Consider the following 57,671-nt stretch of genomic DNA (forward strand, 5'->3'; position numbering starts at 1 on the left):
TTCATTTTTTAGGTACTGGATCATCATAGAAGTGTGTGACAGATTCATTTTTTAAGTACTGGATCATCATAGAAGTGCGTGACGGATTCATTTTTTAGGTACTGAATCATCATAGAAGTGTGTGACGAATTCAGTTTTTAACTGATAAAATTCCATAAGTGGTTTGCCGCGATCACATTCAATTAGCAAGGGTAGCTAGTTCGAAACTGTCCCATGCCAATTTTGGTGACATATGTAGCAGTCCTGTACGACTAAGTCACGCTTCACCACAAAAGGAGTCAGATCGTGTATGAGTAAGTACACCAGTGAACATCAGTCTATTTTTATATCACCTTGCTTGACTCGAACACAAAATGAATTCCAGTCGTGAGCATACACATAAACTGGATGTGGCACTGACTGCCCTCGCATAAATTCATCAAAAAACTGCTCCCACTTGGGTGGCAACTCAGACGGGTCTACCAGCGGAAATGCAGCTCCAACCATTCGAAATTCCTCTAAATTAGGCAACTCCATACTCACTCCTGATTAAATCGATTACTGTTGAAACGTTATAGTCGAGTCGTGCCTTAATTGCACGTAGTACCCGCTATTCAGATATGTAGCTGCGATATAGCTATATGGTAACACACGTATGTTAGGCATTTTCCATTGCATTAATTGCCGTTGCCTCCATATCCCCCAATAGTTTCTTTTCATTTTCAAAGAACCACTCTAGGGTCAAAAATTCCAAGCCAAGCCTACCTGAAAAGTGCTCAGAAACAATCGCTCTGAAAGGTTCATTACAACCAGTGAGGGACTTGCTAAAAACAAAGCCCTCATTTTTAAACTCAGAAATTTCTAGGTCATATCCAATATCAGATGCCATCTCTTTGAGAACAACACTACTAACAGCTACAAAAACATAAACTTCCCCTACGATAAATCGATACAGATTAACAGGGTCTTTAATCGACAAAACAAAGGGGTAGTAGTTATCCCAGCGTTGTTCTGTTTTCGCTTGATTGAGCATGTACACGATAGGAGCCTCAATACCTTCGAATACTTCAGCGAAGTCTTTTTCATATTCGGTATTTAGCGCAAGATAATATAGACCTTTTTCGGGACTTAACTTTGCATAGGGTCGATCTTTAGATAGTTCAAGAGCTTTATTGAAAGCTTCTCCATGATGGCGCTCTTCATCATGAAGCTCAACACGTCGCATACCTTCGACCCCACCTACATCCCCGACGTCCTCCTCAAGATACTTTTGTAGCTTGTTTATTGATTCAAGTTGACGCTCAACTCTTTTATTTCTGTTCTTACTGCTTTTTACTTCGATAACAACGGGATCAGAATCTCCAAGAAGACATAAATCACCATGTCGTATTACATTTGTAAGATCGCATAGGATAGCTGGAACATTATTCTTAAAGGCATCCATGAGGAGAGCCAACTCTTGGTCAATGCCATTTTTCCCATGAATATATCCCGACTTCTGTTTAATTTCAGCCGAATCGGCCTCATACAGAAATCGTTTAAGATTCCACTTACTTATGAATTTAAAAACCAAGCCGTCCCCGAAACACCGCCAAAGATAGAGAAGGTATTTATTGCCCGCTATAGACTCCTTTCTTCTCTCGATCAACTCCTTTAAGGCTCTAGCCTCGCTTTTTCCTAAGCCCCTATCTCTCAAACCACGCTTTAAGACCACTAGCTCATCTTTTCTTCTCTTTAACCTCTTTTCATCCCTAACAATCTGCTTAGTCAAATAGGATTGAAATTCAAGAAGTGGCTGAAGATCCGAAGACTCAGGGTCTATGTTATCAAGTTTGTTTTTGAAGGTGAGAATACGCCTTCTATAGTATTTAATAAGACTTAAATTTGAGTCCATTATGATCACCTTGCCCTTGGATATTAACAGCTACTGTTACTCTATCGCTCTGAATCGTAAGAAAATTTGGTCAACACTTCGATGCAGGAACCAGTTGTCAATCACGTTGCTAACTTCGAATGAGCTGAGTCGTTTAAAAGAGTAACGGCTGTTCTAGACTATGCTGGTCTAGTCTAGCATTCCCTGCTTTTCCGCTCGCTTGATGTTTTCGAGTGGCTCCAAGCAGCCATAGCTATACACTCCTTCACGTTCCAAAGATGTTAAGTCATGTACTTGCTGTGCTGCGTATCCCATAAATTCAAAATGCTGCTCGGATTTAAAATCCGGCATTTTTCTAACCATTGCAATCATCTTTGCAAATAAGCTTGAATCAGTTTCCAAACCTGCATCATTAGCAAGGTACCAACATACATAAGCCATGGTTACAGGGCTTTTATTCATGTCTTGCTGTGCGACTGAATTCGAAGAGACACAGAACGAAAGTACAAGTGCCCATTTTACAATGAATTTCATGAGCATTGACTAAGATTGATTGGAGTTTAAGTAATGATTAAGTTTGCCTTTAGCATCATCAATTTGAGGCTGCTGACCAAAGCGTTTCTCTAAAACTTCAAGACCTTGCAATGCAAAAGGGGCTGTATATTCCCTTAATTCTTCTAGAGAAGATCCTGTCTTATGAAGGTTAGCCAATAGTTGTAAATATGCTGGCATTACCTGTTCAAGAGAAGTAAGAAACAAATTGGTTTTAATTTCAAATGAAGCAGCGATTTGTTTTCCTACAGAGCGTCCTTTAAAAAAACCAAACATCGTTGAACTCCTTATCCTAATAATCTGACAGTTTGGGTTACTGGTAGGATAACTACTATTTCTCCTTATGTGTTTGACTAGGTTAACTAAATCAACAAATTTACGAGCTTTAGGGGTCAGTCGCGATTTGCATGTCCTACGAAAAAACCAGCATAAAGTGCATTAGACGCTATGGAGCGCGGTTGCAAGCTAATATCCAGATTCGTGCGAATCGGCCACTACTAACAACGGTGGTCTTTGAAATTTTGGGGTACGAGAAGTTATCTGATAAAGAGCTACACAGGGTCACCACACCAGAAAACTAATGACAAAGAAGCAAAACCTTTGGTTGTCTGCCTAAATTGTTCGGGCAAATCAGAATCCCTGTGATCGGGTGGTCAGAATAGCTGATCGGGTAACCGCTAATACGCAGAGGCGTATCGCCCTTTTGTTGTTATCAATGTATCCTTGTTGAAATTGATTTTTGTTACATCAAATTTAGGATATGATTGAAGTGGTGTCACCAGTTAAAATTAGTTTTTGATGTTGCAAATTTGGAAAGTGAAATATGAAGCTAAATGAAATTAGGTTGCAGTTTGATGCGGGTGCATTCAAGGGATGTAGCGTTACCCGCCCGATATTTAGCAATGAGGGATATATTCTGGTTTGTCACGGGAAAAAATCATCACTAGATACATATTTGACTGCGCAAAGGGGCACCGATGCAAGGGTATTTAAGACAACAGATGCTGCTATCAGTGCTGCTTATCAAATTGGATTTCGTGAGATCAGGGTTTCTCTTTCCGAGCTGAAATAGCACTCCATATATGGCTGTAATCATAATCGAAAATTGATTATCTAAAACTTTGAAATGATGCAGTGGATTTATTAAGTTTGTATAGTGAGAGGTTTTTCATGAGTCGTCGTGAAGCTAAAAAGCAGTTGTTTTATACAGCATTATTAGAGTCGCTAGACAATCTGATTGATAAGGGGTTTACAGGAGAAATCACTCAAACCCAAGTTATCGCTAACGCAAAGTTTCCTGATGGAAAATCCGTTGGCAAGACTACTCTTTACGGTAAGAATGAGAATCGCAATGAATTCATCCATGCTGAGTTCATGGAAAAACTCGATGGCTTAATTAAGGAAGCGAACAAAAAAACAACCACAACAGCCGAAAGAAAAACGGCATCAACAACGCAAAAGCTTAAGGATAAACGATCCGAGTATAAAGAGCTGGAAGCTGAATATGACTCCGTTTTAGTCCAGTTTGCTGAACTTGTGGAGAGTAAAAAAAATGTTAATGCAGCGTCTAATGAAAACCGAGTGCGAACATTAGAAGCAGACCTCTATGTTGTAGCATCATTACTAAATAGTCGTATTGATGGGCAAATCAAAGAGATTGCAGCCATAGTGGAAAACTACAAAATGAAACACTCAGGTCAGGAAAGATTGGCTGTGGTAAATGATAGGGTTTCTAGGCTGGAAAGGCAGATTAGGGACTCCAAAATCACATCGTTATTTGGTACAATGAACGAAAGTTAGCAGCCTTTACTCATTCGTATAGTGGCGGCAATTGAAAATAAGATATAAGTATATGAAATTTAATAGAAAAGGTTATAATTATGAGTAGAGGTTCGGTTAATAAAGTCATCTTAGTGGGTAACCTAGGTAATGACCCTGAAATTCGTTACATGCCAAATGGCGGCGCAGTAGCGAACATTACCATTGCAACGTCAGAGTCATGGCGTGATAAAGCAACTGGCGAGCAGCGTGAAAAAACAGAATGGCACCGTGTTGCTCTGTTTGGCAAGCTTGCGGAAGTTGCTGGTGAGTACCTACGTAAAGGTTCTCAAGTTTACATTGAAGGTCAACTTCAAACTCGTAAATGGCAAGATCAAAGCGGTCAAGATCGCTACACAACTGAAGTGGTTGTTCAAGGCTTCAATGGTGTAATGCAAATGCTTGGCGGCCGTGCTCAAGGTGGTGCTCCTGCTCAAGGTGGCATGGGTAACAACCAACAGCAAGGTGGTTGGGGTCAGCCACAGCAGCCACAGCAACAACAATACAGTGCTCCCGCTCAACAGCAGCCAAAAGCACCTCAACAAGCTCCTCAGCAGGCTCAACCTCAATATAATGAGCCGCCAATGGATTTTGATGATGACATCCCATTTTGAGGATTACCTGAGACCTAGTTTTTAATATATTATAAAGACAGTATTAAATTGGAAAAAGCCGCGTTCATCGCGGCTTTTTGTTACCTACAATTCTTAACGCTTTATTTACAACGTCAATTTATAGTATAAGTAGCAATACGGTATAATGTGAGTTGAAAAGGATTTCGTTATTCATGAGATATACCCCGACACTAAAATTGAGCACTCGATTGGTCGCATTTGTCACCGTGATAGTGATCAGCGCGATGTTCATTCTTTTTATTGGTGGCACACTTTCCTTTAAGCGTATTGGACAGGAATATTTAGACCATTATTTGGTTGGCATTGTCGACGTTGTAGATAAAGAGATGGAAGACCCTGACGCCGCGTATTCAATGCAGCGTTGGATGCCTAAGATGTTGCAGGCGAGCAATATTGTTGAGATGAAACTCTCGAACAAGACCGGCATCGTTTATCGTTTCAAAGATACCTCCCCACAAATTGATCCCAATCGTCTTTATGAGAAAAGCTTCATTTTAGAGCGTAATGAAGGCTACCGAATCGAATTTAAAGCACTTCCTCCTTATATTGGCTACAACTACTCAATGGAAGCGATGTGGTCAATTACTTTGGCTGTCGCATTGGTTCTGTTCTGTCTTGCTCGCGGTGTTCGTTGGTTGAAAGAACAACTCATGGGTTCTGAAATCTTGGAAGAGCGAGGAAGAATGATCTTGGCCGGTCAGGTTGAAGCTCATGCAAAGGGAGATGAGCGAGAGTGGCCTTATACCGCAAGCGAAGCCTTAGATGTATTGATTGAAGAGCTACAAGATGCTCGTCAAGAACGAAGTCGCTTTGATACCTTTATTCGTACCCATACTTTCCTAGATAAACTCACGGGAACGGCAAACCGAGTTTTATTCGATAATAAGCTGGAATCGGCACTGCATGAAAGTGGTGCTCGAGGCGGTGTGTTACTGATACGTATCGACGAATGGGAGCAAGTTAGTGATGCTAACGATAAGCAAACCACAGACGGCTTTATTATTGAAGTCGGTGAAGTACTGTCGAATATCGTTCAACGCTATCCCGATGTCATTTTTTCTCGCTATTACGAAGCGGACTTTGCTGTATTTATCCCTCATCAGGGCGCAAAAGATATTGCGACCTTGGCTGCTCAGTGTTTAAGGCAGTTAGATAAGCTAACTCCGCCAGAGCCTTTAGAGTCGGATAACTGGTGTCATATTGGTGTGACCATGTATACCGAAGGTGAGCGTCATAGCCAGATCATGGATGAAACGGAAACGGCACTAAAGAGTGCTCAGTTAGAGCGTATTAATAACTGGAGCCGTTACCCGAAAGAGAATAAGAATGAGCTTGATAGAGGCAGTGTTCGTTGGAGAACATTACTTGATAAAGCGCTGCTTCCTGAAAATTTAGTAATCTTTGCTCAGCGGTGTTATCTTATGCCGGAATCTGGTCAAGTTAATGAATTGCATAGAGAAATATTTACTAGAATTCAGGATCCTGACAAAGGTTTATTGAAATCGTCTCGATTTATGCCTGCGGTAGAGCAAGTGGGTTATCAAGCTCAAATGGACCAATCGGTTCTAAAGGTTGTGTTGAAATCGTTGAAAGAATCAACTCAACCTATCAACTATTCAGTGAATCTGAATGTTACCCCGTTTGCTAATAAACAGCACTTTAAGTGGTTTAGGAGTGAGTTGTTACAGCTCTCTGCTCAACACCGCTCTCAGCTTGCGTTTGAATTTTCAGAAGGGCACTTGATTGCTCATCTTGATTATATGAGACCGGTGGCAAAGATGTTGCGAGGTTTAGGGTGTAAAGTTGTGGTTGGCCAAGCTGGGCGAACCATTGTTAGCACTCACTATATAAAGGATTTGAAGGTTAATTATATTAAGCTTCATCGAAGCCTAATAAAGAAAATCGACCAAAGGCATGAGAACCAACTGTTTGTTCGAAGCTTAATTGGGGCGTGTGGTGATTCTCCAACTCAAGTTATTGCCGTTGGAGTCGAGACAAAACAAGAAAAGAATACCTTGATAGAGTTAGGCATTAACGGCTATCAAGGGAGATATTTCGACGAAGAACAACAAATTATCCCTTTGCCTAATCAAGCAGAAAAAGCCGCGAAAGCGGAATCTGTTGTCAAAGTTGGACGAAGAAATCGATGGCGTAAGAGTAGTAGTTAAGAATGAATTTTAAAGCGATTTTAGACAAAATAAAGCCAACGAATAATAAAGGTAGCTCGCAAGTTGTCTTGCTGGGCAATGACGCCATTTATATTTCATCGACTGAACAAGATCCTCAAGTAGCCAGCATTCCCGTGGTTAATGGGGACTGGGAGAGTGCGCTAAAAAAATCGCTTAGCAGTGAGGCGTTTACCAGTAATAGCGTCCAACTGATTGTCTGTGCTAACTACTACCAAACCTACCAAATTGATAAACCGGACATTCCAGAGAGTGAATGGTCGGTAGCACTGCCTTTTTTACTCAAAGATCTTGTTTCAGAAAGAGTCACGGAAATTACTGCGAGTGCGGTCGCGTTACCAACGTCGAACAAGCTGCAAGTATATGTCCTGCCTAAAAAGCTGTTGGACAAGCTTTTGAATATCACTAATTCGGCTCAGGTTGAATTAATAGGTGTTGCTCCTGAAGATGAAATCTGGGGTTACAGTGCAGGCGAACTGTCTAATTTCATTCTTTTACAACGTAGCGTCAATTCACACTTTAAATTGGGTGCGTTTGTCGAAAATACCGTTTGTTTTCAAAGAACCATCCGCAGTGTTGTGCCACCTTTAACGGGTGTTGCGTCAAGTGCTCTGCAGTTAGATGGCCTCGCTTTAGAGCTTCAACGCTCGATTGATTACCTTTCTTCTCAAATTAAAGGCACCCAGCTTCACCAGCTTAAAATCTGTTGTGACGAAGAAGATGAAGCAGAGTTACAAAGTGCCTTAAACAGTACATTGAGCTCGACAGTTTCACTGTTGGTTGAAGGTGAGCGTGATAATTCAGAGAGTTTGTTGCTTAAACTTGCAGCTGAAAAAGAGACGTTTAAGGTCAATCTTTACCCTGAACACCTTAAGCCTAAAAAAGAATATTTTACGCTGACCAATGTTGTTGCGAGCTGGGGAGTAATTTGTGTTTTGATGCTTGGTGGTTACTTCGCAATGCAGTATCAAGTTTCTAATCTAGATAAAGAGCTAACAGCCCTGCAACAAGACTCGAATCAACTTAACAAGCAAGTTAACCAATTGAATAGTAAGTTAACTCAGCATAAACCGTCTCCAGAGAAAGTCGCGGCGGTTGCGCGTCTCAAACGTGAGACTGAGGCTAAAAAAGAGGCTTTGAAGGCTGTTGGACAATACGACGAATCCCAACAAGTCGGGTATTCTGGCGTCATGAATTCCTTAGCTAAATTAGGCCGAAATGACATTTCTCTTTCGCACATCTACATGACCCACGATACTTTAGATCTTAGTGGCTTGGCTCGTAACGCAAATGTCGTTCCGAACTGGATTGGTCAGTTTAAAAGTGAGCTTAATTTAGTCGGACGCACTTTTGAAAAACTAAAAATTGGCCGTAATGATCAGGATGTGGTGACGTTTGAGCTAAGTACTCGTCGGGAGAGTAAATAATGCAGCAGTGGAACCAGCTGAGCGATAAGTTTCTTGCATTAAGTCAAAGAGAAAAATGGCTACTTTTTGTGTGTGGTTTTGTTGGCCTATCGATGTTGTTGTTCACCTTATTGGTTGAGCCTGCGTATCTCGATCTACAAGCTAAAAATGCCAAGGCGAGCAGCCTGACTCAATCGAATCAAAGGCAGCAAGGTGAGTTACTTGTTCTGCAAGCTCAGTTAAACAAAGACCCAGACAAAGAAATTAATCGAGAGTACAAAAAGCTGCTGGTGGAGAGCCAAGATCTCTCTCTTCAGCTTTCTCAGATTGTTGATGGATTAATCACGCCTTCTCAAATGTCGCAGTTACTGGAGAGCGTTCTTAACGCCGGTAATGGACTAAAGCTTGAATCGCTAGAGTCATTAAAACCAGAAGCGATTTCGAACAATAAAGAGACCAGCGAATATTCAGGCTACTTTCTTCACCCTGTAAGAATGGAGCTAACCGGCAGTTACTTTGATATCTCAGCTTACCTTCAAGCACTTGAGTCTCTACCTGTGAGTTACTACTGGCGCACATTTGAATACTCAGTAGAAGAATATCCTAAAGCTCGACTGGTGTTCGAGGTTTACACATTAGGTACTAGACAGGAGTTTATCGGTGGTTAGAACTCTTTTGTTGTCCTTGCTATTTAGTAGCTCTTTTGTGTGGGCTGAGCAAGATCCCACGGCGCCATTAGGCTGGCTTTCACCTCAACAGAAAACGGCGCCTGCTAAGAAAGCACCAACTCGTTATCGCTTGCCTTCTTTAGAAAGCATCGTGTGTAAGGGAGATACGCCTTGCTATGCGATTATGAATGGTCAGATTCTCGGACAAGGGGAAACGATCAGAGGGTACCGAGTTAAGAACATAGATCCAGAATACGTCACTCTGCAGAGAAGCTCTAAGCAGTGGAAATTAGAGATGTTCTCTTTAGATGTTAAGAATAATTAAGGTTAGAGTGAAGACATGCGTAAACTTGTAGTAGCAATCCTAGTGTCATCTTTAGTCGGCTGTTCGATGGGGCATAGAGATCCTGTTGAGATTAAAGAGTCTTTAAACGAATCAATTAATGAAGCCAATAGCAGAGCGCTTCATGAGCTGCCTTCGTCGGTTCAAGATGACCTTATGCCTCAGCTTAATTCTGACTCGATGTCTCCGGGGATGGAAACGGTTAAGCGTTTTCGTATTCAGGCAAAAGGCGTTGAAGCGAGAACTTTTTTTGCCAGCTTAGTGAAAGGTACGGAATATAGTGCGGCTATTCACCCAAGTGTGTCTGGAAACCTTACGCTTAATCTAACGGACGTGACGTTAGATGAGGTACTGGCTGTTGCTCAAGATATGTATGGCTACGATATTGAAAAGCGTGGCAAAGTGATTCAAGTTTATCCTGCCGGTCTTCGCACCGTAACGATCCCTGTCGATTACTTACAAGTTAAGCGTTCTGGTCGCTCACTAACGACGATCACCACCGGCACGATCTCTAACTCAGATTCGAATTCATCGAGCTCTTCAAACTCGAACTCAAACTCGTCAAATTCATCTAATTCTTCTAATTCATCAAACTCGACATCGAATGGTGGTACAGAGATTGAAACGACCTCTGAAAGTGATTTTTGGCCACAGCTTGAAGCGGCGGTTGCTCACTTAATTGGCTCGGGCGATGGGCAAAGCGTTGTCGTGACCCCGCAAGCGAGTGTGATTACAGTGCGTGCTTACCCTGACGAAATTCGTGAGGTTCGAGAGTTCTTAGGTATTTCTCAAAAACGCCTGCAGCGTCAAGTTATCCTAGAAGCCAAAATCATGGAAGTAACCTTGAGTGATGGTTACCAACAAGGTATTAGCTGGTCTAATTTATCTAAGTCGATTGGCAGCGGCGGTGTGGTAATTGATCGACCTGGTGGAACTTTGCCTCCATTAGATGCGATCAGCTCTTTGTTAGGCGGGCAAACCAACGTAACGATCTCAGATGGCAGTTTTGAAGCGGTATTGAGCTTTATGGATACTCAAGGTGACCTGAACGTTCTATCAAGCCCACGAGTCACAGCTGCAAACAACCAGAAAGCGGTTATCAAAGTGGGTACTGACGAATACTACGTGACGGATTTATCTAGCGCGGTAGGCAGTGGTGACAACGCGAACGTCGCACCTGAGGTTGAGTTAACTCCGTTCTTTTCGGGTATCTCCTTAGATGTGACCCCTCAGATAGATGATAAAGGTAGCGTATTCTTACATGTTCACCCAGCCGTTATTGAGGTCGAGGAAGAAGTGAAAGAGCTCAACCTTGGTTCTACAACGGGTGTGGTGCAGCTTCCTTTGGCGAAAAGCTCTATTCGTGAGTCTGACTCAGTGATTCGAGCTCGAGATGGCGATGTGGTTGTTATTGGTGGTTTGATGAAATCCAACACCAGTGATGTGACCTCTAAAGTTCCATTCCTCGGTGATATTCCAGCCTTAGGTCATTTGTTCCGTAATACCAATCAGTTAACGCAAAAAACTGAGCTCGTGATCTTACTTAAGCCAACGATCGTGGGTGTGAATACTTGGCAAAATGAGTTGGAGCGTTCACGTGATCTTCTTCAGCAGTGGTTCCCTGATGAAGAGTAATTGCTTACTTTCTCAATATAGAGTGGCAGTGTCTCACTAAGCTAGGTCGTCGTATGTATCAAGCTCACTTTGGTTTTGAACAACTGCCATTTACCTTAACGCCGAATACCGATTTCTTCTATGGTTTAGCGCCTCATTTCGAAGCGATTCAGACGGTAATCTCGGCGTTGGAAATGGGCGAGGGCGTGATTAAGGTGACCGGAGAGGTAGGCACTGGAAAAACCATGGTTTGCCGGATGTTGGTCAATCACCTACATGACTGTACAGCTCTGATCTACTTACCAAACCCTGTGTTATCAGGGGCAGACTTGCGCCAGGCGGTTGCAACAGAGCTTGGTTTAGCTGTCGATAATGAAGCAACCTTGGTTGATAACATTCAGCATAAGCTCATTGAATTGCACAATTCTGGTTTAAGAGTGGTGGCTATTCTTGATGAAGCTCAGGCTCTATCGGATGAAGCGCTCGAAACATTAAGGTTGTTTGGTAACCTTGAAACGGAAGATAAAAAACTGCTGCAGATTGTTCTATTAGGTCAGCCAGAATTGGATGCTCGATTAGAGGCTTATCACCTAAGGCAGTTTCGCCAAAGAATCACATTTAGTTCGACACTGAGACCGCTGAATCTCGATGAAACGGTGGCTTATATTGATAATCGAATCGCTAAATCTGGTGGCAGTCCTGAGTTATTCAGCTTGAATCAAAAAAAGGCGATCTGTCGTTCGTCGTTAGGTATCCCTAGATTGATAAACCAACTTTGCCATAAGGCTCTATTGCTTTCGTTCAGTGAAGATAAGAAAAGTATCGACAACCAACATCTTTTTTCAGCTATGCATGAAACGTACGATGTGTGTAAGCCTAAATTTAAAACGCCAATACTGTGGGGTTGGAATTAATTATGAGCGTCATTAACAACGCCTTGTCTGAATTGGCAAAGAAAAAGTCAGCGACTTCGATTGAAGCGGCAGTCGTACCTAAAGTAAAAACGCGTTCCCCCCTAGTTTGGGTTGTTGCAGGTTTTACTTTGAGCTTAGCGATGGGCGGTTGGGCGATATCGCAAGGCCCTGTGATTGATCAGTCTATTGTTGAGCAGTCAATCTCAACTCGAGATTTACAGGTTCAAGTCTCTGTCGTTGATGATTCAAATGGCATTCAGGAAGTTGCTCAACCTATCTCATCGCCAACTAAGAAATTGGTGACACTAGACTCTGCGATCCTTTCAACAGAAAACACTGCGATGGCAAAAAGCGCTCAATCTAAGCCTAGTGTTTCCGAATCAGTTGTTATGTCTGCCCCAAAAGCGACAAAACAACAAACACCGGCTAAACCTCTAAGCACGCCTAAAACGATTAGGACTGACATCCCCCAACCGATTTACGTTGCTAGTGTGGCAAAAAAAGCCCCTGCGTCTATCTCTAATGAGCCTGTAGCCTCTGGTGATTCAGAAAATAGCGGAATGTTGATCGAACAGGTTGAGTTAACTCCGGAACAGCTATCTGTGAATGCACAAGGTCGAGCTCAGAAAGCGCTTGATGCGAACGATCTTACTGGTGCGTTGAAGGGCTACACTGAAGCTCTACGCTACACGCCACGAAATGAAGATGTCCGTCAGAAACTTGCGATTCTCTATTTTGGTAAAGGCGATACTCGCAAAGCCTATGAGCTTTATCAGTCTGGAATTAAGCTCAACATCAACAGTGAAAAATTGCGATTAGGGTTATCTAAACTGCTGGTTAAAGCGAATCAATCAGAAGCGGCGCTGAGCCCTTTAGTACACATGCCTCCGCATCCAACTCAAGAGTATCTAGCAATGCGTGCGGCGTTGAGCCAAAAATCACAGCAAGAAGAAATCGCACTCGAGAGTTATCAAAAGTTGGTTGAGGTCGATTCAGATAACGCTCGCTGGTGGTTGGGCTTAGCGATTCAGCAAGAACGCCAACTCGACTTCACGGCTGCTAAAGCGTCATACCAAGGTGCGTTAACCAGAGTCGGTATCTCATCTCAATCACAAAGCTTTGTGCGTGACCGGTTAAAAATACTCAATGCTTTAGAGGAGAGCGGCGATGCAAATTAGATTAAGAAAAAGACTTGGTGATTTGCTTGTCGAAGAAGGCATTATCACCGAGGCTCAAGTTGAACAAGCACTGGCCGCTCAGAAAAGTACTGGGCGTAAGCTCGGTGATGCTCTAATTGAGCTTGGCTTCTTGTCAGAACAGCAAATGCTGAGCTTTTTGTCGCAGCAGTTAGCGATTCCTCTTATTGATTTAAGCCGAGCCGTTGTCGATGTTGAAGCGGTACAGCTTTTGCCAGAAGTACATGCTCGTCGCCTTCGTGCCTTAGTGATTGGGCGCCAAGGTGACACTTTACGTGTTGCTATGAGTGACCCAGCCGATCTGTTTGCCCAAGAGTCTTTGCTTGGTCAGCTCGGCGATTACGCGCTGGAATTCGTTGTTGCTCAAGAAAGGCAATTGGTTGATGGCTTCGATCGCTATTATCGAAGAACCAAAGAGATCGCCTCGTTTGCAGAACAGCTTCACGCTGAACACCAAGTTAATGATGCCTTTGATTTCGATATCGCTGAAGAAGATAGTGATGAAGTTACCGTCGTTAAGCTGATCAACTCGCTGTTTGAAGATGCTATTCAGGTTGGTGCTTCGGATATTCATATCGAGCCAGATTCAAACGTATTGCGTCTTCGTCAGCGTATTGATGGCGTACTGCATGAAACATTGCTGAATGAAGTGAATATCGCTTCTGCACTTGTACTGCGCTTGAAGCTGATGGCAAACCTCGATATTTCAGAGAAACGTCTTCCTCAAGATGGTCGCTTTAATATCCGAGCTAAAGGTCAGTCGGTTGATATTCGTATGTCGACCATGCCAGTACAGCACGGTGAATCAGTGGTTATGCGTCTTCTTAACCAGTCAGCAGGCCTACGTAAACTAGAAGAGTCGGGCATACCGAGTGATCTGTTGGTTCGTCTGCGTCAACAATTGCGCCGTCCACATGGCATGATTTTGGTTACCGGACCAACCGGCTCAGGTAAAACAACAACCTTATACGGCGCGTTAAGTGAATTAAACGAACCGGGTAAAAAGATCATTACTGCGGAAGACCCTGTGGAATACCGCCTACCTCGTGTGAATCAAGTTCAGGTAAACCCTAAGATCAATCTCGATTTCTCTACTATCTTGAGAACCTTTCTACGTCAGGATCCCGATATTATTCTTATCGGTGAGATGCGTGACCACGAAACCGTTGAGATAGGCTTGAGAGCTGCACTGACCGGCCACTTAGTATTAAGTACGTTACATACCAATGATGCGGTAGACAGCGCGTTGCGTATGATGGATATGGGTGCTCCGGGTTACTTGGTCGCGAGCGCTGTTCGAGCAGTAGTCGCACAGCGATTAGTTCGTAAAGTGTGTACAGATTGTAAGGTTGAGGATGAGTTAGATGAACCTCGCAAGCAATGGCTGAGCGTCCGTTTCCCTAACCAAGTAGGTGTGCCGTTTATGAAAGGCCGTGGTTGCCAGAACTGTAACTTAACCGGTTACCGCGGGCGAATTGGTGTATTTGAAATGTTGGAGCTAGAGCAAAACATGATGGATGCACTGAGAGCTAATGATGCGGTAGGTTTTGCTCAAAAGGCGAGACAGTCTGAAAACTATAAACCGTTATTGGCTTCTGCGATGGAATTGGCTCTGCAAGGTGTCGTGAGTCTTGATGAGATAATGCATCTTGGCGAAGGTGATGCGTCCGGTGCCACTGACCCAATTTATCTGTAGGGGTAGAATGATATGCCAACGTATCGTTATGTAGGTCGCAGCTCTGATGGTAGTCAAGTAAGTGGGCAATTAGACGCGAATAACGAAGATCTTGCTGCTGAAAGCTTGATGAGTAAAGGGATCATTCCAACCTCTATCAAACTGGGCAAAAGTGGTGGTTCAGTCTTAGATATGGATGTATCGAGTCTGTTCTTTCCGAGTGTACCGTTAGAGGTGTTGGTTCTGTTTTGTCGACAGTTATACAGCCTAACCAAAGCGGGTGTACCACTATTAAGATCGATGAAAGGCCTCACTCAAAACTGCGAAAATAAGCAGCTGAAAGCCGCCTTGGAAGAGGTGGTTGCTGAGCTAACCAATGGTCGCGGCTTAGCGGCGTCAATGCATATGCACCCAAAGGTATTCAGTCCGTTGTTTGTCTCGATGATTGGCGTTGGTGAAAACACAGGCCGTCTAGATCAGGCTTTACTGCAATTAGCTGGATATTACGAACAAGAAGTTGAGACTCGCAAACGAATTAAGACTGCGATGCGTTACCCAACATTCGTGATCAGTTTTATCTTGATTGCAATGTTCATTCTTAACATCAAGGTTATTCCACAGTTCTCAAGCATGTTTGCGCGCTTTGGTGTCGACTTGCCGCTGCCTACTCGTATCTTGATTGGTATGTCTGAGTTCTTTGTGAATTACTGGGGCTTAATGCTTGGAGTGATCTTTGGTCTTATCTTCGCTTTTAAAGCTTGGGTGAAGACAGACAAAGGCTTGGAAAAGTGGGATCGATTACGCTTAAAAATGCCGGTCATTGGCGGGGTAGTGAATCGAGCACTGTTGTCACGCTTCTCGCGTACTTTTGCTTTGATGCTTAAAGCGGGTGTTCCACTGAACCAGTCGCTAGCGCTTTCGGCGGAAGCTTTAGATAACCGTTTTCTAGAGTTGCGAGTTCAAGCCATGAAATCGGCCATTGAAGCCGGTAGTACGGTTTCGTCGACCGCGATTAACAGCGAAATTTTCACACCGCTCGTGATACAAATGATCTCCGTCGGTGAAGAGACGGGTCGTATTGATGAGCTATTACTTGAAGTGGCTGATTTTTATGACCGCGAAGTCGATTACGATCTGAAAACCTTAACCGCCAGAATTGAACCCATTTTGTTAACCATCGTTGCAGGCATGGTGCTGATTTTGGCGCTAGGTATCTTCTTGCCGATGTGGGGAATGTTGGATGCGATCAAAGGCTAGGGAATGCTAAATAACCTACAACGCTCACGTTTTGTTATTTGGACAGTGGTTATTCTTTTTCTTATTGTCGGTGTGCTTTCGGCATTCAAAACGGTAGAAGAAGAAGCGACTAACACGGCATTTATCGTCGCGAGCAAGCGGATTTTAGAGCAAGCCAATTTGTTCAAACAGCAGTATTTGTTATCGGGTGCTGGGCAAGAAGAAGGCTCGGAACCCCCAAAGATCTACAGCAGAACTGGGTGGGTAATGCCTATCCAAGGTACGGAGCGAGACTGTAACTATTGGCTGGATCAATTATATCCTCAAGGGAGTATTTTAGGGCTAAGCTCTCCAAGTATTGAAGATAAAAGTGATAACATACAGTTTCACTGTAGTTATCATTATACTGATAAATATCAGATAGATATATTGCTCGAAAGAGAAAGGTTTAGTGTGAAAGCCAATATTTTGGCTTTGTGAAAATATTGACAGTTTTTTTATGGTTTTATACGAGCACGAATGTATAATGCGCGTTAATAATTAGATGAGTAGGTAGAAAATGCTTAAGAATCAAAAGGGTTTCTCCCTTGTCGAATTAGTCATAGTGATCGTAGTCGTTGGTTTATTGGCGGTTGCCGCCCTACCTCGCTTCTTAGATGTGACAGATGAAGCCAAGAAATCAAGCATTGAAGGCGTTGCTGGTGGTTTTGCGACAGCAGTACTGTCGGCAAGAGCACAGTGGGAAGCAGAAGCTAGGCCATCAGAGAAGATAGGTGTTGAAACATACAATACTGTAAATTATGATGGTGTTGATTTTTGGTTAACAAGATCAAAGAACAGTAACAACGTCGATACTGATTTTCGAGACGGCTATCCGTGGACTCTGAACAACAATTCGAGCACTGCGCCACAAGATATTTCAGATGAAACATGTTCTGAGTTGATGGAAAACTTGCTGCAAAACCCACCTAAAGTTGGTGCGGTTTCAGATGTCGCTAATGACTCAAATTACAAATATTCAGCGCAAGCGAATTCAGCTGATGCAACCTGTACTTACGTTCAATTAGAAGGTAGTACAGAACATGAATTTGTTTACGAAATTAAAACTGGTCGTGTGACCGTAACTTTGCAGTAAGTCTGCGTAAAATTAAACATAGAGAGAGCTTAACTATGAAAAGACAAGGCGGTTTCACCCTAATCGAACTAGTGGTTGTAATTGTTATTCTAGGTATTCTTGCTGTAACTGCGGCACCACGTTTCCTAAACCTGCAAGATGATGCGAAGAACGCAACTCTTGAAGGTCTAGCGGGTGCTATCCAAGGTGCATCTGGCATCATTTACGGTAAAGCTGCAATTGCTGGTATTGAATCTACATCTGGCGCTGTAAGTACTGGTGTTGGTACTCAAGAAATTGAGACCTTCTTGGGTTACCCTGAAGCTACATCCACTGCAATCTCAGCGATTGTTCAAGGTATTGGTACTGATTTTATCTTCATTCGTGAGGCTGATCGTAGCGGTAACACTGCGGGCGTAGCTTACTTTGGTCTAGATAACTACACTTCTAACTGTGTTCGTTACACAGAAGCAAGCGGTACTAACGAAGCCACTGCTGCAATGGTGGCAGACGCTACAAACTGTACTCCAGAATAATTTTATTCAATTTATGAAGGCCAGCTCCTGCTGGCCTTTTTTCTATCTACAACATATAAATATCAAAACTATTCATATACATAAGATCACTACATTCGTTATCTTGTATAATCAGTATTCGCTAGGCAGTTAGAGGCTCATTATGGATAACAGCCCCACACCCAACGGCTTTACTCTGGTAGAGCTGATCATCGTTATCATTATCCTCGGTATTGTTTCCACCTTTGCCGCAAGTCGCTTCGCTGGTACCTCTAGCTATTCTACTTTTACTGCGCAAGAGCAAACCATTTCCGTAATTCGCCAAATCCAAGTCAATCGAATGCAATCGAATGTTTCAGCGGCTAATGACAGTTTTCGCCTTGCTATAAATAGTAACTGTCTAGGCTCTGTCACCGCTTGCAGTTTAAATCTATCGAACAGCGCTCAAAAGTCACAAGCCGATGCGCGTAGTGATTATGTACGTATATCAGACATAACGTTTTCTCCAGCGAATACTGTTATCGACTTTGATTTATTGGGGAACCCTTCAGTAAGTGCTGGAGTGAATATTACTATTAACTCTACTTCTTCAAATAATAGCGCCCAAGTTTGTATTAATTCTCAAGGTTACGTGCGTGAGGGAGCATGTTTATGATGCGCTCCCGTGGCTTCACTCTTATTGAAAGTATTGTGGTGATTATCGTATTGGGCGTTGCTATGGTCACGATTACTAGTTTTTTAGCTCCTCAAGTGGCGGGCTCCGCTGACCTTCAATATCAAAACCGCTCAGTAGCTTTAGGGCAGAGCTTAATGAATCAAATATTGGCACGTGGCTTTGACCATAATAGTGACTTTGACGGAGGGGTAATGCGTTGTGGTGATTTTGAATATAGTGGTTGCACTGATCCCGACAAGCTTGGGGTTGATATTGATGATGGTGAACAAGAAGGTAAGCCAGCAACGTTTAATGACGTGGACGACTATATTGGTTGCTGGTATACGGCTGCGACTGAATCCGCCTGCCTGTCGAGTACTACGAATGAGTTAGCCAATATACTTGATGAACAGATAGATGATAGCTATGCCAATTTTCGGGTGGAAGTATCTGTGTTTTACGATGGCAACATGGACGGAATTGATGACAACACAATTGGCCCGATGAAGCGTGTTGAGATACAGATCTTCGGTGGTAATAATCGTTATAACGTCGTTGCTTATAAGGGGAACTACTGATGAAGCAACGTGGTTTTACCTTAATTGAGATGATTGTAACGATTGTTGTCGTAGGTGTGATTGGTTTAGCGATCGCAGGCTTTGTTGAATACGGCATGAAAGGTTATGTCGACACTATCGATAGACAAAAGGTGCAAGTAAAAGGGCAGTTTGTTGTTGAGAAAATGTCGCGAGAAATCAGTCACGCGGTCCCTAACAGTTTTGATTCGAGTATTACTCCGGCTTCGGTTTTTGCTCAAAAATGTCTTACTTTTTACGCTATTAAATACTCAGGCTTTTATCACCTTGATGAAGCGACAGATGAGCTGAATTTTATTATCGGCCAAGACTCCCCAATACTCGATGCAGATGATTTCCTTATTATCAACCCAACCGCGTACTCTGAGTTGGTGGCTGGTTCAACTAAGCGAATTCCAGTTTCGGGCTTGGTTTCAACCGGTAATGTATTTACGGCTCCTTCTATAAGTATTAGTAGCCACTCAATCGCTCAGCGCCACTATATCTACGATGAAAGTGCCTCTGTGAGTTACTGTTTAGTAAACGATACTATTCAGAATCAAGGTCTAATTCAGCGTAATGGAGTGACCGTTGCGGATAGCATCAATTATGCCGACAGTAATTTTCGTTACGAAGAGCCAAGCTTACAGCGCGGTGGCGTGATTCACATCGAACTTGTGCTTGAGCAAAACAACGAAATCAGTGTTTATCAACAAGACGTGCAGGTACTCAATGCGCCATAGGAAATCATCTCAACAAGGCAGTGTTTTGGTCGTCGCAGTATTTGTTATTGTGGTGATGGGCTTCCTCGCGACTTCTTTAGTGCAAGTTCAGTGGTCAAATCACGATACGTTGACGCGTAAACAACTTGGAACACAGGCTTGGCTATTAGCACATTCCGCTAATGAGTGGGCACTCACTCAAGTTTATCCATTAACGGTTTCGCCTGCGGTTTCAACCAGTGTGAGCACCGTCTGTGGTAACTTAAATTCAAACCAAGTGAGTAGTGGGATGTCGACTATCTGTGCAGTTGAAGAGTTAACTTGTACTCCGATCGGAATTTTAGATGATGTTGGTTTTTTTAAGATTGAATCAACAGCCGTTTGTGGCTCAGGCATTAACCAAGTACAGCGTATTCAAGAAGTTTGGGTGAGGGAGTGAGTATGAAATTATGGGTTGGTCTTTTTAGAGCCATTAAAAATCTTCCTCGTTGTTACGCGAACTTTTTGAAGCTCACTGCAGTCATGATTGTTTTATGTGGGACATCTTTCGTTTCGATAGCTGACGAATTTTCTCCTGAACAATGTAATGATCTAAAAAGACAAGATGGCTTTTCTGTTGCTTTTACTATTCCAAACCCAACTCCTGTCACGATCACTTTTACGTCAAATAACTCTGTAGTTAAATTGTGGTCCAGCGTTAGTGGTAGTAACGCTAAGATAACCGATCAGAACGTGAATCCAGGAGAAAGAGTTCTCCTAATTTATAGACCGACTTCTAATAATGGTAAAAACGGCAGTCTCATTTACAAGCTTGATACAGGCTCTGGATATGAACAGAAACAGACTACTTCAATTGTGATAAACGGTGGTAATGGTACTTTAGAAGTGTCAGGTGATACCGTTGTAGTTGAGTGTGCCGATGGAGAAAAAGAACCAGTCCCTGATTTGGAGGATGTTCAATATGAGTTTGGTTCTATTGAAGGTATGGATTGTACTTATGGTTGTAACTTGTTGTTCCAGAAGCAATATGACAATCCAATTGTATTCTTAATGTCGACTATCGATCCTGATGATATCGTGAATAGTGTGCCAACAAAGGCTAGTGTTGCAACTATTTGGGACTCAAAGAAAGGCGCAACAATAGAAAGTGAATCGGCTGAGAGTTATAGTTCAACCGATCGAATGTCACCTATTTATTATTTTGTTACCGATCCCGGAAGGTTAACATTTTACGATCATAATGGTTCCAAGGTTTATGGTGAAGCTGGAAACATCATAACTTCTAAGGCTCAATGTAAAGGCAATGCCTGTGGCAGTTCTGATTGGGAAACGGTCTCATATCAGGGAGGTGATATTACAAACCCCGTGATCATGGCTCAAGTTCAGGGCAAGGACCGAGATTGGGCCACAACAGCTATCTCTGGTTTAACTAACCAAAAATTTAAGCTTGCTCTAGAGCGTGGTCGACAAGGGCCAACTTCTTCAGCTAAGCAAATCGCTTATTTAGCTGTCCCTACTTTTTCAGGGCAAGATGAGTCTAAAACATCAAAAATAGAGTTTTTCCAAGCGCCTGGTACCTACAACCAAAAAACTGAAATAGAGCCAGGTAAATCTATAGGCTGGTCATGTCTGAATAACGAAATATCACTACATCAAAACTTTAATAAGTTTGGTGTTATTGCTAATAAGCAAACCCGAAATGGTGGTGATGGTGGTTGGCTACGTTATTGTAAGCAGTATGTGAGTGGAGGAGAGTCGCAATTTACATTCGCATTTGATGAAGATGCTACTTCTCTTAGTACTCGTAAACATGGAGCTTATGAATCAGTAGGCTATTTCGCATTTGAAATTCCCGAGGTCGAGATTCCGGTTAACGTATGTAACTTGTTTCCTGAGCCTATCCAAAGTTGGACTGGGGTTGAGAGTTCATTGATTATTAATAATGGGTGGGGCACAACTTTCAATGGCTGGTCTCCCGATTATCTTGATGCTTTTTCAATTGACAATGATCGATCTTGGAGTCCATCTAATCCTGATCCCGAGAGTTTGCTTTTAGTCGGATTTGATTTAGAGGGAGGTACAAATCAAATGTACAACCATGATGTCTGTGGAGATGATTTAGGTTGTGCTGTAGGGAATGAGGATGGTCAACTAAACCGACGAAAGATTGACCATAGTTTGTTGCCTAATGTTCCGAGTCGTTCTGTAACAGAGAGCCTAGCTATTGATAAAAACATCAAGTCTAGATGTGATGCGTCAAACTTGTGTTCATTTGAGTTAGCAGGAGCTAATGCTAATGTGTATATCAATGAAGACTTGAAACGACTATATATAAATGATTTAGGCAATGAGTATCCAGAAATAAGGGTACACCTTAAAGATGGTTTATATATTGATGATTTCGAAATATCAAATGGTAGTGGTTTAGTATTAATTATCCCTGAACAATCATCAGTAACTTTTAATAACTTTTTGGCTTCGGATACAAGCCGAAGTGATTTTATATTTGAAAATAGCTCTAAAATAAATGTAGTTACAAGCTTTAAATTTAATAATAGCGTCGATATTGTTAATGAGAACGCATACCCAATCATTTATGCTCCAGATGCAACTGTACAGTTGAAAGGAAACTTTAGAGGCTTTATTTTAGCGAAAACACTTAACCTGCCAAACTTACTTACAGTGGAAGGCGCAGTTACTGCTGCGAGCGTTGTTTCGCAGAGTGGTTTAGTTATTAATAAACCTGACTATAGCTGTCCACTTCCTCCACTTCCAACTGGTTCTCTTGTCGTTACCCCAAAATATTCTCATGTTCTAACTTGTGAGGTCGCTGAGGTTGAGTTTAAAGTCGTAGATGATGATGGCAACGTGATTAGCACCGTTCAAGATAATTTCACTGCATCACATTCACCAAATTCTACTGGGAAGTGGTGTGAAGATGAGAATGGAAACAGTTGCTCTACATCTTCGGGGGATTACCAAAGTCACTTTGTTAATGGGCAAAAAACTTTGTACTTATCTTCATCTAAGTTAGAGAGTTATGATGCCAGTGGTACTTGGAATGGTGATTTAGAAACGGCTGCATCAAAAATTAACTTTGTACCTTATAAGTTCGATGTTGATGAACAGTTTGTTGTGGCTGGGGATGATTACCTCGTGACGGCAAAGGTATCCTCTTGTAATTCGCAAGATTCTTCTTTATCACAAGATTATGTAGGCACCCCTAAAGTTAGTTTAGGTATCGTTCAACCTGCGAACGGAAATCGTGCGATAACCTTATTAGATTATACGCCTGATTTTGAGGTGAGTGATAACGGTGAAACAACCGATACACTTTCGATTCAAGAATCAGGTCAATTCAAAGTAACGTTGACCGACAACAGCTTTGACTGTAGTGAGATCTCGGGTTGCCCTGAGAGTGGTATTGATAAACTTTCTGGTAGTTTTTTGGTGAATTCTCGTCCTTGGCAATTTGCTATTTGTACGGGCAGCAATTCTGATGGTAACAGCAGTGGTGGGAATGCGTTTGTTGCAGCAGGGGAAGAGTTTGACGTGTTTGCTAAACCAATTCGATTTTCGAGTAACGCTAACCCTTCGTGTAACAATAGCTTAGTAACACAAAACTATTTGCTGTCCTCTGGTGCTGTCGTTGCAACTCATACTCTGGATACACCTAGCAATAATGGTGCAGTGCTTGGTAGCTTAGAGCCTGGCAGCCAATTGACTCAGTCTAGTTCCGATATTAGTCCTAATGATAATGGTTATAAATTCAAAAGTTTAAAGTATTCAGAAGTTGGTAGTATAAATTTTGAAGTGACTGAAGATTCGAGCAGCTTTTACGGCAAGATTCTTGGTGGATTTTCTGGAAGTAAATCAATTGGCCGCTTCTATCCGAAGTACTTCCTGCAAGAGAACCCTGAATGGAATGTCGCGAATCAAAACGACATTGCTTATTTGAGTCAACCTTATGACTCTACAGTTCACCAAGTATATCCAATGGCATCAGGTGAAGGTGATACGGATAATGCGCTTAATAATTACCGATTCTTTAATACAGAACTACAAGCAAAGTTTGGTGTTCTAGATGATAGCAATATAGATAACGGCTTCTTGCTAGATACGGATGCTGGGTCTTGGTCTAATGATCGTAAGCATTGGTTGTTGAACGATAGTGCCTCTGTTCTTCAGCGAGTTACGGATTCAGATGACGTTAGCCGCAGAGATGCACCGTTTAATACTTCAGATGCTAACTCCACTATTACCCACTTTGGCTTGACCGTTGCAGGAGTTGATCCTGTTTCATTTACTGACTCTGATATTTTGACTGATTCTGTCGAGTTTCCGGTCCAGCCTCCAGCTCGTTATGGCCGAATGGCGCTTGATGATATTGGTGGTAATTCCGGTACTACTCTAACTATTCCGCTGCGAACTGAGTTCTGGGATGGCAGCGAGTTTATTGTTAACGAGGATGATGACCGCAGTACCTTCAATGGGGCTAATACTTGTAAACAAGTTATTTGGCACAGTGAAGGGGCGGCAACCACTTTAGTTTCACTTAGCGGTAGTGGAAATGTGGATGATGGAGAAGAAGAGGTCACAGCAAATCAAAATACGCCAGCAGGAACAGACGCGCCACGTGAGCAAGTTCGTCTGTGGTTAAGAATGGATGACTCTGAGCCTGATAGCGATGGCGGAAATAACATCTCATGTAGTGGCAGTGATCAAGATCAACCATGGCTACGTTACAACTGGCGCCAACTGGGTGATGAAGATCCATCCACCGTCGTCACATTTGGTATCTACCGTGGTAACGATCGTGTGATCTACCGAGGTGAAAGTGGCTTAACAGGTCAGTAATAATATAATTTTTGCCCCTTAAGTTAGGAATCTGTAAGAAATTGCGGGTTTCAGTCCATGTTTGTACTTCAATGCCTTGCCGTAACAGCAAGGCATTGGTACATTTAGTGCAATTTTTGTCTTCTAATTCTTGCAGGATGAGCGAAGAATATGTTTAAAAAACTTCGTGGCATGTTTTCAAACGACCTATCGATTGATTTAGGTACAGCCAATACCCTTATTTATGTAAAAGGCCAAGGCATTGTTCTTGATGAGCCTTCAGTTGTAGCTATTCGCCAAGATCGTGCGGGTTCTGCAAAGAGTGTCGCTGCTGTTGGTCACGCTGCTAAGCAAATGCTTGGTCGTACGCCTGGTAACATCTCAGCGATCCGTCCAATGAAAGACGGTGTAATTGCCGACTTTTACGTAACGGAAAAAATGCTTCAGCACTTCATCAAACAAGTGCATGACAACAGTGTGCTTAAACCAAGTCCTCGTGTTTTGGTTTGTGTACCTTGTGGTTCAACACAGGTTGAGCGTCGTGCTATCCGTGAATCAGCGTTAGGTGCTGGTGCTCGTGAGGTTTACCTAATCGATGAGCCTATGGCTGCTGCGATTGGTGCTGGCCTACGTGTATCTGAACCAACAGGTTCAATGGTTGTTGATATCGGTGGTGGTACTACTGAAGTTGCGGTTATCTCACTGAACGGTGTGGTTTACTCGTCTTCTGTTCGCATTGGTGGTGACCGTTTTGATGAAGCGATCATCAACTACGTTCGTCGTAACTACGGCAGCTTGATCGGTGAAGCGACAGCAGAGAAGATCAAACACGAAATCGGTTCAGCTTACCCTGGCGATGAAGTCGAAGAGATCGAAGTACGTGGTCGTAACCTTGCTGAAGGTGTGCCTCGTAGCTTTAGCCTAAACTCAAACGAAATCCTTGAAGCACTTCAAGAGCCTCTATCTGGCATCGTATCTGCAGTCATGGTTGCACTTGAACAGTGTCCACCAGAGCTGGCTTCTGATATCTCAGAAAACGGTATGGTACTAACAGGTGGTGGTGCACTGCTTAAAGACCTTGATCGCCTGTTAACAGAAGAAACAGGTATCCCTGTTGTTGTTGCAGAAGAGCCATTAACGTGTGTTGCTCTAGGTGGCGGTAAAGCTCTAGAGATGATCGACATGCACGGCGGCGATCTGTTCAGCGAAGAATAATATCTAGTGTTAGGCTCTTTTCTTATCTAGTTTTATGTAAAGAGCCTAGGACCTTGTCTATAGGATCAAATGTAGCTCTAGGACCAAATATAGAATGAAGCCAATTTTTGGTAGAGGTCCCTCTCTACAATTGCGCCTGTTTTTTGCTGTAATTTTATCAGCCAGCCTTATGCTGGCTGATAGTCGTTTAGATGCTTTCTCAAATGTTCGCTATCTATTAAACAGCATGGTTGCGCCTATTCAATATGCAGCCAACTTGCCTCGCACTATGTTCGATGGTGTTTACGACCGTTTTAGCACTCGCAAAGGGTTAATTGAATCTAACCATAATATTAAACGAGAAGTCTTGCGTCTGAAGAGCGAGCTGATTCTGCTTGAGCAATATCAAGAAGAAAACAAGCGCCTTCGTAAGCTGTTAGGCTCGCCGTTTATCCGTGATGAGAAGAAAGTCGTCACAGAAGTTATGGCGGTAGACACTTCACCATATCGCCATCAAGTCGTGATCGACAAAGGTCAGATTGATGGGGTGTATGAAGGTCAGCCGGTGATCAACGAAAAAGGCATTGTCGGCCAAGTCACTTTCGTTGCTGCTCATAATAGTCGTGTATTACTACTCACTGATGCAAACAATGCGATTCCTGTTCAGGTTATTCGTAATGACATCCGTGTGATTGCTTCGGGCAATGGCATGATTGATGAGATCCAGCTAGAGCACATTCCAACCAGTACCGATATACAAGAAGAAGATCTGTTGGTGACATCAGGTCTTGGTGGGGTATATCCAGAAGGTTATCCAGTCGCCTATGTTACGGCCGTTGATTACGACCCGAAACGTGAGTTCGCTGTGATTAAAGCAGAGCCTGTGGTTGAGTTCGATAAGCTCAGATACCTGTTGCTTGTATGGCCTGATGAAAACAAACAGATGCAAGCGGATCAATCGAGCATAGAACAAGCATTGTTAGAGGGCGAAGATGGCCAATAGCGTTTTGAGAAGCAAGGTAGTAATTTTCTGCTCATTTTTAATAGCACTGATTCTGCAGACGATCCCTTGGCCTGGTAGCTTAGATTTATTTAGACCATCTTGGTTACTGCTGGTTACGTGTTACTGGGTTTTGGCTCTACCGCATCGTGTTAACGTGGGTAGTGCTTTGATTTTAGGCTTATTGTGGGACCTTTTGATCGGCTCTACTCTGGGTATTCGAGGCATGATGATGGCAATAGTGATGTACATTATTGCGATGAACTTCCTCGTCATTCGTAACATGGCGTTATGGCAGCAAGCGATGATCATTGCCGCGTTAACGGTCTTGTTTGAGGTGTTGATCTTCTTTGGTGAATATTTGATCCAAGATGTTGTTTTCAATCCGTTATCGTTATGGAGCGCATTGATAAACTGTATACTTTGGCCTTGGATGTTTTTATTAATGAGACGCGTGCGTCGCCATTGGCATGTGAGGTAGCGTGACGATGGAAAAGAAACATTTAGTTTTGGCATCCGGCTCTCCACGCCGCAAAGAATTGCTATCTCAACTCGGTTATGAGTTTTCTGTCCTCGTAACCGATGTTGAAGAGTGTAAACACGCTCAAGAAACCGCCGAAGAATATGTTAAGCGACTATCTTTAGATAAAGCTTTAGCTGCGTTGTCTTTATTGAAAGATAACCCTTCTGAAAGGCAGCATGTCGTTCCTAGTTCTGATACTGTAGATCATGGCTCTGATATAGTCGTTCTTGGTTCTGATACCGTCGTTGTTAGTCAAGGGCAAGTACTTGAGAAGCCCTGCGATTTTGCTGACTCTAAGCGTATGCTTACTCAGTTAGCGAATGAACGTCACCAAGTGATGACGGCGGTTTCTGTGGTTTCAGAAGAAAAACAAAGAACAGAAATCATTATTACCGACGTATGGTTTAAACCCCTCAGTGAAAAAGAAATAGAACAATACTGGCAAACAGGGGAGCCATGCGATAAAGCCGGTAGCTATGGGATCCAAGGTTTGGGCGGACGCTTTGTTACCCGAATTGAAGGTAGTTATTACGCCGTTGTCGGCTTACCTTTATTTGAAACGGACCAGCTACTGCAAGAATTCTTATAATTACTAATCTGAGGTGCACCATGAGTGCTGAATTGTTGCTGAACGTGACCCCGAGTGAAACTCGTGTGGCCATGATTGAAGGGGGGGCTCTTCAAGAGATCCATGTCGAACGAGATGCTCGACGCGGTATCGTAGGAAATATCTATAAAGGACGTGTAAGCCGTGTTCTTCCGGGAATGCAGGCGGCTTTTGTGGATATAGGCCTTGAGAAAGCAGCTTTTTTACACGCCTCTGATATTGTCCCACACACTGAATGTGTCGCTGAAAACGAAAAGAAACAATTTCAGGTTCGTGATATTTCAGAGCTTGTCCGTCAAGGGCAAGACATTGTGGTGCAAGTGGTCAAAGACCCTCTTGGTACTAAAGGTGCTCGCTTAACCACTGATATCACTCTACCGTCTCGTTATCTGGTATTTATGCCGGGCGCAAGTCATGTTGGTGTATCTCAACGTATCGACAGCGAGTCTGAACGTAACCGTCTTAAAAAAGTCGTGTCTCGTTACTGTGACGAACACGGTGGCTTCATCATCCGCACAGCAGCAGAAGGTGCAGATTCAAATGAGTTGGCACAAGATGCCGCATTCTTGAAGCGATTATGGCTAAAAGTATTAGAGCGTCGTGGTAAGCACAAGGCGCGTACTCGTTTGTATGGTGAGCTTTGCTTAAGCCAACGTATCTTACGTGACTTCGTCGGTACTGAGCTGAGCAAGATTCAGGTCGATTCTCGTCTAGAATATGAAAACCTAAAAGAGTTTACCTCTGAATACGTGCCTGAGCTGACAGACAAGCTTGAGCTGTATGAAGGTGATAAGCCTATCTTTGATATGTACGATACCGAGAACGAAATTCAGCGTTCATTGGATCGTAAAGTCGAATTAAAGTCTGGTGGATATCTGATTATCGACCAAACTGAAGCGATGACCACGGTTGATATCAACACTGGCGCGTTTGTTGGTCGCCGTAATCTAGAAGAGACGATTTTCAACACCAATGTAGAAGCGACTCAAGCGATTGCTCGTCAGCTGCGTCTACGTAACTTAGGTGGCATCATCATTATCGACTTTATTGATATGTTGTCTGAGGAACATCGTAAGCGAGTACTAACTTCTTTAGAGGCTGCGCTCGACAAAGACCGTGTGAAAACCAATATTAATGGCTTCACGCAGCTTGGGTTGGTTGAGATGACTCGTAAACGTACTCGTGAAAGTATTGAGCATATCCTATGTTCGAGCTGTCCTGCTTGTGAAGGCCGCGGCAGTGTGAAGACAGTTGAAACCGTTTGTTATGAAATTCTTCGAGAGATCACGCGAGTGAATCGTGCGTACGACGCCGATAAATTTGTGGTCTATGCGGCAGCTGCCGTAGCTGAGGCGTTAGAGGGCGATGAATCTCATGCGCTTGCGGAGCTTGAAGTCTTTATTGGTAAGCAAGTTAAAATCCAGGCTGAGCCTCTGTACATACAAGAGCAGTTTGATGTTGTTATGATGTAATGGAAATTTTGTGAGCTCAAGCGTTACTCTGATTCTACGTGCATGTTTATGGTTAGTGGTTACTCTCTTAGTAACGCTAGCCATTGCCGTTACTACACTGCGTGTAGCCTTGCCCAATTTAAACAAGTATCAATCTGAAATTGAGCTTTGGGTAAACCAACACTCCGGTTTTGATTTTTCGATTCAAGATGTGGGCGGTTTTTGGCGTAACACTCACCCCTCTATTGCTCTGAAAGGCGTTAAAGCTAGCCTCCCCAATGCAGAAGATGTGACCTTCTCTGTTGAGCGTGTTGAAGTCGAGTTTGACTTGATTCAATCGCTCGTGCAGATGCGCCCGGTTGTGGCCGATCTAGTCATGAATCAAATGTATCTTGATATCCGCTCAATTGATCTGTTTGCCGGACAAAATGGCAAAGACGAACCTACAGATCCCGAGTCTTCCAAGCGAGTGATACAAGAGCTCGATAATTTACTGCTAAAAACACTCGTCGATGTAACTGCAAAAGATTCTTCTATTCTTTATCACTCTGTTTCGGGTGAAGAACGTCAGCTCGATATAGAAACCTTAAAATGGCAAAATTCAGACAAACATCACCTTGCTGAAGGTGTGGTGAGTATCAAAGATGCCAATCTAAACTCTCTGTCAGTGAGTGCTAACTTTGTTGATGGTGGGTCACTGACTGATGTGACTGGTGAGTTTTATGTCAGTGCCGACAGCATTTCTGTTAAGCCATGGCTTACGCATTATATGCAGGCGGAATCCGGCATTGAAACGGGTACTGTGAGCTTGAATAGCTGGCTTACACTGCGCAATAGCAAACCGGTAAGCGCTTATGTTGAGGTTTTACCCTCAGAACTGGCGTGGAACGAAGATGGCGAGCATGACCTCATACTTGAGTCTGGTGTCTTTAAGTTGTCGCCGACGGATGATGGTTGGCAAGTAAATGGTCACTCACTAAACCTTAGAACGGATGACACACCTTGGCCGGAACTCGACGTAGCGTTCAAGTGGAATCAAGGTCCATGGCAACTCAACATTTCTGAGCTGGATATTGCGACTATTACTCCGTTGATTAAGCTGCTGCCTGACTCTGAACAATCAACCAAAATGATTAACGTATTGGCGCCGGGCGGCTCTGTTTCTGATATCCGTGTTTCCATGGGTTCGGGAATTGACAGTTTACGTTATTCAGCCAGTTTTTCTGATCTTGCTATCGAGCAGTGGGAACTAGTCCCAGGCTTTAGCCAAGTGTCCGGTAGTGTGTTTGGTTCGGCCTCGGAAGCGAAAGCTAGCCTGCATGTTATTGACGATGTGTTCCCTTATGGTGACGTATTCCAAGCGCCTTTGAATATCAAACAAGGTCAGGTTGATATTGTTTGGCAGCAAGATGAAAACGGCTGGAAGCTGTGGTCAGACAAAATCACAGCTGCCACCCCCGATTTACAAGTACTAGGCGCATTCCGCTTAGACTTCCCAAAAGATGCGAGCCCGTTTTTATCCTTCTACGGCGAAGCGGACGCTTACAATGTCGGTGAAACATGGCGCTACTTACCTACACTGGCTCTTGGGCAAGATCTAACAGACTACCTTTCAACTGCGATTCAAGCCGGTAAAGCGGATACCGTAAAACTGTTGTGGCATGGTGATTTGTCTCAATACCCATACACTAACCACGATGGTATTTTCCAGGTTTGGGTTGGCTTAGAAGATGCGAAATTCAGCTTTGATACCGCGTGGCCACTGATTACTGATCTTCAGCTTGATCTGTTGTTTGAAAATGATGCGATGCATCTGGATTCTCGCTCAGCTCAACTGATGGATGTGACGGCAGATCGAATCACAGGACGCATTCCTTATTTAGGGGAAGGCGGCCATATTGAAATTGAAGCTAAAGCGACGGCGTCTGGCAACGCAGTACGCGATTACATGACGTCTTCGCCACTGGTGGGCTCGGTAGGCGCAGCCTTAACCGCACTTCAAGTGAGTGGTGATGTATCTTCGGAGTTCCAGCTGAATATTCCGTTTGATTCTGAAAAAGAAGCAAGAGCATGGGGTTACGCCGACTTAAGTGGCAACCATGTTGAGATTGAAGCGCCGCCAATGGTGCTCGAGAACACCACGGGTCGAATTGAATTTGATAATGACGTAGTGACGGCAAATGGCCTCGCTGCGGATCTGCTTAACCAAGGTATCTCGCTTGATTTTAAGGGCCTTAATGATGGTCCTGGCTATGCAGTTGATATTGATGTGTTAGGTGATTGGGACGTCAAGCCTCTAGAACCTTACATCGGTGAGCAATGGTTAAGCCGCTTATCAGGTCATGCGCAATGGCAAAGCCAGATTGATATCCAGCTGAATGATATCGGCTTTACCTACCAACTAGACTTACAGTCAGACCTAAAATACTTGGCGAGTGATTACCCATACCCATTGGCGAAAAAATCACTAGAAAGTGGCTCTGCAAGGCTACAGGCATCGGGTAACCAAGAGACGATTACCGCGCGCCTGCAATTGCCAAACACCAAGTACCAAGCTGAGATTGATATCACAGGCGACGTGCCTGAGTTAACGGCGACCAACTTAGTGCTTGGTCGCGGTGGCTACAAAATTAGCCCGGTGGTGGGCCATCACGCCCTGATTCGTACAGACAAATTCAATGCCGATGATTGGTTATCGGTTGTAATGGAACCGGTAAAGCCTTCAACGGCTGTACTTAGTCAAATGAACACGCCAACCATACCTGCGCCAAGCCGTATTACCTTTGAGAGTAAAGAGCTGATCTTGGGTGGTATCTCTTGGAATGACGTCGATTTTAGTGCTAGTAAGAACAAACAGGCGTGGCAAATGGAAGTGTCTAGCCAAGAGCTAGAAGGGGATATTAACTACCTGCCTCCTTATGATTTGACAGTTTCACTGGATCGTCTGCATCTGTTTGTTCCTGAGTGGAGTGATAAGAACAACCAAGATCAGCAACTGCTGCAACGTAAAGAACAAGCTGCGCCATTGATATCCAAATTGGATAGAGAGATCCACGATGCGATGCCAAACCTGACCCTGACGCTGAACGACTTTTGGCTGCAAGGCTACAAGGTGGGTAAGGTCGATGTTGAAATGACGAGGAACGAAGATCGTATCGAGTGGAACAAAATCCAGGTGCGAAGCGGCGGTAACAAAGCGGATGTGAGTGGCTGGTGGGAACTGCAAGGTGACAAGAGTCATTCATCGTTAACCGTTGATGTTGAAGGTGAAAACAACAGCGAGCTCATGGAGCGCTTTGGTATTACTTCCGGGATTCAAAAAGCGCCATTCGCGTTGGAAGGTCAACTAAATTGGGATGGTTCGCCTTGGGGAATCAAAATGGATACCCTTGATGGCAACGTTAAAACCAAGTTTGGTAAAGGCATTATCTCGGATGTGAGCGGCGCAGCTCGATTACTTGGCCTGTTTAGCCTAGATTCGATCATCCGTAAGATGCAGCTCGATTTCTCAGATGTGTTTGATAAAGGTATGGCCTTCAACAGCATCACCGGAACGGGCGAGATTCAAAATGGTATCTTCCTGACCAATGATCTGAACATGGATGCGGTCGCAGGTGAGATGAAAATCAAAGGTATCGCTAACCTCAACACGCGTCAGGTTGATGCTGAGGTGAACTTTACCCCAGATATTACCTCGGGTATTCCCGTATTAACGGCCTTTGCGGTAACCCCTCAAACGGCGCTGTACGTATTGGCGGTGACCACGGTTATCTCGCCAGTTGTGGAAGTATTTACCCAAGTAAATTATTCGGTGAAAGGACCATTGGATTCACCAACGGTGAGCGAACTTTCTCGTAGCTCTGGCGAGTTTCAACTGCCAGAGAAGCTGAGAAAATTAGCCGAATAGGCCTTAAATTAGCCGAAAAGACCTTATGCCCGAGTCAGCGAATATACGGTGAAATGCTGATTTCTGAATCATAATGAATGGAGGAGCGATACACATGGATTGTGTTGGGTTGATTCAAATGACATCTGGCCCCAGCCCTGAATTGAACTTTGAGTACCTTGCTCAAGAAGTTGCAAAGTGCAAAGAGTTGGGGGCTAAGTGGGTTGTTTGCCCTGAAAACGCGTTAGTTTTTGGCAGTAAAGCCGACTATCACCAGTGTGCTGAGCCTTTTAATGATGGCCCACTGCAAAAGAAAATCTCTGAGCTAGCAAAGCTTCACAGAATTTGGATCGTCATTGGCAGTATGCCGATAAGCACAACTAACGGAGTGACGACCACCACCTTGGTGATTGATGATTTTGGTTGCCTCGTTGCTCATTACGACAAGCTACACATGTTTGATGTGGATGTCGCTGACGCCCATAAGTGCTATCGAGAGTCGGATATTTTCACTCCGGGCAACCAAGTTGTGACAGCGGAAACGCCTTTTGGTCGCTTAGGTTTGAGTATTTGTTATGATGTGCGCTTTCCACACTTGTATTCAGAGTTACGTAAGCAAGGGGCACAAATCATTGTGGTGCCTGCGGCTTTTACAGCGGTAACGGGTCAAGCGCACTGGGAAGTACTATTAAGATGCCGCGCGGTTGAAACACAGTCGTGGATTGTCGCGGTAGGTCAAGGCGGAAAACACCCTTGCCAAAGAGAAACATGGGGACACTCAATGGTGGTTGATCCATGGGGACGAGTGGTCGCACAGTTAGACCAAGATCCTAAAAGTATGGTGGTTGAGATAGACACATCCAGTTGCGAGTCCATTAGGCAAAATATGCCCATCGCGCAACACTCTCGATTTACCAATCAATTTTAATTACAAACAAGAGCCATCTATGAGCATTAATCAAATTGAAGAAGCGCTACTGAACCCGACAGGGCTTACGGAGCAAAATATCGCAGATACATTGGCGAGTATTGCTACCCGCCAAATTGATTATGCTGATATCTACTTTCAGTCAAGCTGGCACGAATCTTTAGTGCTAGAAGACAGCATTATTAAAGACGGCTCTTTCAATATCGATTGCGGTGTTGGCGTTCGTGCAGTATCTGGTGAAAAGACTGGTTTTGCTTACTCTGACCAAATCCAATTGGATGGTCTTAAGCAGAGCGCAATTGCGGCTCGTGGTATTGCTAAACAAGGTCAAAACGGCAAGGTTCAAGCGTTCAAACGCAACTCTAATCAAGCTTACTATGATGCAGTTAACCCGCTTGCGAGTTGGGAAAAACAGCAGAAAACAGAATTACTAAAATCATTAGATGCTTACATTCGCACTAAAGAGCCGATGGTGACTGAAGTATCGGTGAGTTTAAGTGGTGTGCATGAGCAGATGCTGGTTGCTGCGACTGATGGCACTTACGCTGGTGATATTCGTCCGCTGGTTCGCTTGTCTATTAGCGTACTTGCACAGAAGGGTGATCGTCGTGAGCGTGGTAGCGCTGGTGGTGGTGGCCGTTTTGGTTACGACTTCTTCTTAAGTGATGACAAAGGCACTCAAGTTGCTTACCAATTTGCGGATGAAGCGATTCGCCAAGCATTAGTTAACCTTGAAGCAGTGGCTGCGCCTGCTGGTGCCATGCCTGTGGTTCTTGGTTCTGGTTGGCCGGGCGTTCTGCTGCATGAAGCGGTAGGCCACGGTTTAGAAGGCGACTTCAACCGTAAAGAGTCGTCAGTATTCTCCGGCAAAGTTGGTGAGCAAGTAACTTCAAGCCTATGTACGATTGTCGATGACGGTACATTAACGGATCTACGCGGTTCATTGAACGTCGATGATGAAGGTGTTAACGGTCAGTACAATACGTTAATCGAAAACGGCATCCTAAAAGGTTACATGCAAGATAAGCTGAACGCTCGTCTAATGGGTGTAGCACCGACAGGTAATGGTCGTCGTGAGTCATACGCGCATCTTCCAATGCCACGTATGACGAATACATACATGCTACCGGGCGAACACACACCGGAAGAGATCATCGCGACGGTTGAGAAAGGTATCTACGCACCGAACTTCGGTGGCGGTCAGGTCGATATCACATCAGGTAAGTTCGTATTCTCAGCGTCTGAAGCGTACATGATTGAAAACGGTAAGATCACTCACCCAGTGAAAGGCGCGACGCTAATCGGTTCTGGTATCGAAGCGATGCAGCAGGTGTCTATGGTGGGTAACGACCTAAGCATCGACCGTGGTGTGGGTGTGTGTGGTAAGGCTGGTCAAAGTGTGCCAGTGGGTGTTGGTCAACCAACATTGAAACTAGACTCGCTAACCGTTGGTGGTACTGAGTAATTCAGACTAACCTCTGCCGACTTACTTCAAAATATTAAATTGAAAAGCGCCTCCAATGTGAGGCGCTTTTTGTTTTTAGATTACTGATTCAGTGAGCGTATAGAGTCACTACATGTTCTCTTCCGCAAACTCAGCTAGTCGGCTACGCACCACACCATTGAGGTGGATGTTGGCACTGCCTTCGAAGTTTTTAAAACGCTCAACCATGTAGGTTAAGCCTGAAGTCACAGGGGTTAGGTAAGAAGAATCTATCTGCGCTAAGTTACCTGAGCAGACGATCTTAGTACCTTCACCACAACGGGTGATGATGGTTTTTATCTGTGAAGCGGTGAGGTTCTGACACTCATCCAAAAGCACAAAGGCATTTTGAATCGAGCGGCCACGCATGAAGTTGATTGATTTGAACTGGATATTGGCTTTGTCACAGATGTACTTCATCGAGCCTTCTGTGCAGTGGTCGTTCTTGTGCAGCGCTTCCAGTGTATCGGTCACTGCGGCTAACCAAGGTAACATTTTCTCTTCCTCTGTACCCGGAAGGAAACCTATCGATTCACCAATATCAGGGGTGTTGCGGGTTACGATGATCTTATCGAACTGTTTGCGCTCAATGGTTTGTTCAAGTGCAGCAGCCATAGCAAGCAGTGTCTTACCACTACCTGCCGCGCCAGTGAGAATCACAAGATCAATATCAGGGTCGAGCAGCGCATCTATCGCCATGCCTTGATAAACGTTCTTTGGTGTGATGTCCCATGCCCTGCGATTCATCAGCCTTTCGCGGCTGAGGTCTCTTAGCGTAATGCTTTCCGGCTCAATCTCCTCGACTCGAGCGGCAAAATCACTCTCTTCGTCAATCACATATTGGTTGAGGAAGGTTGGCTCGAACGGCGCTCTTGCTAAGGTGTGCAGCGTCTTGCCGCCTAAACTTCTGCTCTCGACATTATCGATACCATCCCAAAATGAGCCTTCCAGTTGTTGGAAGCCTTTGGTGAGGTATTGGATATCATCAATCAGTTGGTCAGTTTGATAGTCTTCAACAAAACGTACACCGGCGCCTTTTGCTCGTAAACGCATATTGATGTCTTTGGTGATGAGAACCACTTCGCGTGGTGCGCGTTTATTTTGAAGATAGAGGACAGCGTTGAGGATTCGGTTATCGCCCGCCTTGTCATCGGCAAAGGCTTTGATGCTTTCTTGAAGTTCGTAGTCAGCGAGTATTGAAATACTGCCAGATGCATTTATGTCTTTAGAAAAAGGGATGCCTTCCGATATTTGGTCTGGTGTGGCTTCCCTGAACAGGTCTTCGAGCGTTCGAATCGCAATTCTCGCATCTCGAGCAACGTCTCTTTTACTGTCTTTGATTCTGTCGAGTTCTTCTAGCACTGTCATGGGGATAACGACATCGTGCTCTTGGAAAGAAAATATAGCGAAGGGTTCGTGAAGTAGGATATTGGTGTCTAAAACAAATAGCTTCCGGTTGGTCTCGCCCATAGCATCTCCTTGCCGACGTGCGGCTTGCCTTGCATTCATTGAACGTAGATAAAGCTCATATAAAGATTAGTATCTGATTCTGGTGATAGTCAACTACTCACCTAAACTTCATCTAGAGGAACAGCACCATATCGTTACGAGTGAATATGGTGTATTCGTTTGAGAGCAGCAATCTGCTACCTATAGATTAACCATGAATTTTTGACAGTTTGATTGCACTGGCGAAAACAGAAAAAAAGCATGAAATCATCTCCTTTAGGCGTGACCTAAATCACAGCATCGAGTAAGATTAGCGACCTTTTTCTGCACCATTTTCTCGAGATATTTATTATTGAGAGCGCACTTAAAAAGTGGCTGCAAACTAGACATTTTTGGCTATATTTTTAGTTCAGGAGCGATAATGTTCTTGTTTAAAACTGCAGTTAAGAAGACCAAATTCCAACTATAAGATTGAGGTAGTCGATTCATGACATTTGCTTTGGGGCAACGCTGGATAAGCGATACGGAGAGCGATTTAGGTTTAGGTACCGTTGTAGCAATGGATGCTCGCACAGTGACACTAATGTTTGCAGCGTCAGAAGAAAACCGTGTTTATGCACGTACTGATGCTCCCGTAACCCGAGTAACGTTTAATGTAGGCGATGTCATCGAATGCCAAGAAGGTTGGTCTCTGTCTGTCGAGGAAGTTATCGAAGACAAAGGTCTGCTGACTTACTTAGGTACTCGCGAAGATACCCAAGAAACAGAAGTCACTCTGCGTGAAATCTTCTTAAGCAACCAGATCCGCTTTAACAAGCCACAAGATAAGCTATACGCAGGTCAAATCGACCGTATGGATAACTTTGTGTTGCGTTACCGTGCGCTAAGCAACCAGTACCAACAACACAAGAGCCCGATGCGTGGCTTGTGTGGTATGCGTGCTGGCTTGATCCCTCACCAGTTATACATCGCTCATGAAGTGGGTCGTCGTCACGCTCCGCGCGTTTTACTGGCTGATGAAGTTGGCCTAGGCAAAACCATTGAAGCGGGCATGATCATCCACCAACAGGTGTTGTCTGGCCGTGCTGAACGTATTCTGATTGTGGTTCCTGAAACTCTACAACACCAATGGTTAGTAGAGATGATGCGCCGTTTCAACCTGCATTTTTCTATCTTCGATGAAGAGCGTTGTATTGAAGCGTTTGCTGAATCAGACAACCCGTTTGATACCCAGCAATACGTTCTGTGTTCTTTGGACTTCCTACGTAAGAGCCGTAAGCGCTACGAGCAAGCACTTGAAGGCGAGTGGGACTTGTTGGTTGTCGATGAAGCGCACCACCTTGAGTGGAGCCAAGACAAACCAAGCCGTGAATACCAAGTGGTTGAAGGCTTAGCGGAAAATACGTCTGGTGTGCTACTACTAACAGCAACGCCTGAACAGCTTGGTCGTGAGAGCCACTTTGCACGTCTGCGTCTGCTTGATCCTGATCGCTTCTACGATTACGAAGCATTCGTTGAAGAAGAAGACCAATACGCACCGGTTGCTGATGCAGTAACGGCTCTGTTCTCTGGAGTGAAGCTTGAAAACAGCGCGAAGAACCAGATTACGGAACTGCTTTCTGAGCAAGATGTTGAGCCTCTGTTCCGTGTGATTGAAGGTGATAGCAGCGAAGAAGAGCAAGCGTTAGCTCGCCAAGAACTGATTGATAACCTTATGGATCGCCATGGTACCGGCCGTGTTCTTTTCAGAAACACACGTGCTGCAATCAAAGGCTTCCCTAAGCGTAATGTAAACCTACTGCCGATGGAGATTCCAACGCAGTACACAACCTCAATGCGTGTATCTGGCATGATCGGTGGCAAAATGGCTCCCGAAGCTCGTGCAATGAAGATGCTGTATCCAGAAGAGATCTTCCAAGAGTTTGAAGGTGAAGATTCAAGCTGGTGGCAGTTCGACTCACGCGTTAACTGGTTGATTGAAAAGATCCAAGACAAGCGCAGCGAGAAAATCCTAGTGATCGCCTCTCGTGCAAGTACGGCTCTTCAATTAGAGCAAGCACTGCGTGAGCGTGAAGGTGTGCGTGCAACCGTATTTCACGAAGGCATGTCGATTCTAGAGCGTGATAAAGCTGCGGCTTACTTTGCTCAAGAAGAGGGCGGCGCTCAGGTTCTTATCTGTAGTGAAATCGGCTCTGAAGGTCGTAACTTCCAGTTCGCTAACCAACTTGTGATGTTCGATCTTCCATTCAACCCAGACTTGCTTGAGCAACGTATTGGCCGTTTGGACCGTATCGGTCAGCTGCGTGATATCGACATTCATGTTCCTTACCTAAAAGGCACATCACAGGCGATCCTTGCGCGTTGGTTCGATGAAGGTCTGAATGCATTTGCGGAAACTTGTCCAACGGGTCGCACGGTTTACGATAAGTACTCAGATGTTCTTATCGAGATGCTGGCTTCTGGTAACACTGAGCAACTTGATGAAGTGATTGAAGAGTCTGCCAAGCTAAATCAAAGCCTGAAATCAGATCTAGAAAAAGGCCGTGATCGCCTATTAGAAATGCACTCAAACGGCGGCGACAAAGCGCATGAAATTGCAGAGAAGATTGCCTCGACTGACGGCGACACTAACCTAGTAACGTTTGCACTAAGCCTGTTCGATACGATTGGCTTGAACCAAGACGACAAGGGTGAGAATGCTCTGGTTGTAACGCCGTCTGAGCACATGATGGTGCCAAGCTACCCAGGCTTACCATACGAAGGCGCAACCATCACGTTTGATCGTGATACTGCGCTTTCTCGTGAAGACATGAACTTCATTAGCTGGGAACACCCAATGATTCAGGGCGGTATCGATCTGCTACTGAGTGAAGGTGTTGGTGCATCAGCGGTATCACTACTGAAAAACAAAGCGCTGCCAGTGGGTACTATCCTGCTTGAGCTGGTTTACCTTGTGGATGCGCAAGCGCCGAAACGCAGCGGTATCAGCCAGTTCTTGCCTAAGACGCCAATTCGTTTGATGATGGATGGCCGTGGTAATGACTTATCAGCTCAGGTTGAGTTCGACAGCTTTAACCGTCAATTAAGCCCTGTAAACCGTCACCTAGCGAGCAAGCTAGTTAACTCGGTACAAGGTGAAATTCACAAGCTAATCGAAGCGGGTGAGACGCACGTACTTCCTAAAGTGGAAGAAGTGCGTGAACAAGCTCAACGAGATATGCAGACTAACCTGAACGGTGAATTAGAGCGTCTACAAGCGCTTAAAGCCGTGAATCCTAATATTCGTGATGAAGAGCTAGAGGTAATCGAAGCTCAAATCAATGAACTGACCGGTTACATCAGCAAAGCTCAGGTTCAGCTAGATTCATTACGCTTGATTGTGGTTTCTCACAACTAGTTTTGAATTAGCGAAATGCTTCAACGAAATAAGGCCTTCATTATGAAGGCCTTATTTGTATCTGTAGCTTAATTAACAATTCAAGTAGCTGGTTACATTAACCACTTCCACCAAACAAATACCGCTAGGAAACCAAATAGGTAAACAAGACCTGCTACAGACAACCATTTTAGTTTGCTGCCAATGGCTAGCGCTTCTGGAAGCTTAGCTTTGTTGACCAAGATGAAATTAAGCAGAGCGAAGAATGGCGTTGTTGCAAACGCGAGTACCATTGCGAAATCGAGCATAGGCATCAGTGCTGCGCTAAAGAACATCACAATCGCGAGTGCCGCGATAGAGACAATGATTATCCAGCCTTGCAGCATTCTTGGGCTTGAATCTTTTTTGAATAATAGACGTTGTGATTCAGCAAGCACGCGTGAGTAGCCATCGATAACGGTAATGGTGCTACCAAAGATACAGAAGAAAGCGATAAGAGCGATTAACGGGCGAGACCATTCACCAATTGTCGAAGCGTAGATGCCGACCAATTGATGAGTAAAGCCAACACCGGAGCGAGACAGTTCAACTCCCGAACCGTGAAGTACTAGCGCGCCTAACGCAACGAATACTAAAGCAAGCAGCGCCGTACCAATGTAGCCAACGTTAAAGTCGAACAGCGCTGATTGTGCGGTCACTTCCTGCTTCTCTTTTTGGCTTTTTAGCCACATAGAGGTGATGCTTGATATTTCGATAGGCGCAGGCATCCAACCCATGGTCACCACGATAAAACCAATAGCAGCCAATGACCAAGGCGACGGTGGAACAAAAGCAGCATCAGGTTCGACTGGAGAGCCGATAGCAATGGCGACTGCAGCTAAGGTTGTGATGGTTAAGATCGCCATGATCGCTTTAGATAGTGTATCTAGAGCACGATAATGGCCAGCAAACAGAATGATCAAACAGGTCGCTAAAACGATCATGCACAAGGTGCTAGTGGCTAAATCGAAAGGAACAAAGTAACTGAGTAGGCTTGCACTGAATAATAGCAGGGCAGCGGTATTCACGACCGCAGATATGGCACTCAAGATCGAAAAGATCACAAGGTATGGGCGGCCTAGGTTAGAGTAACCTTCCACCAAGCTTTGACCCGTTCCTAGCGTGTATTGGATGCCGGCTCTGAAGAATGGATATTTAAATACGTTAACGAGGATAATGAGAGCGGCAAGCTGCCAACCATAAATCGCACCCGCCTTGGTTGAGGCGACTAAGTGAGAACCACCTACAGCCGCTGCGGCCATCATAACGCCTGGGCCAAGAGACTTAATTAAACTTGATAGGGGAGCTGAGGTTGGTGTTTTTGTGTTGGTGGTTTTAACCGTACTGTCCATCGTTTTTCCTTTGATGCTGACTTCTTATTATCCGTTACCCTATCAATACCATGTTTTGTAAAGTCGTCAACTTTTATGTACGAAAATGTTGAAAGTTGTATTTATTTATAAACGAATTAACCGTAAATTATTTATTCACTAGCAATTAAGAGGCTTCAATGGCGTTAGAACAGTACACACCACCGCGTGAACCGTGGATTGATATTGTTTATCAAGATGACGATATTCTTGTGGTGAACAAGCCTGCAGGCCTGCTTTCTGTTCCGGGTAGGTTACCTGAGCATTACGACAGCATGTGGAGTCGGTTAGTTGTCGAATTTCCAGAGATTCAAGTCGTTCATCGATTGGACATGTCGACCTCAGGCTTGATGCTGCTCGCTAAACACAAACAAGCTGAGCGTCATTTGAAGAAGCAATTTCAATATCGACTGACACACAAACTCTATTACGCCCGAGTATGGGGTTCAGTAGAAGAAGCAGAAGGTTTGATTGACCTCCCTCTTATTTGCGATTGGCCAAACCGGCCGAAGCAAAAAGTGTGTTTCGAGGATGGTAAATCATCACAGACTCGTTATGTGGTAGAACAGCAAGAACTCCAAACGACTTTACTTAAGTTACTGCCAATTACCGGGCGTTCTCACCAATTGAGAGTGCATTGCATGGAAATAGGCGCACCGATTGTGGGCGATGAGTTTTACGCAACATCAGAAGCATTTGAATACAGTGATAGGTTGGCTTTGCATGCGTGTGAGCTGAGCTTTTATCATCCAGCGAATAATCAATTGTTTAAAGCCTTTGTTTCCTGTGACTTTTATCCTCAAGCATCCCCACAAATCGAACAGCACTTTGAAATTGCGCTTGAGCTTCCAGACTACAGTAAGCTAAAAGCTTAGAATGGACTGATTCATAGATCTAACCAAGGAAGAAGAATGCCAACGCTGAATGTTGTGTTTCTCGATAGAGCGACTATCCCATCTCAAATTCATTTAAAGCCTCTGAGCTTTGAGCATGAATGGGTAGAGTATGATTTCACAGCTCCTGAGCAAGTATCAGAGCGAGTTGAAGAAGCTGATGTGGTGATCACTAACAAGGTAGTGCTCAATGAGTCGAATCTCGCTGGTGCGAAAAAACTCAAGTTGATCGCGGTTTCAGCGACCGGTGTCAATAATGTCGATGTGGAATACTGCAAATCTAAAAACATTGCAGTGACAAACGTGCAAGGCTATGCGATTCAATCGGTTCCTGAACATGTCATCGCAATGCTGTTTGCACTTAAACGAAACCTTGTTGGTTATCATAAAGACATTGAGGCGGGCGAGTGGCAAAAGGACAAGCAGTTCTGCTTCTTTACTCATCCGATTCAAGATGTGGCTGGCAGCACACTGGGGTTGATGGGGAGTGGCAGCTTAGGTCAAGCCACCGCAATGTTAGCCAAAGCGATTGGTATGAAGGTGATGTTTGCCGAGCGAAAAGGAGCAGAGTCTTGTCGAGAAGGGTATCTACCTTTTGATACGGTATTGAAGCAAGCGGATGCGATCAGTCTACATTGCCCATTGACTGATGCGACCCAAAATCTGATTTCAGAGCGAGAGCTCACAATGATGAAATCGAGCGCGGTATTAATTAATGCCGGGCGCGGAGGTCTAGTAGATGAACAAGCCCTAGTTGAGGCTTTGAAAAAACATGAGATTGCAGGCGCAGGTATGGATGTGTTTACACAAGAGCCAGCCGACAACTCAAATCCACTATTGGCTAATAGCCACTTACCGAACTTATTACTCACTCCACATGTGGCGTGGGGCAGCGACAGCTCGATTCAAAAACTGTCTGATATCTTAATGGATAATATTGAAGGCTTTATTGCGGGTCGCCCGCAAAACATAGTGAATTGACTCTAAAGCTATGTAGCATGAATTAAAACAAAAAAGGTTGGCCTGTAGGCCAACCTTTTTAGATTGTGTGTCGATTAAATGACTTAACCTTGCGGTTTAACCACCAATACATTGATTGGTGAGTTCTGTACTACTTTGCTTGCAACCGAGCCAAGTACCACTTTGTCGATTTTTGAACGCTTATGGCTAGGCATCACGATAAGGTCGGCGCCAAGCTTTTCTGCGTAATCAAGAATCGTCGCGTAGGTTTTACCCTCAGCAACATGAACTTTGTAAACCACTTCATCGTCGATGTGTTTGTCGGCAAACTCTTTCAGCTGATTTTTAACATCAAGCTTCATTTGGTTCGCTGCATCTTTCGGGAAGTAAGACGCCACCATCGACATGTGAATGCCTGGTAGTACGTTCAGAATGTGGATTTCAGCATTGCTGTGTTTTGCGTGCCATACCGCCAGTTCGACTGCCTTATCAGAAAAGCCTTTGTCATTAAGATCAACAGGAACAAGGATTTGTTTATACATGTATTCGTCTCTTTTTAATCAGCGCTAAGCTTTCACTTAGCACTGTAATTATCCTTTCCATGTAATAAAGCCAAATAGCGCTAAGCACTACTCAGCCTTATCCATTACGCGCTAATCTCATCCTTACGAGCACGTCTTCTTTGGTTCATCGCTAAACCAATCAAAATGATCAGAGCTGGTAAGAATACCCACTCTTTCATTGGTCGATCTGCATCTTGGATAACGGATTTGATTTCCCAATCGAAATCAATACCAGCCGCTTCTGCTGGGCTACCGAACTCAACCATATCAACAATCATCTTGCCTTCTGATTCAGTCAGCATTAGACCCATAGAGGCAATACGATCTTCACTTGAGGTCGCAGAATCTTCAAACGGCAGGCGAACTGTCTTTTCAGAATAGTCACCTTCTAAGTTTTCGCCACCCACTCTAAGTTCAAGTGATTGTCCCACATCCAGCTTTTCCGTGATTTGAGCAATCTCAACTCCAGGTGAAAGAACTTTCTCTGGGTAAATCATGTCCCACCAGAAGCCAGGGCGGAAGAAAGTGAAGGTTAATGCAATAAGCAGCACCGTTTCCCACCACTTGTTCTTGGTGAACCACCAACCTTGTGTTGCAGCTGCGAAGATAAGTACCGCAGTCACAGATGAGAAAATCGTTAGTGCTAAGTGCCACCAAGAATCAATGCCCATCAGTAGTAGTTGAGTATTGAAGATGAACATGAAAGGTAGAATTGCGGTACGGATATCATAGGTGAAGCCTTGGATACCAGTACGAATCGGATCTGATTTCGCAATTGCCGCTGCTGCAAACGCCGCGAGACCTACCGGAGGTGTATCATCCGCAAGAATACCGAAGTAGAACACGAATAAGTGAACCGCAATCAATGGAATGATCAAGCCGTGCGCAGCGCCTAGGGTCACGATTACCGGAGCCATCAGCGTTGATACAACGATGTAGTTCGCCGTTGTTGGCAAGCCCATACCTAAGATCAAGCTGATTACTGCAGTGAATAGCAACATAAGAATGATGCTACCGCCTGAGATAAACTCAACGAAGTCCGTCATTACTAGACCGATACCCGTTAGAGTCACCACGCCTACAACCGTACCTGCAGCCGCTGTCGCGACACCGATACCAATCATGTTACGTGCGCCTGAAACCAAGCTCTCTGCGAGATCAACGAAGCCAGCTTTAGTTTGCTCTGCAAGATCGTCTGATTTGTTCATCAGAGTCATTAACGGACGCTGAGTGATCAGAATGAAGATCATGAACACGGTCGCCCAGAATGCCGACAGACCTGGAGAGAAACGTTCAACTGTTAAACACCAAACAAGCACCACGATAGGCAATAGGAAGTGCAGGCCAGACTTAATTGTTGGACCTGGATCCGGAACTTCTTTGAGATCCGCATCGATTTCCATGCCGCCTTCAGATGCGTATTTTGCTGATACACGAACCAGAGCGACATAAGCGACTAATAGAGCCACCGTTACGATTGGTGTTGCAGCATCGCCAAAGACATCTTTCGTCCAACCGACACCGTAGTAAACCGCAGCACTGATAACACATAGACCTAAAATGGTTCCAGTGAAAGAGAGTAGGCTTTGTACGATAGTTGGTGTGTGGCGACGAGGTAGGCCAGTCATACCTGCTTTACATGCTTCTAGGTGAACAATGTAAATCAGAGCAATATAAGAGATCAGAGCTGGAAGTAGCGCCGCCTTGATTACTTCTACATACGAGATGCCCACATATTCAACCATCAGGAATGCCGCAGCACCCATGATAGGTGGCGTTAGCTGACCGTTGGTTGAAGCTGCTACTTCTACTGCACCAGCTTTTGTGCCCGGGAAACCAACACGCTTCATTAGCGGGATAGTAAAGGTACCTGTGGTAACAACGTTTGCAATCGAAGAGCCTGATACCAGACCAGATAAACCAGACGCTACAACGGCTGCTTTCGCTGGGCCGCCCTTCATGTGACCAAGCAGAGAGAATGCAACTTTGATGAAGTAAGCACCAGCACCAGCACGTTCTAGCATTGCACCAAACAGTACAAACAAGAATACGAATGACGTTGATACGCCAAGAGCTACACCGAATACACCTTCTGTTGTTAGCCACAGGTGCGACATTGCCTTGTTCAGGCTCGCACCTTTGTGGGCAATAACGTCTGGCATGTGAGGGCCACCAAAGGTGTAAAGTAGGAATACTGCCGCCACAACCATAAGAGGTGGACCTAAAGCGCGTCGTGTTGCTTCAAGCAGTAGAACCATACCGAATACGGCCGCAACAATATCGAATGTTGTTGGTGCACCCGATCGCTCAGCGAGTTCAGTATAGAAAATATAGATATAAGAAGCTGAAAAACTACCTACTAGCGCCAATATCCAGTCGACTGCAGGAATGCGATCCCGAGGCGAATTCTTCATGGCTGGATAAGCGGTAAAGGCTAGGAAAATAGCAAACGTAAGGTGAATTGCTCGAGCTTCAGTGTCGTTTAAAATTGCGAAGTTAAAAATGAACGGCAGCGGAGATGCATACCAAAGTTGGAACAGTGACCAACATAGAGGCACAAACCATAAAATACGGCCTTGGATACCACGAGGGCTACGCGCACCAGTATCTGATTGTGCCACCATTTCTTGCACATCTGGAGACGGTGATGTTGTCTGCGTCATGTACTTTATCCTTATTATTGATGGTCTGCCTTTTCTTACGAACAACCAAACGTTATTTATTTCCTATCTAGTGTAGTGAATGGATAGGGAAATGCGTTTTTTGTTCGTCTTTGTCTTAGGCTTGATACGAAGGTAAGTCCTCCAAATTGGAGAAACTTAAAGGGCTGTTCTTTTCACTTAAATTATTTTTATAAAACGTGAAAAGCCAATAAGGAGGGCTAGCCTCCTTATTGGTGTAGTAGGCTTAAAGTAGAGTTACTTTAGAAGGCCCACTTCTTTGTAGTATTTTGCTGCGCCTGGGTGAAGAGGGATAGAGATACCCGCTTTAACCATGTCTTCTTTTTTCAGGTTAGCAAATGCTGGGTGTAGGCGTTTGAAAGTGTCAAAGTTTTCAAATACTGCCTTAGCAACGTTGTATGCAACTTCTTCAGAAACGTCTGAAGTTGTTACCATAGTAGCTGCAACACCGAAGCTGTTTACGTCAGCGTCAGTACCACGGTACATACCAGCAGGAACTGTGCTGTAAGCGTAGTATGGGTTTTCAGCTACGATCTTGTCGATCTGTGGACCTGTTGCTGAAACCAGTTTTGCATCACAAGACGTTGTTGCTTCTTTGATTGATCCGTTCGGGTGACCAACCATGTAGATGAATGCATCAATCTTGTTATCACAAAGTGCTTGTGAACGCTCAGAACCTTTAAGTTCAGAAGCAAGCTTGAAGCTGTCGTTAGTCCAGCCCATAGCGTCCATTACAACACCCATCGTTGCACGGTCACCAGAACCTGGGTTACCAATGTTTACACGCTTACCTGCTAGGTCAGACACATTGTTGATGCCAGCATCAGTACGAGCGATGATGTTGAACGGTTCTGTATGTAGAGAGAACATCGCGCGAAGTTTCTTGTATTCGCCCTGATCTTTGAACTTACTTGTACCGTTGTAGCCGTGGTATTGCCAGTCCGATTGAACAACACCGAAATCTAGTTCACCAGCACGGATGGTGTTAACGTTGTAGATTGAACCACCAGTAGACTCTACAGAACAACGAATGTTGTGGTCTTTGCGGCCCTTGTTCACTAGCTTACAAATCGCACCACCAGTTGGGTAGTAAACACCCGTAACTGAACCAGTACCAATCGTGATGAACTCTTGAGCGTTAACAGCGCCAGCGCCCATTACAGCAGCTGCAATAGCACCAACTTTAATAAGTTTGGTAAATGCCATGAATTTCCCTTCCTTTATTCATTATTAACCCTGAAACAAGTGTAGTTGCTTCAGGAGTTTCCTATTTGGAAACGGCACCTTTTTCAATCCATGTGATGAAAAAGTGGCTGAATAATATCAAAAATTGGCAGAAAATTACTCGAATGTTAAAAGATATAGCTAAAAAATCTAACAAATGATATCTGGATCTCGTGTTTGATTTGCTACTGAGTTTTTTAAAATCAATGGTTTAGTGTGATTTTGGAAGAGAGGTATGGATATTCTAGGATGTGATTTGGATCACGAAGCGAATAGATGCTCGTGATCCATTAATAAGGCTGATAGTTATGAAACAGCGATCAATTATCCAGCGTATTCAAACAGTTCGCACACTGAATCAAACAGTTGCTTAGTGGTAACCGATAACGTTGGAGTAATGAAGATAGTGTCATCACCCGCGACTACACCCAGTATACCTTCCGACTTACCTAATGAGTCTAATAAACGAGCAATCAGCTGCGCCGCACCAGGACCTGTGTGTATCACCACCAATGCATTGTTGTGGTCAATATCTAGTACTAATTCTCGTAAAGAGCTAGAAACGGTCGGAACACCTAGCTCAGCAGGAAGACAGTAAACCATCTCCATTTTTGCGTTACGAGTTCGAACGGCACCAAACTTGGTTAACATACGCGAGACTTTAGACTGGTTGATGCTTTCAAAACCTTCGTGTTTTAGGGCATCCACAATTTCGCCTTGTGAGCCAAAACGTTCTTCTTTTAGTAAGGCTTTAAATGCACGAACTAAGTTGTCTTGCTTTTCTGTATTGCGCATATGTCATTCTTATTCATTAACAAAGATGTTTGCATATTCTCGCATACATATTCAATTTTAGCCAAAACATCCCTGTAATTTGTTAGTCATATCACTGTAAATATTTAATGGAATAATGTGTTATTTGCGACGACTTATTTTGTTATTTCAGTCGATTATCGCCATAATGCGAACTTGCTGTGTAGCACGGTTTTATTGACTTGCGCGAAGTCGCAAAGCTAGCGTTAATTGATTGTAATCACTTTGTGATTAATATAGTTTTTTAACTTAGATTTAGCTCAAGAATTACCCTACAAAGAATCTATAAGAGAAAGCTCTCAAGGAGAATAACAATGAAAGTAGCTGTTATTGGTGCCGCTGGTGGCATCGGTCAAGCCCTAGCCCTACTACTTAAGAACCGCCTACCTGCTGGTTCAGATCTTGCACTTTACGACATCGCTCCGGTAACACCGGGTGTTGCTGCCGATCTTAGCCATATCCCAACGCCTGTTTCGATCAAAGGTTACGCGGGTGAAGATCCAACACCAGCACTAGAAGGTGCGGATGTTGTACTTATTTCAGCGGGTGTTGCTCGTAAGCCTGGTATGGATCGTGCGGATCTTTTCAATGTGAACGCTGGCATTGTTAAGTCTCTTGCAGAGAAAATCGCAGTTACTTGTCCGACTGCTTGTGTTGGTATCATTACTAACCCAGTAAACACAACAGTGCCAATCGCGGCTGAAGTACTGAAGAAAGCGGGCGTTTACGACAAGCGTCGTCTATTCGGTATTACGACTCTTGATGTGATTCGTTCTGAAACGTTCGTTGCTGAACTAAAAGACAAAGATCCAGGCGACATCCGTGTTCCTGTTATCGGTGGTCACTCAGGCGTAACGATTCTTCCTCTACTTTCTCAAGTTGAAGGCGTAGAGTTCACTGATGAAGAAATTGCAGCGCTAACGACTCGCATCCAAAATGCAGGTACTGAAGTAGTAGAAGCTAAAGCTGGCGGCGGCAGTGCGACACTGTCTATGGGTCAAGCGGCTTGTCGTTTCGGTCTTGCACTAGTTAAAGCACTTCAAGGTGAAGAAAACGTGATTGAATGTGCATACGTTGAAGGTGAAGGCGAGCACGCTCCATTCTTCGCACAGCCAGTTAAACTAGGCAAAGAGGGCGCTGAAGCGATCCTTAGCTACGGTGAGCTAAGTGACTTCGAACGTAACGCTTTAGATAGCATGCTTGAAACGCTAAATGGTGACATCGAGATTGGTGTTGAATTCGCTAAATAAGCGAAACGCTATTTAACTCAGACTTAAGCTAATTAATAAGGGCCGGTCATTATGATCGGCTTTTTTGATCCTGAAGTTCAAGCTACTCGTATTTAGCTTTACAATTAATGTGAAGGTAAATGTTATGGCTACTGTTCAGAAGGGTATGAATGTCGAATATTTGGGGCACTTAGGAAAAGTATTGGTAATTGATGAGCAAGAGCAGTACGCGCTAGTAGAGACTTACAACGGGCATGAGCAGTACGCGGTGCCAATGGAAGAGCTTGAAGAGATTGAAGCACAACTGCCGTTATCATTAGAAGCCAGTCGATATTGAATTTGGCTCACCTACAAATATTTGTTGAAAACCAAAAAAAAGAGCCCTGAGGCTCTTTTTGTTATTTATATAGAAGCTAGAAGCGAGTTGTCTATTAACCTGCTTACTTACTGCGTTTAACAGCTAAGTGTGCGAGCGTGGTTAGCGCTTGCTTATATTCTGAGTCAGGAAGTACAGAAAGCTCAGCGATGGCTTTATCGGCCTCTTCGTAGGCTTTATTTGTTGTGTACTCTAAAGAGCCTGTCTCTTTCATTACAGCCATAATATCGTCAAGACGTTCCATGCCGTTCGCTTTCTCAATCGCTTCACGAATCATGCTTGCTTGTTCAGGAGAGCCATTATGCATTGCGTAAAGTAGAGGCAGTGTTGGTTTGCCTTCGGCTAGATCGTCACCAACGTTTTTACCCATCTCTTTACCATCTGCAGTGTAATCCATCACATCGTCAATCAGTTGGAAAGCGGTGCCTAGGTATTTACCATAGTTCTGCATTGCTGTTTCGATCTCTGGTGATGACTCAGTAAGAATCGCACCGATTTGGGTCGCAGCTTCGAACAAACGAGCAGTCTTAGAGTAGATCACCTGCATGTAGCTTTCTTCTGTGGTGTCTGGGTTATTGCAGTTCATTAATTGTTGAACTTCACCCTCGGCAATCACGTTTACCGCTTCACTCATTAGCTCAAGGATCTTTAAAGATCCTAGCGTTGTCATCATTTGGAATGAGCGTGTGTAGATAAAGTCACCCACCAAAACGCTAGCGGCATTACCAAAAGCGGCATTGGCCGTCGCTTTACCGCGTCTCATGTCTGATTCATCGACAACATCGTCGTGAAGCAGGGTTGCGGTGTGAATAAACTCGATAAAGGCTGCAGAGGTGATATGAGCTTCACCTTGGTAACCAAGTGCGCGGGCAGATAAAAGAGCTAGCAAAGGGCGTAGGCGCTTTCCACCACCGCTAACGATATAAAAACCAAGCTGGTTGATTAAACTTACGTCAGAATTAAGTTGGGCTTGAATTGTTTCATTCACTTTTGCCATATCATTGGCAGTAAGCGTTTGGATAGCTTTAAAATCCATTGTTCATCCGGCTGAAGTTAGACCCTGTAAGGCTTATACGTTGTATTCAATTGTTGAATAATACACTAAAAAACGTTGATTAATACATCGCTAAAGGGCATGATTGCCGCACTTTTCTTTGGCGAACAGGTTTTCGCCAATTTTTTAAAAATATGGCTTGTCATAGCGCCATGATTCCCGTAGAATCTGCGCCCTATTGATTAGTTTAGCGCACACCCGAGTTGTACAATTAACAACCATAGGCTGTGCGGAAAAAGCGGAGTAAAATATGTACGCTGTTTTCCAATCTGGTGGCAAACAACACCGAGTAAGCGAAGGTCAAACACTTCGTTTAGAGAAATTAGACGTTGAAACTGGTGCAACTGTTGAATTTGATAAAGTTCTTCTTGTTGCTAACGGCGAAGAAATCGCTGTTGGTGCACCTCTTGTTGAAGGTGGCAAGGTTACTGCAGAAGTAGTACAACACGGTCGTGGCGATAAAGTAAAAATCGTTAAGTTCCGTCGTCGTAAGCACTCGCGTAAGCAAGCTGGTCACCGTCAGTGGTTCACTGAAGTGAAAATCACTGGCATTAACGCTTAAGTATTAGGAGAGTTTAACAATGGCACATAAAAAAGCTGGCGGTTCTACTAATAACGGCCGCGATTCAGAAAGCAAACGTCTTGGTGTTAAGCGTTTTGGTGGTGAATCTGTTCTTGCAGGTAACATCATCGTTCGTCAACGTGGTACTAAGTTCCACGCTGGCACAAACGTTGGCATCGGTAAAGATCACACTCTTTTCGCTCTTACTGAAGGTAAAGTGAAATTTGCTGTTAAAGGTCCTAAAAACCGTAAGTTTGTAAGCATCGAAGCTGAGTAATTTAATCTTTAATTAGATTATTTTATTAGCTTTCAAGCTGAATTCAAAAGCCCTGCCGATTCGGCAGGGTTTTTTATTTATAGCAAGAATAAAAAAGCAGACGCTCTTGTTTTGGTTTTGAGAAGCCGTTTTATTTTTTGATAAACAGTTTGGTTTTTAAGAAGCCGTTTGTTTTAAAAGAAATAGAAAGCAAAGAACCTCTCCTTATTTGTTCCTTGGTTGCAGGTCGGCCTAGATCTTAGGTGATCGATCTAAACACGGATCTGCTAGAATTTATATCACTCCTTGATGAGTGGTAACGCAACGTAAGTGCGGAGTTAAAAAATGAAATTCGTTGATGAAGCGGTAGTAAAAATAGAAGCCGGTGATGGCGGTAATGGTACAGTTAGCTTTTGGCGCGAAAAATTCGTCGCTAAAGGTGGTCCTGACGGCGGTGATGGCGGTGACGGTGGTGATGTTTACATCCAAGCGGATGAGAACTTAAACACGCTGATCGATTATCGTTTCCAACGTTTTTACAACGCAGAGCGTGGTGAGAACGGTCGCGGTGGTAACTGTACTGGTAAACGTGGTAAAGACATTACACTGAAAGTGCCTGTAGGTACTCGTGCGGTTGATATCCACACCAACGAAATCGTTGCTGAAGTTGCTGAACACGGCAAGAAAGTAATGGTTGGTAAAGGTGGTTGGCACGGTCTTGGTAACACGCGTTTTAAATCGTCTGTTAACCGCGCTCCTCGTCAAAAGACAATGGGTACTAAAGGCGAAGTTCGTGAACTGCGTTTAGAGCTTCTTCTATTAGCTGACGTTGGTATGCTTGGCCTACCAAACGCAGGTAAATCTACTTTTATTCGTTCAGTATCTGCTGCGAAACCAAAAGTGGCTGATTACCCGTTCACTACTTTGATCCCAAGCTTGGGTGTGGTAAGTGTTGTCCCTGAAAAGAGCTTCGTTGTTGCCGATATCCCAGGACTAATCGAAGGCGCAGCTGATGGCGCTGGCCTTGGTATCCGATTCCTTAAGCACCTTGAGCGTTGTCGTGTTCTTCTGCATATGATCGACATTATGCCGATCGATCAATCTGATCCTATTCAGAATGCACTAACGATCATCGATGAGCTTGAGCAATACAGTGAAAAAGTTTCACAAAAACCTCGCTGGTTAGTGTTCAATAAAGTTGACCTAATGCCAGAAGACGAAGCAGACGAAAAGATTCAAGAAATCATCGATGCTTTGGGCTGGGAAGGCGAGTACTTCAAGATCTCTGCTGTGAATAAAATCGGCACCAAAGATCTTTGCTTCAAACTAGGTGAGTTTATGGAAAACCTACCTCGTGAAGTTGTAGAAGTTGAAGAAGAAGAAAAAGTAGACTTTATGTGGGATGACTACCATAAAGATGCGATGAGCGGTAAGAATGTCGTTACTGAAGATGACGACGATTGGGACGATTGGGATGACGAAGAGGATGACGGCCATGTTATTTATGTTCGTGACTAATCCTCTTAGTTTCTCATAACGCATCGGTCGCTTCTTACAAGTACACTGATAGTTTTATTAAACCGCAATGAAAATTGCGGTTTTTTTGTATCTAAATCATGACGTCTTACTGTTTTTTATGCAAAATTTATCTTTAGATAATTAACGCCTATGGGAAGGAAATCATGGCATCAAAGCAAAGAGCGATCTCAAGACTCGTCGCTCAATCAGGACAAATGTTATTGGCGCACGGGGCAGAGAGCACACTGGTCGGCGATATCATGCGTCGCATCGGTATTGCTTGTGGGGTGAATGAGGTTGAAGTCGCACTGTCAGCCAATGCGCTTGTTGTAACTACCGTAATGGATGATCACTGTATTACCACTACTCGAAGTTGTGCTGATCGTGGCATTAACATGCAGGTTATCACCGACATTCAACGCATTTGCATCATGATGGAGAAGGGAATTCTCGATTATGATTTGGCGTATAAAAAGATTCAAAACATCAGCCCCGAGCGCTACAACCGTTGGTTAGTGGTTGTGATGATAGGGTTGTCGTGCGCCTCTTTTAGCCACCTTGCGGGCGGAGACTGGCAAGTCTTCATGATGACTTTTATTGCTTCAGCTTGCGGTATGATCGTCAGGCAAGAGATTGGGCACCGCCATTTCAATCCGCTATTAAACTTTGCTATCACAGCATTCGTTACCACGACCATTTCAGCTCAAGCCGTACTTTACAATATTGGCGGCCAACCCACGATCGTGATGGCTTCATCTGTATTAATGTTAGTACCTGGTTTTCCTCTGATTAACTCCGTCGCTGATATGCTTAAAGGCCATATTAATATGGGGTTAGCGCGCTTTACCATGGCCAGCTTATTAACTCTGGCGACGAGCTTGGGCATTGTCGCGGCGATGAGTCTGTCAGATGTTTGGGGGTGGGCAAGCTAATGAGTATTTTCGAACTGTTTTTAGGTCTGCTCAACGATATGTTTTTCGCCGCTATTCCTGCGGTTGGGTTTGCATTGGTGTTTAACGTTCCGCAACGTGCTTTAATTTATTGTGCACTCGGTGGTTCTATCGGTCATGGTAGCCGGTATCTGATGATGCACTTTGGTATTCCAATCGAATGGGCGACGTTCTTCGCCGCAACCGTGGTTGGTATGATAGGGGTTCATTGGTCACATAAACTGTTAGCACATCCGAAGGTGTTTACGGTTGCAGCTCTAATTCCTATGGTGCCAGGTGTGTTCGCCTTCAAGGCGATGATTGCGATGGTGGAGATTAACAGGGCAGGCTACACGCCTGAGTTGTTGGCAATGTTGATGGAGAACTTTTTAAAATCGATGTTCATTATCGCAGGGTTGGCGGTTGGCTTAGCTGTGCCAGGGCTGTTATTCTATCGCCGTAGACCTATCGTTTAGCGTTAATTTTCTTTTTAGGGACAGGACTTTCGATTTATGATCATCAGCATGATAGCGGCAATGGCAAACAACCGTATAATTGGTAAAGACAATCAGATGCCTTGGCATTTACCTGCGGATTTTGCATGGTTTAAACGCTCGACTATGGGTAAACCAGTCGTGATGGGACGTAAGACCTACGATTCTATTGGACGCCCTTTGCCGGGTCGGTTGAATGTCGTAATCAGCCGTGATGAGAGTTTAAAGATTGAAGGTGTAACGACGGTAACTTCTATTGAACAGGCTCTAGAGCTACTCAGTGATGTTGAAGAGGTGATGATCATTGGTGGCGGCTCTATTTATGAGAGCTGCTTACCTAAAGCGGACAAGTTGTATCTGACTTACATCGATTTCGCCGTCGATGGAGATACACAATTTCCTGACTGGGGTGAAGGTTGGAAGCAGAGCTTTAACGAGAGCTATCAAGCTGACGAGAAAAACAAACACAACATGGAGTTTGTGATTCTCGAGCGTTAACTGTGGTTATCAATAGCTAGTCTCTGAAAAATGCTTGCGTTACCCTACCAAGGTAGCGCAAGTTTCTCGTATCTTTATAGCGCTTTCTGAGTGAAAAACTGTTTATCTTCCCAGCGAAGAATTGTCAATTCACCTCCCCAGACGCATCCAGTATCAAGTCCAATTACGTCTTTTCCGTTATAGCCTTCAAGCGCAGCCCAGTGTCCAAAAACAACGGTTTTATCGAGCTTTATGCGTTGCGGAAGGTCAAACCATGGCACTAATGGTTCATCGGTAATCTCATTCGGTGGTAGCTTACATGCCATGTCGAGACGGCCATCTTCAAAACAGAAACGCATTCTTGTCAGGCTATTGATCGCATAGCGATAGCGCTCAATATCATGTAAATCCTGATGCCATAAATCAGGCGCGTTGCTGTACATGTTTTCGATTAGCCATTGCCATTTATCGGACTTTAACAAGGATACGATCTCTCGATTTTCAACACGTGCTCTTTCTAGATTCCACTGCGGTGAGATACCCGCATGGCACATCACGAACTCTGGGTGTTCTTGAAGCAAAGGCTGTTGTCTTAACCATTCGATTAGCAGTTCACGATCTTCAGCATCAAGAATCGCTTGAGTCTTATCTTTTGGTTTCGCTGGAAATAGTCCTAAGGACACCGCCAGAAGATGTAAGTCGTGGTTGCCTAATACAACCTTAGCTGCGTCACCAAGGTTACGAATAAAGCGTAACGTCTCCAATGATTTAGGGCCTCGAGCAACTAAGTCTCCGGCGACCCATAAAGTATCTTGGTGTTTATCAAAGTTAATTTTTTCAAGTAGTCCTTGAAGTTCGTCGAAGCACCCTTGGATGTCTCCGACAATGTAATTCGACACAATAATTTCCTGTAGATACGGATGTACGGCTAATTAAGAATATTAGGGATTGCGAGTCTGAATGGGTCAACTTCGGTAATAAAATCAATGCCCTTGTTATCGGTCATCACATAGTGACCTTGCATAACGCCAACAGGGGTTTCGATGACCGTACCACTTGTGTAGGTGTACTCGTCGTTGGCTTCAATCACGGGTTGTTGGCCAACTACACCATCACCCTCAATGGTGAGCTGCTTGCCGTTAGAGTCGGTAATTAACCAGCGGCGAGACATAAGTTGCACCGTTGTTTTACTTAGATTTTTGATGGTAATAATGTAGGCGAAGACATAACGATTCTTCGTTGGCTCAGATTGTTCTTCTATGTACTTAGAGTGAACCTGGCATTTGATACAAGGCGTAGATATATCCATATTCGCACCTTTTGTTGTTGATATACTTAATGTAATTAAAGTATTACATAAAAAAGGCTCCTAACCGAAGTGTAGGAGCCTTTTTTATTTATTTGTCAGCGTTATGACTGTCGTACAACCAGTTTGCCATGTCGACAAACTGCTCGAGCGTTAAGTTCTCAGGACGCATGCTTGGGTTGATACCTAGCTCTTCAAGCACTTCCTTATCGATTAAGCTCTTGTAGCAGTTACGAACTGTTTTACGACGTTGGTTAAAGCCTTCACGACATACGCGATCTAGCCATTTCAGATCTTTTGCCGGATAAGGCAGCACTTCGTATGGCTGTAGGCGCACGACTGCTGAGTCTACTTTCGGTGGCGGAACGAAGGCCGTTGGTGGAACTTCTAACACAGGCGTTACTTTACAGTAGTATTGAGCCATTACAGTAAGACGACCGTAAGCTTTACTGCCAGGGCCAGCAGCTAGACGGTTAACCACTTCTTTTTGAAGCATAAAGTGCATGTCTTGCACGTCT

52 protein-coding genes (1 of these 52 running past the window's edge) are annotated in these 57,671 nt (G+C 44.1%); 39 read left to right on the plus strand and 13 right to left on the minus strand.

Going from position 1 to position 57,671, the window contains the following annotated elements; all coding sequences use genetic code 11:
• Nucleotides 1–637 precede the first annotated feature (637 nt).
• The 3 genes from A6D97_RS14335 to A6D97_RS14345 form a co-directional block, all read right to left on the minus strand.
• Nucleotides 638–1,873, minus strand: coding sequence for a hypothetical protein (locus tag A6D97_RS14335; protein WP_065584667.1), 1,236 nt, complete (start codon nucleotides 1,871–1,873; stop codon nucleotides 638–640).
• Nucleotides 1,874–2,041: 168 nt separating this feature from the next.
• Nucleotides 2,042–2,386 carry a hypothetical protein gene (locus tag A6D97_RS14340; protein WP_065584668.1) on the minus strand — a complete coding sequence of 115 codons (345 nt, stop codon included), beginning with the start codon at nucleotides 2,384–2,386 and terminating at the stop codon, nucleotides 2,042–2,044.
• A 9-nt stretch (nucleotides 2,387–2,395) separates the two neighbouring features.
• Complete coding sequence (locus A6D97_RS14345; protein WP_065584669.1) at nucleotides 2,396–2,680, minus strand: hypothetical protein; 285 nt, start codon at nucleotides 2,678–2,680, stop codon at nucleotides 2,396–2,398.
• 547 nt (nucleotides 2,681–3,227) lie between these two features.
• Here A6D97_RS14345 and A6D97_RS14350 point away from each other — a divergent pair.
• The 28 genes from A6D97_RS14350 to tldD all read left to right on the plus strand — a co-directional run bounded on the left by A6D97_RS14350 (nucleotide 3,228) and on the right by tldD (nucleotide 35,566).
• Nucleotides 3,228–3,476 (plus strand): hypothetical protein, encoded by a 249-nt coding sequence (locus A6D97_RS14350; protein WP_065584670.1) that lies wholly within the window; start codon nucleotides 3,228–3,230, stop codon nucleotides 3,474–3,476.
• Between the two features lie 98 nt (nucleotides 3,477–3,574).
• Complete coding sequence (locus A6D97_RS14355) at nucleotides 3,575–4,204, plus strand: hypothetical protein (RefSeq protein ID WP_065584671.1); 630 nt, start codon at nucleotides 3,575–3,577, stop codon at nucleotides 4,202–4,204.
• Between the two features lie 77 nt (nucleotides 4,205–4,281).
• Nucleotides 4,282–4,836: a single-stranded DNA-binding protein gene (locus A6D97_RS14360; RefSeq protein ID WP_065584672.1), complete on the plus strand. Its 555-nt coding sequence runs from the start codon at nucleotides 4,282–4,284 to the stop codon at nucleotides 4,834–4,836.
• Nucleotides 4,837–5,009: 173 nt separating this feature from the next.
• Complete coding sequence (gene csrD / locus A6D97_RS14365; protein WP_065584673.1) at nucleotides 5,010–7,025, plus strand: RNase E specificity factor CsrD; 2,016 nt, start codon at nucleotides 5,010–5,012, stop codon at nucleotides 7,023–7,025.
• 2 nt (nucleotides 7,026–7,027) lie between these two features.
• Nucleotides 7,028–8,470, plus strand: a complete 1,443-nt coding sequence (locus A6D97_RS14370; RefSeq protein ID WP_017061344.1) for an MSHA biogenesis protein MshI — start codon at nucleotides 7,028–7,030, stop codon at nucleotides 8,468–8,470.
• Nucleotides 8,470–9,117, plus strand: a complete 648-nt coding sequence (pilO, locus tag A6D97_RS14375; protein ID WP_017061345.1) for a type 4a pilus biogenesis protein PilO — start codon at nucleotides 8,470–8,472, stop codon at nucleotides 9,115–9,117. Before A6D97_RS14370 ends, pilO begins: the two co-directional genes overlap by 1 nt.
• Nucleotides 9,110–9,442 (plus strand): hypothetical protein, encoded by a 333-nt coding sequence (locus tag A6D97_RS14380; protein ID WP_017061346.1) that lies wholly within the window; start codon nucleotides 9,110–9,112, stop codon nucleotides 9,440–9,442. The genes pilO and A6D97_RS14380 overlap by 8 nt, the downstream gene beginning before the upstream one ends.
• A 15-nt stretch (nucleotides 9,443–9,457) precedes the next feature.
• Nucleotides 9,458–11,095 carry a pilus (MSHA type) biogenesis protein MshL gene (gene mshL / locus A6D97_RS14385; RefSeq protein ID WP_017065932.1) on the plus strand — a complete coding sequence of 546 codons (1,638 nt, stop codon included), beginning with the start codon at nucleotides 9,458–9,460 and terminating at the stop codon, nucleotides 11,093–11,095.
• Between the two features lie 53 nt (nucleotides 11,096–11,148).
• Nucleotides 11,149–11,988 carry an AAA family ATPase gene (locus tag A6D97_RS14390; RefSeq protein WP_017061348.1) on the plus strand — a complete coding sequence of 280 codons (840 nt, stop codon included), beginning with the start codon at nucleotides 11,149–11,151 and terminating at the stop codon, nucleotides 11,986–11,988.
• A gap of 2 nt (nucleotides 11,989–11,990) precedes the next feature.
• Nucleotides 11,991–13,166 carry an MSHA biogenesis protein MshN gene (locus A6D97_RS14395; RefSeq protein ID WP_065584674.1) on the plus strand — a complete coding sequence of 392 codons (1,176 nt, stop codon included), beginning with the start codon at nucleotides 11,991–11,993 and terminating at the stop codon, nucleotides 13,164–13,166.
• Entirely contained in the window at nucleotides 13,156–14,880 is a 1,725-nt protein-coding gene (locus A6D97_RS14400) for a GspE/PulE family protein (RefSeq protein WP_017061350.1), read from the plus strand. The genes A6D97_RS14395 and A6D97_RS14400 overlap by 11 nt, the downstream gene beginning before the upstream one ends.
• Before the next feature lie 12 nt (nucleotides 14,881–14,892).
• Complete coding sequence (locus tag A6D97_RS14405; protein ID WP_065584675.1) at nucleotides 14,893–16,116, plus strand: type II secretion system F family protein; 1,224 nt, start codon at nucleotides 14,893–14,895, stop codon at nucleotides 16,114–16,116.
• 3 nt (nucleotides 16,117–16,119) lie between these two features.
• The gene (locus tag A6D97_RS14410; protein ID WP_065584676.1) at nucleotides 16,120–16,575 is read left to right on the plus strand and encodes an MSHA biogenesis protein MshF; all 456 of its coding nucleotides are present in this window, start codon (nucleotides 16,120–16,122) and stop codon (nucleotides 16,573–16,575) included.
• 79 nt (nucleotides 16,576–16,654) lie between these two features.
• Complete coding sequence (locus A6D97_RS14415; protein ID WP_065584677.1) at nucleotides 16,655–17,230, plus strand: prepilin-type N-terminal cleavage/methylation domain-containing protein; 576 nt, start codon at nucleotides 16,655–16,657, stop codon at nucleotides 17,228–17,230.
• Between the two features lie 35 nt (nucleotides 17,231–17,265).
• On the plus strand, nucleotides 17,266–17,745 hold the full coding sequence (locus A6D97_RS14420) for a type II secretion system protein (protein WP_065584678.1): 480 nt from the start codon (nucleotides 17,266–17,268) through the stop codon (nucleotides 17,743–17,745).
• A 142-nt stretch (nucleotides 17,746–17,887) separates the two neighbouring features.
• On the plus strand, nucleotides 17,888–18,379 hold the full coding sequence (locus A6D97_RS14425) for a prepilin-type N-terminal cleavage/methylation domain-containing protein (RefSeq protein WP_065584679.1): 492 nt from the start codon (nucleotides 17,888–17,890) through the stop codon (nucleotides 18,377–18,379).
• Nucleotides 18,376–18,957 (plus strand): type II secretion system protein, encoded by a 582-nt coding sequence (locus tag A6D97_RS14430; RefSeq protein WP_065584680.1) that lies wholly within the window; start codon nucleotides 18,376–18,378, stop codon nucleotides 18,955–18,957. Before A6D97_RS14425 ends, A6D97_RS14430 begins: the two co-directional genes overlap by 4 nt.
• Nucleotides 18,957–19,697: a prepilin-type N-terminal cleavage/methylation domain-containing protein gene (locus tag A6D97_RS14435; RefSeq protein ID WP_065584681.1), complete on the plus strand. Its 741-nt coding sequence runs from the start codon at nucleotides 18,957–18,959 to the stop codon at nucleotides 19,695–19,697. The genes A6D97_RS14430 and A6D97_RS14435 overlap by 1 nt, the downstream gene beginning before the upstream one ends.
• The gene (locus A6D97_RS14440; protein WP_065584682.1) at nucleotides 19,687–20,115 is read left to right on the plus strand and encodes an MSHA biogenesis protein MshP; all 429 of its coding nucleotides are present in this window, start codon (nucleotides 19,687–19,689) and stop codon (nucleotides 20,113–20,115) included. The genes A6D97_RS14435 and A6D97_RS14440 overlap by 11 nt, the downstream gene beginning before the upstream one ends.
• Nucleotides 20,116–20,117: 2 nt before the next feature.
• The gene (locus tag A6D97_RS14445) at nucleotides 20,118–24,533 is read left to right on the plus strand and encodes a DUF6701 domain-containing protein (RefSeq protein WP_065584683.1); all 4,416 of its coding nucleotides are present in this window, start codon (nucleotides 20,118–20,120) and stop codon (nucleotides 24,531–24,533) included.
• A gap of 150 nt (nucleotides 24,534–24,683) precedes the next feature.
• Entirely contained in the window at nucleotides 24,684–25,727 is a 1,044-nt protein-coding gene (locus A6D97_RS14450) for a rod shape-determining protein (RefSeq protein ID WP_017062957.1), read from the plus strand.
• A 94-nt stretch (nucleotides 25,728–25,821) separates the two neighbouring features.
• Nucleotides 25,822–26,709, plus strand: a complete 888-nt coding sequence (gene mreC / locus A6D97_RS14455) for a rod shape-determining protein MreC (protein ID WP_004735927.1) — start codon at nucleotides 25,822–25,824, stop codon at nucleotides 26,707–26,709.
• Nucleotides 26,699–27,187 carry a rod shape-determining protein MreD gene (gene mreD / locus A6D97_RS14460; RefSeq protein WP_017061361.1) on the plus strand — a complete coding sequence of 163 codons (489 nt, stop codon included), beginning with the start codon at nucleotides 26,699–26,701 and terminating at the stop codon, nucleotides 27,185–27,187. Before mreC ends, mreD begins: the two co-directional genes overlap by 11 nt.
• Nucleotides 27,188–27,194: 7 nt before the next feature.
• The gene (locus A6D97_RS14465; RefSeq protein ID WP_065584684.1) at nucleotides 27,195–27,818 is read left to right on the plus strand and encodes a Maf family protein; all 624 of its coding nucleotides are present in this window, start codon (nucleotides 27,195–27,197) and stop codon (nucleotides 27,816–27,818) included.
• Nucleotides 27,819–27,838: 20 nt separating this feature from the next.
• Nucleotides 27,839–29,308, plus strand: a complete 1,470-nt coding sequence (gene rng, locus A6D97_RS14470; protein WP_017061363.1) for a ribonuclease G — start codon at nucleotides 27,839–27,841, stop codon at nucleotides 29,306–29,308.
• Between the two features lie 10 nt (nucleotides 29,309–29,318).
• Nucleotides 29,319–33,194 (plus strand): YhdP family protein, encoded by a 3,876-nt coding sequence (locus A6D97_RS14475; RefSeq protein ID WP_065584685.1) that lies wholly within the window; start codon nucleotides 29,319–29,321, stop codon nucleotides 33,192–33,194.
• Between the two features lie 94 nt (nucleotides 33,195–33,288).
• Nucleotides 33,289–34,101 (plus strand): carbon-nitrogen hydrolase family protein, encoded by an 813-nt coding sequence (locus A6D97_RS14480; RefSeq protein WP_017061365.1) that lies wholly within the window; start codon nucleotides 33,289–33,291, stop codon nucleotides 34,099–34,101.
• Nucleotides 34,102–34,120: 19 nt separating this feature from the next.
• The gene (gene tldD, locus A6D97_RS14485) at nucleotides 34,121–35,566 is read left to right on the plus strand and encodes a metalloprotease TldD (protein WP_017061366.1); all 1,446 of its coding nucleotides are present in this window, start codon (nucleotides 34,121–34,123) and stop codon (nucleotides 35,564–35,566) included.
• 108 nt (nucleotides 35,567–35,674) lie between these two features.
• Here the strand turns inward: tldD and A6D97_RS14490 are convergent, their stop codons facing one another.
• Nucleotides 35,675–37,054, minus strand: a complete 1,380-nt coding sequence (locus A6D97_RS14490; RefSeq protein ID WP_017062953.1) for a PhoH family protein — start codon at nucleotides 37,052–37,054, stop codon at nucleotides 35,675–35,677.
• Nucleotides 37,055–37,520: 466 nt separating this feature from the next.
• Between A6D97_RS14490 and rapA the strand changes: the two genes are divergently transcribed.
• Nucleotides 37,521–40,430 carry an RNA polymerase-associated protein RapA gene (gene rapA, locus A6D97_RS14495; protein WP_017062952.1) on the plus strand — a complete coding sequence of 970 codons (2,910 nt, stop codon included), beginning with the start codon at nucleotides 37,521–37,523 and terminating at the stop codon, nucleotides 40,428–40,430.
• A 92-nt stretch (nucleotides 40,431–40,522) separates the two neighbouring features.
• Here rapA and A6D97_RS14500 read toward each other — a convergent pair whose 3' ends face one another.
• Complete coding sequence (locus tag A6D97_RS14500; RefSeq protein ID WP_065584686.1) at nucleotides 40,523–41,800, minus strand: divalent metal cation transporter; 1,278 nt, start codon at nucleotides 41,798–41,800, stop codon at nucleotides 40,523–40,525.
• A 158-nt stretch (nucleotides 41,801–41,958) separates the two neighbouring features.
• Here A6D97_RS14500 and rluA point away from each other — a divergent pair, with 158 nt between their 5' ends.
• Nucleotides 41,959–42,693 carry a bifunctional tRNA pseudouridine(32) synthase/23S rRNA pseudouridine(746) synthase RluA gene (gene rluA / locus A6D97_RS14505; RefSeq protein ID WP_065584687.1) on the plus strand — a complete coding sequence of 245 codons (735 nt, stop codon included), beginning with the start codon at nucleotides 41,959–41,961 and terminating at the stop codon, nucleotides 42,691–42,693.
• A gap of 36 nt (nucleotides 42,694–42,729) precedes the next feature.
• A complete protein-coding gene (locus A6D97_RS14510; RefSeq protein ID WP_065584688.1) occupies nucleotides 42,730–43,692 on the plus strand; it encodes a D-2-hydroxyacid dehydrogenase in 963 nt (320 codons plus the stop codon).
• Nucleotides 43,693–43,775: 83 nt separating this feature from the next.
• On the opposite strand, the gene A6D97_RS14515 is transcribed toward A6D97_RS14510, so the two are convergent.
• From A6D97_RS14515 to argR, 4 genes are all read right to left on the minus strand, one after another.
• The gene (locus A6D97_RS14515; RefSeq protein WP_004740830.1) at nucleotides 43,776–44,213 is read right to left on the minus strand and encodes a universal stress protein; all 438 of its coding nucleotides are present in this window, start codon (nucleotides 44,211–44,213) and stop codon (nucleotides 43,776–43,778) included.
• 104 nt (nucleotides 44,214–44,317) lie between these two features.
• Entirely contained in the window at nucleotides 44,318–46,897 is a 2,580-nt protein-coding gene (locus A6D97_RS14520) for a TRAP transporter permease (RefSeq protein ID WP_065584689.1), read from the minus strand.
• A 255-nt stretch (nucleotides 46,898–47,152) separates the two neighbouring features.
• Nucleotides 47,153–48,121: a TAXI family TRAP transporter solute-binding subunit gene (locus A6D97_RS14525; protein ID WP_017061374.1), complete on the minus strand. Its 969-nt coding sequence runs from the start codon at nucleotides 48,119–48,121 to the stop codon at nucleotides 47,153–47,155.
• A gap of 342 nt (nucleotides 48,122–48,463) precedes the next feature.
• Nucleotides 48,464–48,934: a transcriptional regulator ArgR gene (argR, locus tag A6D97_RS14530; protein WP_004740827.1), complete on the minus strand. Its 471-nt coding sequence runs from the start codon at nucleotides 48,932–48,934 to the stop codon at nucleotides 48,464–48,466.
• Between the two features lie 332 nt (nucleotides 48,935–49,266).
• On the opposite strand from argR, the gene mdh reads away from it, so the two are divergent.
• The gene (gene mdh, locus A6D97_RS14535) at nucleotides 49,267–50,202 is read left to right on the plus strand and encodes a malate dehydrogenase (protein WP_009847834.1); all 936 of its coding nucleotides are present in this window, start codon (nucleotides 49,267–49,269) and stop codon (nucleotides 50,200–50,202) included.
• A 124-nt stretch (nucleotides 50,203–50,326) separates the two neighbouring features.
• Complete coding sequence (locus tag A6D97_RS14540; RefSeq protein WP_017061375.1) at nucleotides 50,327–50,518, plus strand: hypothetical protein; 192 nt, start codon at nucleotides 50,327–50,329, stop codon at nucleotides 50,516–50,518.
• A 103-nt stretch (nucleotides 50,519–50,621) separates the two neighbouring features.
• On the opposite strand, the gene ispB is transcribed toward A6D97_RS14540, so the two are convergent.
• Complete coding sequence (gene ispB / locus A6D97_RS14545) at nucleotides 50,622–51,593, minus strand: octaprenyl diphosphate synthase (RefSeq protein ID WP_017061376.1); 972 nt, start codon at nucleotides 51,591–51,593, stop codon at nucleotides 50,622–50,624.
• Nucleotides 51,594–51,861: 268 nt separating this feature from the next.
• On the opposite strand from ispB, the gene rplU reads away from it, so the two are divergent.
• The 6 genes from rplU to folA all read left to right on the plus strand — a co-directional run bounded on the left by rplU (nucleotide 51,862) and on the right by folA (nucleotide 55,868).
• Nucleotides 51,862–52,173 carry a 50S ribosomal protein L21 gene (gene rplU / locus A6D97_RS14550; protein WP_004740823.1) on the plus strand — a complete coding sequence of 104 codons (312 nt, stop codon included), beginning with the start codon at nucleotides 51,862–51,864 and terminating at the stop codon, nucleotides 52,171–52,173.
• Between the two features lie 19 nt (nucleotides 52,174–52,192).
• Nucleotides 52,193–52,450 carry a 50S ribosomal protein L27 gene (gene rpmA / locus A6D97_RS14555; RefSeq protein ID WP_004735905.1) on the plus strand — a complete coding sequence of 86 codons (258 nt, stop codon included), beginning with the start codon at nucleotides 52,193–52,195 and terminating at the stop codon, nucleotides 52,448–52,450.
• Nucleotides 52,451–52,774: 324 nt separating this feature from the next.
• Entirely contained in the window at nucleotides 52,775–53,947 is a 1,173-nt protein-coding gene (gene cgtA / locus A6D97_RS14560) for an Obg family GTPase CgtA (RefSeq protein ID WP_017061377.1), read from the plus strand.
• Between the two features lie 164 nt (nucleotides 53,948–54,111).
• Nucleotides 54,112–54,879, plus strand: coding sequence for a threonine/serine exporter ThrE family protein (locus A6D97_RS14565; RefSeq protein ID WP_017061378.1), 768 nt, complete (start codon nucleotides 54,112–54,114; stop codon nucleotides 54,877–54,879).
• Nucleotides 54,879–55,352 (plus strand): threonine/serine exporter family protein, encoded by a 474-nt coding sequence (locus tag A6D97_RS14570; RefSeq protein ID WP_017062945.1) that lies wholly within the window; start codon nucleotides 54,879–54,881, stop codon nucleotides 55,350–55,352. Before A6D97_RS14565 ends, A6D97_RS14570 begins: the two co-directional genes overlap by 1 nt.
• Nucleotides 55,353–55,388: 36 nt before the next feature.
• On the plus strand, nucleotides 55,389–55,868 hold the full coding sequence (gene folA, locus A6D97_RS14575) for a type 3 dihydrofolate reductase (protein WP_017062944.1): 480 nt from the start codon (nucleotides 55,389–55,391) through the stop codon (nucleotides 55,866–55,868).
• A 74-nt stretch (nucleotides 55,869–55,942) separates the two neighbouring features.
• Here folA and A6D97_RS14580 read toward each other — a convergent pair whose 3' ends face one another.
• The 3 genes from A6D97_RS14580 to rsmA form a co-directional block, all read right to left on the minus strand.
• Nucleotides 55,943–56,746, minus strand: a complete 804-nt coding sequence (locus tag A6D97_RS14580; protein ID WP_017062943.1) for a symmetrical bis(5'-nucleosyl)-tetraphosphatase — start codon at nucleotides 56,744–56,746, stop codon at nucleotides 55,943–55,945.
• Between the two features lie 29 nt (nucleotides 56,747–56,775).
• Nucleotides 56,776–57,156 carry a Co2+/Mg2+ efflux protein ApaG gene (gene apaG, locus A6D97_RS14585; protein ID WP_004735899.1) on the minus strand — a complete coding sequence of 127 codons (381 nt, stop codon included), beginning with the start codon at nucleotides 57,154–57,156 and terminating at the stop codon, nucleotides 56,776–56,778.
• Between the two features lie 88 nt (nucleotides 57,157–57,244).
• On the minus strand, nucleotides 57,245–57,671 hold the 3' portion of the coding sequence (rsmA, locus tag A6D97_RS14590) for a 16S rRNA (adenine(1518)-N(6)/adenine(1519)-N(6))-dimethyltransferase RsmA (protein ID WP_017062942.1). The gene runs 389 nt beyond the window's last position; 427 of the gene's 816 nt are visible here — the last part of the coding sequence; its start codon lies off the right edge, out of view; its stop codon occupies nucleotides 57,245–57,247.

The sequence above is a fragment of the Vibrio sp. ZF57 genome (assembly GCF_001691235.1).
Classification (GTDB): Bacteria; Pseudomonadota; Gammaproteobacteria; order Enterobacterales; family Vibrionaceae; genus Vibrio; species Vibrio crassostreae_C.

Coding starts and splice junctions, on each gene's coding strand:
- A6D97_RS14335 (WP_065584667.1), bottom strand. CDS start 1,873: ATGGACTCAAATTTAAGTCTTATTAAATACTATAGAAGGCGTATTCTC.
- A6D97_RS14340 (WP_065584668.1), bottom strand. CDS start 2,386: ATGAAATTCATTGTAAAATGGGCACTTGTACTTTCGTTCTGTGTCTCT.
- A6D97_RS14345 (WP_065584669.1), bottom strand. CDS start 2,680: ATGTTTGGTTTTTTTAAAGGACGCTCTGTAGGAAAACAAATCGCTGCT.
- A6D97_RS14350 (WP_065584670.1), top strand. CDS start 3,228: ATGAAGCTAAATGAAATTAGGTTGCAGTTTGATGCGGGTGCATTCAAG.
- A6D97_RS14355 (WP_065584671.1), top strand. CDS start 3,575: ATGAGTCGTCGTGAAGCTAAAAAGCAGTTGTTTTATACAGCATTATTA.
- csrD (WP_065584673.1), top strand. CDS start 5,010: ATGAGATATACCCCGACACTAAAATTGAGCACTCGATTGGTCGCATTT.
- A6D97_RS14370 (WP_017061344.1), top strand. CDS start 7,028: ATGAATTTTAAAGCGATTTTAGACAAAATAAAGCCAACGAATAATAAA.
- pilO (WP_017061345.1), top strand. CDS start 8,470: ATGCAGCAGTGGAACCAGCTGAGCGATAAGTTTCTTGCATTAAGTCAA.
- mshL (WP_017065932.1), top strand. CDS start 9,458: ATGCGTAAACTTGTAGTAGCAATCCTAGTGTCATCTTTAGTCGGCTGT.
- A6D97_RS14390 (WP_017061348.1), top strand. CDS start 11,149: ATGTATCAAGCTCACTTTGGTTTTGAACAACTGCCATTTACCTTAACG.
- A6D97_RS14395 (WP_065584674.1), top strand. CDS start 11,991: ATGAGCGTCATTAACAACGCCTTGTCTGAATTGGCAAAGAAAAAGTCA.
- A6D97_RS14400 (WP_017061350.1), top strand. CDS start 13,156: ATGCAAATTAGATTAAGAAAAAGACTTGGTGATTTGCTTGTCGAAGAA.
- A6D97_RS14405 (WP_065584675.1), top strand. CDS start 14,893: ATGCCAACGTATCGTTATGTAGGTCGCAGCTCTGATGGTAGTCAAGTA.
- A6D97_RS14410 (WP_065584676.1), top strand. CDS start 16,120: ATGCTAAATAACCTACAACGCTCACGTTTTGTTATTTGGACAGTGGTT.
- A6D97_RS14415 (WP_065584677.1), top strand. CDS start 16,655: ATGCTTAAGAATCAAAAGGGTTTCTCCCTTGTCGAATTAGTCATAGTG.
- A6D97_RS14420 (WP_065584678.1), top strand. CDS start 17,266: ATGAAAAGACAAGGCGGTTTCACCCTAATCGAACTAGTGGTTGTAATT.
- A6D97_RS14425 (WP_065584679.1), top strand. CDS start 17,888: ATGGATAACAGCCCCACACCCAACGGCTTTACTCTGGTAGAGCTGATC.
- A6D97_RS14430 (WP_065584680.1), top strand. CDS start 18,376: ATGATGCGCTCCCGTGGCTTCACTCTTATTGAAAGTATTGTGGTGATT.
- A6D97_RS14435 (WP_065584681.1), top strand. CDS start 18,957: ATGAAGCAACGTGGTTTTACCTTAATTGAGATGATTGTAACGATTGTT.
- A6D97_RS14440 (WP_065584682.1), top strand. CDS start 19,687: ATGCGCCATAGGAAATCATCTCAACAAGGCAGTGTTTTGGTCGTCGCA.
- A6D97_RS14445 (WP_065584683.1), top strand. CDS start 20,118: ATGAAATTATGGGTTGGTCTTTTTAGAGCCATTAAAAATCTTCCTCGT.
- A6D97_RS14450 (WP_017062957.1), top strand. CDS start 24,684: ATGTTTAAAAAACTTCGTGGCATGTTTTCAAACGACCTATCGATTGAT.
- mreC (WP_004735927.1), top strand. CDS start 25,822: ATGAAGCCAATTTTTGGTAGAGGTCCCTCTCTACAATTGCGCCTGTTT.
- mreD (WP_017061361.1), top strand. CDS start 26,699: ATGGCCAATAGCGTTTTGAGAAGCAAGGTAGTAATTTTCTGCTCATTT.
- A6D97_RS14465 (WP_065584684.1), top strand. CDS start 27,195: ATGGAAAAGAAACATTTAGTTTTGGCATCCGGCTCTCCACGCCGCAAA.
- rng (WP_017061363.1), top strand. CDS start 27,839: ATGAGTGCTGAATTGTTGCTGAACGTGACCCCGAGTGAAACTCGTGTG.
- A6D97_RS14480 (WP_017061365.1), top strand. CDS start 33,289: ATGGATTGTGTTGGGTTGATTCAAATGACATCTGGCCCCAGCCCTGAA.
- tldD (WP_017061366.1), top strand. CDS start 34,121: ATGAGCATTAATCAAATTGAAGAAGCGCTACTGAACCCGACAGGGCTT.
- A6D97_RS14490 (WP_017062953.1), bottom strand. CDS start 37,054: ATGGGCGAGACCAACCGGAAGCTATTTGTTTTAGACACCAATATCCTA.
- rapA (WP_017062952.1), top strand. CDS start 37,521: ATGACATTTGCTTTGGGGCAACGCTGGATAAGCGATACGGAGAGCGAT.
- A6D97_RS14500 (WP_065584686.1), bottom strand. CDS start 41,800: ATGGACAGTACGGTTAAAACCACCAACACAAAAACACCAACCTCAGCT.
- rluA (WP_065584687.1), top strand. CDS start 41,959: ATGGCGTTAGAACAGTACACACCACCGCGTGAACCGTGGATTGATATT.
- A6D97_RS14510 (WP_065584688.1), top strand. CDS start 42,730: ATGCCAACGCTGAATGTTGTGTTTCTCGATAGAGCGACTATCCCATCT.
- A6D97_RS14515 (WP_004740830.1), bottom strand. CDS start 44,213: ATGTATAAACAAATCCTTGTTCCTGTTGATCTTAATGACAAAGGCTTT.
- A6D97_RS14520 (WP_065584689.1), bottom strand. CDS start 46,897: ATGACGCAGACAACATCACCGTCTCCAGATGTGCAAGAAATGGTGGCA.
- A6D97_RS14525 (WP_017061374.1), bottom strand. CDS start 48,121: ATGGCATTTACCAAACTTATTAAAGTTGGTGCTATTGCAGCTGCTGTA.
- argR (WP_004740827.1), bottom strand. CDS start 48,934: ATGCGCAATACAGAAAAGCAAGACAACTTAGTTCGTGCATTTAAAGCC.
- mdh (WP_009847834.1), top strand. CDS start 49,267: ATGAAAGTAGCTGTTATTGGTGCCGCTGGTGGCATCGGTCAAGCCCTA.
- A6D97_RS14540 (WP_017061375.1), top strand. CDS start 50,327: ATGGCTACTGTTCAGAAGGGTATGAATGTCGAATATTTGGGGCACTTA.
- ispB (WP_017061376.1), bottom strand. CDS start 51,593: ATGGATTTTAAAGCTATCCAAACGCTTACTGCCAATGATATGGCAAAA.
- rplU (WP_004740823.1), top strand. CDS start 51,862: ATGTACGCTGTTTTCCAATCTGGTGGCAAACAACACCGAGTAAGCGAA.
- rpmA (WP_004735905.1), top strand. CDS start 52,193: ATGGCACATAAAAAAGCTGGCGGTTCTACTAATAACGGCCGCGATTCA.
- cgtA (WP_017061377.1), top strand. CDS start 52,775: ATGAAATTCGTTGATGAAGCGGTAGTAAAAATAGAAGCCGGTGATGGC.
- A6D97_RS14565 (WP_017061378.1), top strand. CDS start 54,112: ATGGCATCAAAGCAAAGAGCGATCTCAAGACTCGTCGCTCAATCAGGA.
- A6D97_RS14570 (WP_017062945.1), top strand. CDS start 54,879: ATGAGTATTTTCGAACTGTTTTTAGGTCTGCTCAACGATATGTTTTTC.
- folA (WP_017062944.1), top strand. CDS start 55,389: ATGATCATCAGCATGATAGCGGCAATGGCAAACAACCGTATAATTGGT.
- apaG (WP_004735899.1), bottom strand. CDS start 57,156: ATGGATATATCTACGCCTTGTATCAAATGCCAGGTTCACTCTAAGTAC.